General features: G+C 60.4%; 53 protein-coding genes. 12 read left to right on the plus strand and 41 right to left on the minus strand.

The genetic code is table 11. The features are described 5' to 3' along the window. Positions 1-349: 349 nt before the first annotated feature. The 5 genes from hemG to ACJ8IP_RS18670 all read right to left on the minus strand — a co-directional run bounded on the left by hemG (position 350) and on the right by ACJ8IP_RS18670 (position 5645). Complete coding sequence (gene hemG / locus ACJ8IP_RS18650; protein WP_033652659.1) at positions 350-883, minus strand: menaquinone-dependent protoporphyrinogen IX dehydrogenase; 534 nt, start codon at positions 881-883, stop codon at positions 350-352. 21 nt (positions 884-904) lie between these two features. Continuing rightward, on the minus strand, positions 905-2356 hold the full coding sequence (gene trkH / locus ACJ8IP_RS18655) for a Trk system potassium transporter TrkH (protein WP_004934492.1): 1452 nt from the start codon (positions 2354-2356) through the stop codon (positions 905-907). A gap of 34 nt (positions 2357-2390) precedes the next feature. Further along, positions 2391-3005, minus strand: a complete 615-nt coding sequence (locus ACJ8IP_RS18660; protein ID WP_033652658.1) for an IMPACT family protein — start codon at positions 3003-3005, stop codon at positions 2391-2393. Continuing rightward, positions 3005-4336: a Xaa-Pro dipeptidase gene (gene pepQ / locus ACJ8IP_RS18665; protein ID WP_197752396.1), complete on the minus strand. Its 1332-nt coding sequence runs from the start codon at positions 4334-4336 to the stop codon at positions 3005-3007. Before pepQ ends, ACJ8IP_RS18660 begins: the two co-directional genes overlap by 1 nt. A 112-nt stretch (positions 4337-4448) precedes the next feature. Next, positions 4449-5645, minus strand: coding sequence for an MFS transporter (locus ACJ8IP_RS18670; protein WP_168177236.1), 1197 nt, complete (start codon positions 5643-5645; stop codon positions 4449-4451). Between the two features lie 233 nt (positions 5646-5878). Here ACJ8IP_RS18670 and fadB point away from each other — a divergent pair, with 233 nt between their 5' ends. After that, a complete protein-coding gene (gene fadB, locus ACJ8IP_RS18675; protein ID WP_033644960.1) occupies positions 5879-8068 on the plus strand; it encodes a fatty acid oxidation complex subunit alpha FadB in 2190 nt (729 codons plus the stop codon). A 10-nt stretch (positions 8069-8078) separates the two neighbouring features. Then, positions 8079-9242 (plus strand): acetyl-CoA C-acyltransferase FadA, encoded by a 1164-nt coding sequence (gene fadA / locus ACJ8IP_RS18680; RefSeq protein WP_033644961.1) that lies wholly within the window; start codon positions 8079-8081, stop codon positions 9240-9242. Between the two features lie 172 nt (positions 9243-9414). Here the strand turns inward: fadA and fre are convergent, their stop codons facing one another. The 3 genes from fre to pepE form a co-directional block, all read right to left on the minus strand. Then, the gene (gene fre, locus ACJ8IP_RS18685; RefSeq protein ID WP_033644962.1) at positions 9415-10116 is read right to left on the minus strand and encodes an NAD(P)H-flavin reductase; all 702 of its coding nucleotides are present in this window, start codon (positions 10114-10116) and stop codon (positions 9415-9417) included. 50 nt (positions 10117-10166) lie between these two features. Beyond that, positions 10167-11687, minus strand: coding sequence for a 4-hydroxy-3-polyprenylbenzoate decarboxylase (gene ubiD, locus ACJ8IP_RS18690; RefSeq protein WP_033644963.1), 1521 nt, complete (start codon positions 11685-11687; stop codon positions 10167-10169). 62 nt (positions 11688-11749) lie between these two features. Then, on the minus strand, positions 11750-12475 hold the full coding sequence (pepE, locus tag ACJ8IP_RS18695) for a dipeptidase PepE (RefSeq protein ID WP_033644964.1): 726 nt from the start codon (positions 12473-12475) through the stop codon (positions 11750-11752). Positions 12476-12720: 245 nt separating this feature from the next. On the opposite strand from pepE, the gene rfaH reads away from it, so the two are divergent. Continuing rightward, the gene (gene rfaH, locus ACJ8IP_RS18700; protein ID WP_033644965.1) at positions 12721-13209 is read left to right on the plus strand and encodes a transcription/translation regulatory transformer protein RfaH; all 489 of its coding nucleotides are present in this window, start codon (positions 12721-12723) and stop codon (positions 13207-13209) included. Between the two features lie 42 nt (positions 13210-13251). On the opposite strand, the gene hemB is transcribed toward rfaH, so the two are convergent. From hemB to udp, 12 genes are all read right to left on the minus strand, one after another. Continuing rightward, the gene (gene hemB / locus ACJ8IP_RS18705; RefSeq protein WP_042783470.1) at positions 13252-14274 is read right to left on the minus strand and encodes a porphobilinogen synthase; all 1023 of its coding nucleotides are present in this window, start codon (positions 14272-14274) and stop codon (positions 13252-13254) included. A gap of 14 nt (positions 14275-14288) precedes the next feature. After that, positions 14289-15071 carry a 3'-5' ssDNA/RNA exonuclease TatD gene (gene tatD, locus ACJ8IP_RS18710; protein WP_042785623.1) on the minus strand — a complete coding sequence of 261 codons (783 nt, stop codon included), beginning with the start codon at positions 15069-15071 and terminating at the stop codon, positions 14289-14291. 53 nt (positions 15072-15124) lie between these two features. Further along, positions 15125-15895 carry a Sec-independent protein translocase subunit TatC gene (gene tatC, locus ACJ8IP_RS18715; RefSeq protein ID WP_033644968.1) on the minus strand — a complete coding sequence of 257 codons (771 nt, stop codon included), beginning with the start codon at positions 15893-15895 and terminating at the stop codon, positions 15125-15127. Positions 15896-15898: 3 nt separating this feature from the next. Then, positions 15899-16456 carry a Sec-independent protein translocase protein TatB gene (gene tatB, locus ACJ8IP_RS18720; protein WP_147881024.1) on the minus strand — a complete coding sequence of 186 codons (558 nt, stop codon included), beginning with the start codon at positions 16454-16456 and terminating at the stop codon, positions 15899-15901. Between the two features lie 3 nt (positions 16457-16459). After that, positions 16460-16723, minus strand: a complete 264-nt coding sequence (gene tatA / locus ACJ8IP_RS18725) for a Sec-independent protein translocase subunit TatA (RefSeq protein ID WP_004934452.1) — start codon at positions 16721-16723, stop codon at positions 16460-16462. Positions 16724-16803: 80 nt separating this feature from the next. Then, on the minus strand, positions 16804-18435 hold the full coding sequence (gene ubiB / locus ACJ8IP_RS18730) for a ubiquinone biosynthesis regulatory protein kinase UbiB (protein WP_033644971.1): 1632 nt from the start codon (positions 18433-18435) through the stop codon (positions 16804-16806). Further along, positions 18432-19040: a ubiquinone biosynthesis protein UbiJ gene (gene ubiJ, locus ACJ8IP_RS18735; RefSeq protein WP_033644973.1), complete on the minus strand. Its 609-nt coding sequence runs from the start codon at positions 19038-19040 to the stop codon at positions 18432-18434. The genes ubiB and ubiJ overlap by 4 nt, the downstream gene beginning before the upstream one ends. Positions 19041-19053: 13 nt before the next feature. Next, positions 19054-19809, minus strand: a complete 756-nt coding sequence (gene ubiE / locus ACJ8IP_RS18740; protein WP_004934443.1) for a bifunctional demethylmenaquinone methyltransferase/2-methoxy-6-polyprenyl-1,4-benzoquinol methylase UbiE — start codon at positions 19807-19809, stop codon at positions 19054-19056. Between the two features lie 78 nt (positions 19810-19887). Continuing rightward, on the minus strand, positions 19888-21435 hold the full coding sequence (rmuC, locus tag ACJ8IP_RS18745) for a DNA recombination protein RmuC (protein WP_033644974.1): 1548 nt from the start codon (positions 21433-21435) through the stop codon (positions 19888-19890). 140 nt (positions 21436-21575) lie between these two features. After that, entirely contained in the window at positions 21576-22106 is a 531-nt protein-coding gene (locus ACJ8IP_RS18750; RefSeq protein WP_004934438.1) for a DedA family protein, read from the minus strand. Between the two features lie 79 nt (positions 22107-22185). Further along, positions 22186-22968, minus strand: a complete 783-nt coding sequence (locus tag ACJ8IP_RS18755) for a tyrosine-protein phosphatase (RefSeq protein ID WP_033652653.1) — start codon at positions 22966-22968, stop codon at positions 22186-22188. Between the two features lie 294 nt (positions 22969-23262). Then, a complete protein-coding gene (gene udp / locus ACJ8IP_RS18760) occupies positions 23263-24024 on the minus strand; it encodes a uridine phosphorylase (protein WP_004934432.1) in 762 nt (253 codons plus the stop codon). Positions 24025-24513: 489 nt separating this feature from the next. Between udp and ACJ8IP_RS18765 the strand changes: the two genes are divergently transcribed. After that, a complete protein-coding gene (locus ACJ8IP_RS18765; protein ID WP_033652652.1) occupies positions 24514-25341 on the plus strand; it encodes a dienelactone hydrolase family protein in 828 nt (275 codons plus the stop codon). Between the two features lie 84 nt (positions 25342-25425). Here ACJ8IP_RS18765 and metE read toward each other — a convergent pair whose 3' ends face one another. Beyond that, the gene (gene metE / locus ACJ8IP_RS18770; protein ID WP_273974489.1) at positions 25426-27714 is read right to left on the minus strand and encodes a 5-methyltetrahydropteroyltriglutamate--homocysteine S-methyltransferase; all 2289 of its coding nucleotides are present in this window, start codon (positions 27712-27714) and stop codon (positions 25426-25428) included. 90 nt (positions 27715-27804) lie between these two features. Here metE and metR point away from each other — a divergent pair, with 90 nt between their 5' ends. Beyond that, positions 27805-28749 carry an HTH-type transcriptional regulator MetR gene (metR, locus tag ACJ8IP_RS18775; protein ID WP_147838377.1) on the plus strand — a complete coding sequence of 315 codons (945 nt, stop codon included), beginning with the start codon at positions 27805-27807 and terminating at the stop codon, positions 28747-28749. Between the two features lie 15 nt (positions 28750-28764). On the opposite strand, the gene ACJ8IP_RS18780 is transcribed toward metR, so the two are convergent. Continuing rightward, positions 28765-29625 carry a carboxylate/amino acid/amine transporter gene (locus ACJ8IP_RS18780; RefSeq protein WP_033652651.1) on the minus strand — a complete coding sequence of 287 codons (861 nt, stop codon included), beginning with the start codon at positions 29623-29625 and terminating at the stop codon, positions 28765-28767. A gap of 151 nt (positions 29626-29776) precedes the next feature. On the opposite strand from ACJ8IP_RS18780, the gene ACJ8IP_RS18785 reads away from it, so the two are divergent. Beyond that, positions 29777-30106, plus strand: a complete 330-nt coding sequence (locus ACJ8IP_RS18785; protein ID WP_033652650.1) for a hypothetical protein — start codon at positions 29777-29779, stop codon at positions 30104-30106. On the opposite strand, the gene ACJ8IP_RS18790 is transcribed toward ACJ8IP_RS18785, so the two are convergent. The 12 genes from ACJ8IP_RS18790 to ACJ8IP_RS18845 form a co-directional block, all read right to left on the minus strand. Then, positions 30087-31043, minus strand: a complete 957-nt coding sequence (locus ACJ8IP_RS18790; RefSeq protein WP_047573112.1) for an AEC family transporter — start codon at positions 31041-31043, stop codon at positions 30087-30089. The genes ACJ8IP_RS18785 and ACJ8IP_RS18790 overlap by 20 nt on opposite strands. Positions 31044-31103: 60 nt before the next feature. Next, positions 31104-31841, minus strand: coding sequence for a glycerophosphodiester phosphodiesterase (ugpQ, locus tag ACJ8IP_RS18795; protein ID WP_047573114.1), 738 nt, complete (start codon positions 31839-31841; stop codon positions 31104-31106). Beyond that, positions 31841-32911 carry a sn-glycerol-3-phosphate import ATP-binding protein UgpC gene (locus tag ACJ8IP_RS18800; protein ID WP_060434765.1) on the minus strand — a complete coding sequence of 357 codons (1071 nt, stop codon included), beginning with the start codon at positions 32909-32911 and terminating at the stop codon, positions 31841-31843. Before ACJ8IP_RS18800 ends, ugpQ begins: the two co-directional genes overlap by 1 nt. A 5-nt stretch (positions 32912-32916) precedes the next feature. Next, the gene (gene ugpE, locus ACJ8IP_RS18805; protein ID WP_004934403.1) at positions 32917-33762 is read right to left on the minus strand and encodes a sn-glycerol-3-phosphate ABC transporter permease UgpE; all 846 of its coding nucleotides are present in this window, start codon (positions 33760-33762) and stop codon (positions 32917-32919) included. After that, positions 33759-34646, minus strand: coding sequence for a sn-glycerol-3-phosphate ABC transporter permease UgpA (ugpA, locus tag ACJ8IP_RS18810; RefSeq protein ID WP_015376293.1), 888 nt, complete (start codon positions 34644-34646; stop codon positions 33759-33761). The genes ugpE and ugpA overlap by 4 nt, the downstream gene beginning before the upstream one ends. 78 nt (positions 34647-34724) lie before the next feature. Continuing rightward, a complete protein-coding gene (ugpB, locus tag ACJ8IP_RS18815) occupies positions 34725-36044 on the minus strand; it encodes a sn-glycerol-3-phosphate ABC transporter substrate-binding protein UgpB (RefSeq protein WP_004934396.1) in 1320 nt (439 codons plus the stop codon). A 187-nt stretch (positions 36045-36231) separates the two neighbouring features. After that, entirely contained in the window at positions 36232-37419 is a 1188-nt protein-coding gene (locus ACJ8IP_RS18820) for an aminotransferase-like domain-containing protein (protein WP_016929462.1), read from the minus strand. Between the two features lie 44 nt (positions 37420-37463). Beyond that, positions 37464-38165 (minus strand): high-affinity branched-chain amino acid ABC transporter ATP-binding protein LivF, encoded by a 702-nt coding sequence (gene livF, locus ACJ8IP_RS18825; protein WP_015376292.1) that lies wholly within the window; start codon positions 38163-38165, stop codon positions 37464-37466. Between the two features lie 4 nt (positions 38166-38169). Then, positions 38170-38937: a high-affinity branched-chain amino acid ABC transporter ATP-binding protein LivG gene (gene livG / locus ACJ8IP_RS18830; RefSeq protein ID WP_033652642.1), complete on the minus strand. Its 768-nt coding sequence runs from the start codon at positions 38935-38937 to the stop codon at positions 38170-38172. Continuing rightward, a complete protein-coding gene (locus ACJ8IP_RS18835) occupies positions 38934-40217 on the minus strand; it encodes a high-affinity branched-chain amino acid ABC transporter permease LivM (RefSeq protein ID WP_033652641.1) in 1284 nt (427 codons plus the stop codon). Before ACJ8IP_RS18835 ends, livG begins: the two co-directional genes overlap by 4 nt. Beyond that, complete coding sequence (livH, locus tag ACJ8IP_RS18840) at positions 40214-41140, minus strand: high-affinity branched-chain amino acid ABC transporter permease LivH (protein ID WP_015376290.1); 927 nt, start codon at positions 41138-41140, stop codon at positions 40214-40216. Before livH ends, ACJ8IP_RS18835 begins: the two co-directional genes overlap by 4 nt. Positions 41141-41257: 117 nt before the next feature. Further along, a complete protein-coding gene (locus tag ACJ8IP_RS18845) occupies positions 41258-42373 on the minus strand; it encodes a branched-chain amino acid ABC transporter substrate-binding protein (RefSeq protein ID WP_025304902.1) in 1116 nt (371 codons plus the stop codon). A gap of 405 nt (positions 42374-42778) precedes the next feature. Between ACJ8IP_RS18845 and panM the strand changes: the two genes are divergently transcribed. Genes panM through ACJ8IP_RS18860 form a run of 3 tightly spaced genes read left to right on the plus strand, consistent with a single transcriptional unit; the run spans position 42779 to position 46441 of the window. Continuing rightward, the gene (gene panM / locus ACJ8IP_RS18850; RefSeq protein WP_049198652.1) at positions 42779-43171 is read left to right on the plus strand and encodes an aspartate 1-decarboxylase autocleavage activator PanM; all 393 of its coding nucleotides are present in this window, start codon (positions 42779-42781) and stop codon (positions 43169-43171) included. Next, a complete protein-coding gene (locus tag ACJ8IP_RS18855) occupies positions 43168-44385 on the plus strand; it encodes a DUF3142 domain-containing protein (RefSeq protein ID WP_164107096.1) in 1218 nt (405 codons plus the stop codon). Before panM ends, ACJ8IP_RS18855 begins: the two co-directional genes overlap by 4 nt. A gap of 43 nt (positions 44386-44428) precedes the next feature. Further along, entirely contained in the window at positions 44429-46441 is a 2013-nt protein-coding gene (locus tag ACJ8IP_RS18860) for a hypothetical protein (RefSeq protein ID WP_416153076.1), read from the plus strand. Between the two features lie 64 nt (positions 46442-46505). On the opposite strand, the gene rpoH is transcribed toward ACJ8IP_RS18860, so the two are convergent. From rpoH to ftsY, 4 genes are all read right to left on the minus strand, one after another. Next, the gene (gene rpoH / locus ACJ8IP_RS18865) at positions 46506-47363 is read right to left on the minus strand and encodes an RNA polymerase sigma factor RpoH (protein ID WP_004934345.1); all 858 of its coding nucleotides are present in this window, start codon (positions 47361-47363) and stop codon (positions 46506-46508) included. Positions 47364-47680: 317 nt separating this feature from the next. Next, positions 47681-48634: a permease-like cell division protein FtsX gene (gene ftsX, locus ACJ8IP_RS18870; RefSeq protein ID WP_033636680.1), complete on the minus strand. Its 954-nt coding sequence runs from the start codon at positions 48632-48634 to the stop codon at positions 47681-47683. After that, complete coding sequence (gene ftsE, locus ACJ8IP_RS18875; RefSeq protein ID WP_164107098.1) at positions 48624-49295, minus strand: cell division ATP-binding protein FtsE; 672 nt, start codon at positions 49293-49295, stop codon at positions 48624-48626. The genes ftsX and ftsE overlap by 11 nt, the downstream gene beginning before the upstream one ends. A 5-nt stretch (positions 49296-49300) precedes the next feature. After that, positions 49301-50908, minus strand: coding sequence for a signal recognition particle-docking protein FtsY (gene ftsY, locus ACJ8IP_RS18880; RefSeq protein WP_420067308.1), 1608 nt, complete (start codon positions 50906-50908; stop codon positions 49301-49303). A gap of 242 nt (positions 50909-51150) precedes the next feature. Here ftsY and rsmD point away from each other — a divergent pair, with 242 nt between their 5' ends. Both rsmD and ACJ8IP_RS18890 read left to right on the plus strand, forming a co-directional pair. Continuing rightward, complete coding sequence (rsmD, locus tag ACJ8IP_RS18885) at positions 51151-51771, plus strand: 16S rRNA (guanine(966)-N(2))-methyltransferase (RefSeq protein WP_033644994.1); 621 nt, start codon at positions 51151-51153, stop codon at positions 51769-51771. After that, positions 51761-52033, plus strand: a complete 273-nt coding sequence (locus ACJ8IP_RS18890; protein WP_004934327.1) for a DUF1145 family protein — start codon at positions 51761-51763, stop codon at positions 52031-52033. The genes rsmD and ACJ8IP_RS18890 overlap by 11 nt, the downstream gene beginning before the upstream one ends. A gap of 3 nt (positions 52034-52036) precedes the next feature. Here the strand turns inward: ACJ8IP_RS18890 and ACJ8IP_RS18895 are convergent, their stop codons facing one another. After that, positions 52037-52393 (minus strand): DUF2500 domain-containing protein, encoded by a 357-nt coding sequence (locus ACJ8IP_RS18895; protein ID WP_033644996.1) that lies wholly within the window; start codon positions 52391-52393, stop codon positions 52037-52039. Between the two features lie 160 nt (positions 52394-52553). On the opposite strand from ACJ8IP_RS18895, the gene ACJ8IP_RS18900 reads away from it, so the two are divergent. Then, positions 52554-53180: a lysoplasmalogenase gene (locus ACJ8IP_RS18900; protein ID WP_033644998.1), complete on the plus strand. Its 627-nt coding sequence runs from the start codon at positions 52554-52556 to the stop codon at positions 53178-53180. 40 nt (positions 53181-53220) lie between these two features. On the opposite strand, the gene ACJ8IP_RS18905 is transcribed toward ACJ8IP_RS18900, so the two are convergent. Together ACJ8IP_RS18905 and ACJ8IP_RS18910 are read right to left on the minus strand one after the other, a co-directional pair. Further along, complete coding sequence (locus ACJ8IP_RS18905; protein ID WP_025304893.1) at positions 53221-53598, minus strand: AprI/Inh family metalloprotease inhibitor; 378 nt, start codon at positions 53596-53598, stop codon at positions 53221-53223. 54 nt (positions 53599-53652) lie between these two features. After that, positions 53653-55116 carry a serralysin family metalloprotease gene (locus ACJ8IP_RS18910; RefSeq protein ID WP_033644999.1) on the minus strand — a complete coding sequence of 488 codons (1464 nt, stop codon included), beginning with the start codon at positions 55114-55116 and terminating at the stop codon, positions 53653-53655. Positions 55117-55664 lie beyond the last annotated feature (548 nt).

Below are 55664 nucleotides of genomic sequence, written 5' to 3' on the forward strand. Positions count from 1 at the left end.
TGAATTTTACTTCAGTTAGTCACTCTTCAAGACTTGATATTTTTTTGCATCCGAAGATGCTGGATATCGTCTTGTGGAGTGCCCACACAGATTGTCTGATAAATTGTTAAAGAGCAGTGAGTTAGGCGCTTTCGCTTGCTAACTCGAGGTGGCGTATATTACGCTTTTCACCCGGAGAGTCAAGCGTTTATTTCGCTTTCCTCTCGCTGACCCGGCGACTTGTCAGTCGTTGTTCCCGGTCAGTGGAGGCGCATTATAGGGAGTTCTCGGCAGGCCGCAACCCCTAAATGCAAAAAACTTTTCAAGCGCGGATTTTTTCGGCAAAACGCTGGCCAAACCCGCATTTTTGTCACTTTTCGTACTGAATCTGGCTAAATTCCTGGGCGAAACGATCGACTTGCTGCCAATCTGTGTACTCAACTTCCTTACTGGTATCCGTTTCTCCACCGGTCATACGCATAATAAATTGAATCATGATGCGATCGAACCAGCGATAACGTGGATAACGCAATGCCCCGGCAAACACCGCGCACTGTTTTGGCTGCCACGGCGACGCCAACAGGAACTTGCGGGTATAGGCGTTGGTTTGCGGCGAACGCTTTTCCGGTTTGCGCGCGGTCAGATTGACGGCAAAGAATGCGCTCGGCATCCGATTCAACTGCTCGGCATGACGTTTAACGAATTTATCCAGCACCGGGTTAAAGTGCCCGTAGCGAATAGAAGCGCCGATCATCACCTGCTGATACTGGCTAAGGTCGATCTGTTCCGCCTGCAACAGATCGATAACCTCACAGCGCAGCGTATCCTGCAATTTGCTTGCTATATAAGAAGCGATAGCACGTGTTTGCCCGTCACGGCTCGAATAAAGTATCAATGCCTTCATGGCGTACTCCTTATAACAGGCTCACTCACGCCAGAAGGTTGGCGTGAACAGCACCAGCAATGTAAACACTTCCAGGCGCCCGAACAGCATCGTCACCACCAGGATCCACTTGGCCGCCGCCGGCATCGTGGTGAAGTTGTCCGCCACCACGCCCAGACCAGGACCAAGGTTATTCAGCGTTGCCGTCACTGCGGCAAACGCGGAGAAATCATCAACGCCGGTCGCAATGATCGCCAGCATGCTGACGATAAACACCAGCGCATAGGCGGAGAAGAATCCCCACACTGCTTCCAGAATACGTTCCGGCAGTGCGCGATTGCCCAATTTGATGGTATAGACCGCGTTGGGGTGCACCAGCCTTTTCAATTCGCGCGAGCCCTGCAGGTACAACAGCAGAATACGGATCACCTTCAGGCCGCCGCCGGTCGAACCGGCGCAACCACCGATGAATGCCGAACACAGCAACAGCATCGGCAGGAACAGCGGCCACTTGGCGATGCTGTCGGTCGTAAAACCGGCCGTGGTCGCCATCGATACCACCTGGAAGAACGCCTGATTGAGCGTTTCCATACCGCTCTTATAGACGCCATGTCCCCAGAGCACCAACGTGCACACCACCACCAGCGTCAGTTGAACGAAGATAAACATGCGGAATTCAGGATCGCGCCCATAGACCTTCAGACTGCGGCCGCTTAGCAAAGCGAAGTGCAGACCGTAGTTACAGCCGGAAATCAGCAGGAACACGGCAATGATGGTGTTGATGGTCGGGCTGGCGTAATAACCGATACTGGCATCGTGGGTAGAAAACCCGCCAATGGCGATGGTCGAGAAACTGTGGCCGATGGCGTCGAACACCGACATCCCGGCCCCCCAGAGCGCCAGCGCACAGGCGACGGTCAGCAACACATAGATTAGCCACAGGGTTTTGGCGGTTTCGGCAATACGCGGACGCATCTTGTTATCTTTCAGCGGCCCGGGCATTTCCGCCCGATACAGCTGCATGCCCCCGACGCCGAGTATCGGCAGTATCGCCACCGCCAACACGATGATCCCCATCCCGCCCATCCATTGCAGCATTTGGCGATAGAACAGGATGGCCTTAGGCAACGAGTCCAGCCCCACCAGCGTCGTTGCGCCGGTAGTCGTCAATCCCGAGAAGGATTCAAAGAAGGCGTCGGTCAGCGACAAATTAGGACGTTCCGAAAACAGGAACGGCAATGCCCCCACGCTGCCCAGCACGGTCCAGAACAACACGACGATCAGGAAACCTTCACGCGGCTTCAGCTCGTGTTTCTGCTTACGGTTCGGCCACCACAGCATCAGCCCGATGGTCAACGCCACGAAGAACGTTTGGCTGAACGCTCGCCCCGCCCCATCGCGATAAATCAATGCCACCAGGCCGGGAATAAACATCGTCCCGGAGAACAGGATGACCAGCAGACCAACGATACGGGTTATGGCGCGAAAATGCATTTCAGCACGATCCTTAGCAATTCAATTGGGAGGATTATTGCGAAATGGGGGTTAATTGCAAATTACCGCGACTGAGATCACGCAATTTATTCCCAAACAGCTCGACCTCAGTCGCCGGCAGCGCCAAATGCAGCACGACGGCGGCGCCGTATTCACCCTGCAGGATCCGACCTGCGGTTTGCTGCAACAAGTTCTCCACCAGCGCCAACTGCGCATAGTCGCACTGCAAGATATATTCGGCTTCGGGCACCTTTTGCGCCAGCGCCAGCTGCTTCAATGCCTGTTGAACACCGTTGCCATAAGCTTTCACCAGCCCGCCGGTGCCCAGCTTGACACCGCCGTAGTACCGAACGACTACGGCGGTCACTTCACCGATACCGCTGCCCATCAGCTGAGCGAGGATAGGTTTGCCGGCGGTGCCCGACGGTTCTCCATCGTCGGAGAACCCCAGCTGCTGCGAATCATCGGGGCTACCGGCGACGAAAGCCCAACAGTGGTGCCGCGCCGCCGGGTGCTCATCCCGCACCTGCTGAATAAACGCCTTTGCCGCCTCCACCCCGCCGGTCGGCGCCAGCAGGGTGATGAAACGGCTCTTCTTTATCTCTTCGGTAAAGCAGGTTGCTTCCGCCGGTATCGGGTACGGCCGCATCAAGCCAGGTTCAGATCGCGCGTCATGTTCTCGATGCGCTTTTCATGGATCACGATGTTGTCTTCGATGCGAATACCGCCATACGGTTTCAGCGCATCGATGCGATCCCAGGCGAAGTGCTGCTTGAACTCGCCGCTGCGCCACGGCGCCAACAGAGACTCGATGAAGTACAGACCCGGTTCGATGGTCAACACCATGCCCGGCTGCAACACGCGGGTACAACGCAGGAATGGGTACCTGGACGGCGCCGCCAGATGGGTGCCTTGCTCATCCTGCATAAAACCGGCGGCGTCGTGCACCTGCAGGCCCAACGGATGGCCCAACCCGTGCGGCAGGAACGGCGTGGTGATACCCGTTTCGACCATCGCCTCTTCGCTGAGGCCATTCACCAGTTTGTGATTCTTGAGCAGCTTGGCGATGCGCTGATGCATCTGCACATGATAGTCGGTGTAACGCACGCCGGTTTTAATGGTGTCGATCAGCGCCAGCTGTTCACTATTGAGATCTTTCACCAGATGAGCGAACTCGCTGCCGCTTTGCGCCGCATAGGTACGCGTCAGATCGGCGGCGTAGCCGTTATATTCCGCCCCGGCGTCGATCAGAAAACTCAGAGACTCGGCCGGCGGCTGATGATCCAGCTTGGTGTAGTGCAGCACCGAAGCGTGCTCGTTCAACGCCACGATGTTGTCGTAAGGCACATCGGTATCACGGTGGCCGGTAGCCGTCAGGTAGGCCAGATTGATGTCGAACTCGCTCATGCCGGAGAGGAAGGCCTCATGCGCTGCACGATGGCCGGTTACCGCCGTCTTCTGCGCTTCGCGCATGCAGGCCAGCTCATAGCCGGTTTTAATCGAACGGTGGAAATCCAGGTAGTTCAGCACCGCTTTCGGGTTGATGTTTTCCGAAGGGATGCCGAGATCGCGGGCGCGCTGTTGGGCATAACCGATATAGCCGACGCGCTCACGCTGCGGCGGCAGCTGCTGCGCGATCGCATCGGCGTTGGCCAGCGGCATCAATTCGAGGGACTTGGTCCAGAAACTGTTCGGCAGCGGCTCTACGCTGTGCCAGTAGTCAACCGGGGAGTAGAACCACAGCTTCGGCTTGTTGACGCCATCTATCCACAACCAGCAGTTCGGCACCGACGTCACCGGCACCCAGGCTTTGAAATGCGCGTTCACTTTGAACGGGTAGCTATGGTCGTCCAAAAATACCTTTTGCAGTTCCCCGGAGTGAATCAGCAGCGCATCCAAATTGTTGCGCTCCAGCACTTCACGCGCGCGTTTTTGCAGTTCTGCCAGGTGGTCGTTATACAAAGAAGCCAGCGTTTCCATCACAGTACCCTTATGCCTTAGCACGAAAGAAGCCATCTTAACACAGCGCTCCGACGCACCAACCTCATCGCGTTGGGCATGCGGAGCAGCTCGCAATTCCCTGCAAATGCCGTTACATCCGCAGCTTAACCATTAACCAGCCGCCCAAACCGAGCAGCGCTATCGCCAGCGCCCACAGGCCATGGTGTTCCAACAACACCGCGCCGGCCGCGGCGACGCCCGCCAGACACTGCTGCAGAAAGCCACACAGCGCCATCGCATAAGCGCCGTACTCTTTGGCATCGCTGACCGCCATCGCCATGCTGTTGGGAAACAGCACCGCCTGGCCAAAAATGGTCAGGCAATACAGCGCGATGAACAGCGCCATGCCGGGAAGGCCGGCCAGGACGCCGCTCCACCACAGCAGCAGGATCGCCGCCGTCGCCAGCGCCACGATGCCGCTGCCGGCCTGCATCAGTTTTTTCCCGCCGAGACGCGCCACCGTACGGTTCACCGTCAGCGCCCCGCTGAAGTAGGCGACGCCGATCACCAGCCCCAGGGCGCCGAACGCCGTGACGTTGAGACCAAACTCCTGCTGCATGACGAACGGACTCACTTCCTGCAGTGTCACCGTGGTGGCAAACCCCAGCCCGCCGACGCAGGCCGGCCAAAAGAACCCAGGCCGCCGCAGGATGGCAAAGTAGGTTGCCGCCATCGCCGGGCGCACGCCCCCAGCCCGTCCCGCCTCCAGCGGCAGCGTCGCCATCAGCGCCAGAATGATCAAACCGGTGGCGCCCATCAGGACGAAGCCCATCTGCCAGTGCGCATATTGGCTCAGCAGGCCACCGATAAACTGACCGCCGCCCAGCGCGGTGATAAAGGCGATGGAGAGCACCGACAGACGCCGCGCCAGTTCGTCCCCGCTCCAGTTATCCCGCACGATGATGCGCGCGATGATCGCCGCACCGCCGGCACCCACGCCCTGCAGCGCACGCAGCGTCAGCAATTGGGCGCCGTTGCTGCACAGCGCCAACAGCCCGCTGCAGCCAATGAAAAGAAATAAAGACAGCGTCAGGGGCGCGCGGCGGCCAAAGCGATCGGCGGCTGCGCCCCAGAACAGCACCGGCAAGGCGGCGCCGATGACGAAGATTGAAATGGACAGCTCGGTAGCGCGCCGGCTCATCGCCAGCTCCCGCATCACCGTCGGCAGCGAAGGCAAGTACACGGTCGTCGCCATTTGCGCCATAAACACCAACAGACACGCCAGCGTCATGGTTCTGGCGGGAATGCTCCATAAGCCGCTGCGTTTAACACAAGCCGCCTTAGTCATGCGTAACCTCGTCTGAATGTTCATTCGCTGCGAGCAAGTGTATGAGGGCCGACAAGCTCCGGCAAATGCCGATAGCACATAAAATATAACTTCGTTTCAAATCAAAAAACTAACTTGGCGACATGTGATCAGACCAGCAAAAATGCAATCTCTCATTTGCATATTGTTAACATAAAAACCACACTCCTCTTCATCTGGTCATACCAGATCATACGCTGATTCAGGAGATAGACATGCTCTACCAAGGCGAAACATTACAACTGCACTGGCTCGATAACGGCATCGCCGAGCTGGTGTTCAACGCACCGGGCTCGGTCAACAAGCTGGACACCCGCACCGTCGCCAGCCTGGGCGAAGCGCTCACCGTGCTGGAAAACCAGCCAGAGCTCAAGGGGCTGCTACTGCGCTCCACCAAAGCCGCATTTATCGTCGGCGCCGATATCACCGAATTCCTTTCTCTGTTCGCCGCGCCGGCTGAAAAGCTGCAGGAGTGGCTGGTATTCGCCAACAACGTCTTTAACCGGCTGGAAGATTTGCCGGTGCCGACCATTTCGGCCATTAACGGCTATGCGCTCGGCGGCGGTTGCGAATGCATTTTGGCGACCGATTTCCGCGTCGCCTCACCGGACGCGCGCATCGGCCTGCCTGAAACCAAATTGGGCATCATGCCGGGCTTCGGCGGCTCCGTCCGCCTGCCGCGCCTGCTGGGTAACGACAGCGCGCTGGAAATCATCGCCGCCGGCAAAGACGTCAGCGCCAAAGACGCCTTGAAAGTCGGCCTGGTCGATGCGGTAGTGGCGCCGGAAAAACTGGCCGAAGCCGCGCTCAACATGCTGCAACAGGCGATCGACGGCAAGCTGAACTGGCGCGCCGCGCGTCAACCGAAGCTGGAGCCGCTGAAGCTCAGCCCGATCGAGGCGGCAATGAGCTTCACCACCGCCAAAGGCATGGTGCTGCAGACCGCCGGCAAACATTACCCGGCACCGATGACCGCGGTGAAAACCATTGAAGCCGCCGCCAAGCTGGGCCGCGATGAAGCACTGAAACTGGAAACCGCCAGCTTCGTGCCGTTGGCGCGCTCCAACGAAGCGCGTGCGCTGGTCGGCATCTTCCTTAACGATCAGTTCGTGAAAGGCCAGGCGAAAAAGCTGGCCAAGAATGTGGACGCGCCGAAACAGGCGGCGGTGTTGGGCGCCGGCATCATGGGCGGCGGCATCGCTTACCAATCGGCGTTGAAAGGCGTGCCGGTGATCATGAAGGACATCAGCGACAAATCGCTGACGTTAGGCATGAACGAAGCGGCCAAGCTGCTCAATAAGCAGCTGGAACGCGGCAAGCTGGATGGCCTGAAAATGGCGCAGGTGCTGTCGACCATTCAGCCGACGCTGGACTACGCCGGCATCGAGCGCGCGCAGGTGATCGTCGAAGCGGTCGTGGAGAACCCGAAGGTCAAAGCCGCCGTGCTGTCGGAAGTGGAAAACCTGATCGGCGAAGACACCGTTCTGGCGTCGAACACCTCGACCATTCCGATTAATCATCTGGCAAAATCGTTGAAGCGTCCGCAAAACTTCTGCGGCATGCACTTCTTTAACCCGGTACACCGTATGCCGCTGGTCGAAATCATCCGCGGCGAACAAACCAGCGATGAGACCATTGCCAAAGTGGTGGCCTACGCCAGCCGCATGGGCAAAACGCCGATCGTGGTGAACGACTGCCCGGGCTTCTTCGTCAACCGCGTGCTGTTCCCATACTTCGCCGGCTTCAGCCTGCTGCTGCGCGACGGCGCCGACTTCCGTCAGATCGATAAAGTGATGGAAAAACAGTTCGGTTGGCCGATGGGCCCGGCCTACCTGCTCGACGTGGTGGGCATCGACACCGCACACCACGCGCAAGCGGTAATGGCGGCCGGCTTCCCGGAGCGCATGAGCAAAGACTATCGCGACGCCATTGACGTGATGTTCGACAACCAGCGCTTCGGTCAGAAAAACCAGCTGGGCTTCTACCGCTACAGCCAGGACAACAAAGGTAAGCCGCGCAAGGACAACGACGAGCAGACCGATGCGCTGCTGGCCGAAGTGAGCCAACCGCGCCAGACCATCAGCGACGAAGAGATCGTTGCGCGCATGATGATCCCGATGATCAACGAAGTGGTGCGTTGCCTGGAAGAGAAGATCGTCGCCAGCCCGGCCGAAGCCGATATGGCGTTGGTCTACGGCATCGGTTTCCCTCCGTTCCACGGCGGCGCGTTCCGCTACCTGGATACGCTCGGCACCGCCAACTACGTTGAGCTGGCCCAGCGTTACGCACACCTCGGCGCCCTGTATCAAGTGCCGGCCGGTCTGCGCGCCAAGGCCGAACGCAATGAAAGCTACTACCCGGTGGCGACACCGCTGTCCGACGTCGCAACCCGCCAACCGGCATGAGGTCATAAAGATGGAAAACGTAGTTATTGTTGATGCCGTACGCACGCCGATGGGCCGCTCCAAGGGCGGCGCCTTCCGCCAGGTGCGCGCCGAAGATCTCTCCGCTCATCTGATGCGTGAAGTGCTGAGCCGCAATCCGGCGCTGAACGCCGACGAGATCGATGACATTTACTGGGGCTGCGTGCAGCAGACGCTGGAACAAGGCTTCAACATCGCCCGCAACGCCGCGCTGCTGGCCGAGATCCCGCACCGTGTGCCGGCGGTGACCGTCAACCGCCTGTGCGGCTCTTCGATGCAGGCGCTGCACGACGCGGCGCGCGCCATCATGGTTGGCGACGCGCACATCAGCCTGATCGGCGGCGTGGAACACATGGGCCATGTGCCGATGAACCACGGCGTGGATTTCCATCCGGGCCTGAGCCGCAGCGTAGCCAAGGCCGCCGGGATGATGGGGCTGACCGCTGAAATGCTGGCCAAGATGCACAACATCAGCCGCCAGATGCAGGATGAGTTCGCCGCGCGCTCCCACCAACGCGCACATGCGGCGACGCTGGCGGGTTACTTCAAAAACGAGATCATTCCGACCAACGGCCACGACGCCGACGGCGTGCTGACCCGTTACGATTTTGATGAAGTCATCCGCCCGGAAACCACCGTCGAAAGCCTGTCGGCCCTGCGTCCGGCGTTCGATCCGGTGAACGGCACCGTCACCGCCGGCAGTTCTTCTGCCCTGTCGGACGGCGCTTCCGCCATGCTGCTGATGAGCGAATCACGCGCCAAAGCGCTCGGTTTGAAAGCCCGCGCCCGCATCCGCTCGATGGCGGTCGTCGGCTGCGATCCTTCCATCATGGGCTACGGCCCGGTGCCGGCCAGCAAGCTGGCGCTGAAACGCGCCGGTCTGAGCGTGCAGGACATCGATCTGTTCGAGCTGAACGAAGCGTTCGCCGCCCAGTCGCTGCCGTGCATCAAGGATCTGGGGCTGATGGACAGCATCGACGACAAGATTAACCTGAACGGCGGCGCCATCGCGCTCGGCCACCCGCTGGGCTGTTCCGGCTCCCGCATCTCGACCACCTTGTTGAACAACATGGAACGTCGCGACGCGCAGTTCGGCCTGGCAACCATGTGCATCGGCCTGGGCCAGGGTATCGCCACCGTGTTTGAACGCGTTTAGCTGTGTCTATCTTGGGATGACCGCGTCACCACTTCAAATCGCGGCATCCCGCCAAGTTTAGTTGCCGTTCTTCCCGCCTGTCAGGGGCGGGTTTTTTATGCCTGAAATTTGCCGACGCCCAAATAAAAACGGGGCGACCCTCGGCCACCCCGTTCACTGCGCATCGCCTCTGTCAGATAAACGAAAACGCGTCGCCAAACATATGCGCTTCCTGCGCGCCGCGCTCGGCGCAGAAACGCTCGCGGGCGATTTTCGCCATCTCGAAACGCCCGGCGATGTAGATGTCATGCTCCGCCAACGTGCCGAAATCCTGCAACACCGCGCTGAGCACGGTGCCGCTGCGGCCACGCCATTCCGCCTCCGGCTGCTCGACCACCGGGATCACCTTCAGGTTCGGGTGTTGCACCGACAGCGCTTCCAGCTCGCTCAGATCGTACAGGTGCTTCAGCTCACGCCCGCCCCAGTAGATGGAAATGTCGCGATCGGGCTGCTGCTCCAACGCGGTCAACAGGATTGAGCGCGCATAGGAGAAGCCGGTGCCGCCGGCAATCAGCACCAGCGGACGGCTGCCCTCTTCCCGCAGCCAGGCGTCGCCGTGCGGCATATCGACGGTGATCGCCTGCTCTTTCAGAATGCGATCCATCACCGCCATGGCGTACAGATTCAGCTCCGAAGCACCGATATGCAGCTCGATGTAATCTTGCTGCGTCGGGGTTGATGCCAGCGAGAACGGACGTTTGTCGCGCTCGTCCATCACCACCATCAGATATTGCCCTGCCTTGAAAGAAAACGGCTGCTCGGGCACCAGACGTACCCGATAAACCGTATCGGTAATGGCCTCTACCGAGGTCACTTTACAGCTCAATATTGTCATGCGTTCCCTCTGTCGGGTCATCAATGCAAAGCTGAGAACAGGGCCTGACGCTATAACGTCGGTTCCCTGTCACTGAAAATTGCGAGCTCATCCCAGATTTCGTCGACGCGCGCACGTACCTTTTCATCCATCTGAATCGGACGGCCCCATTCGCGATCGGTTTCACCCGGCCATTTGTTGGTGGCGTCCAGCCCCATCTTCGAACCCAGTCCGGAAACCGGCGAGGCGAAGTCCAGATAGTCGATCGGCGTATTCTCCACCAGAACCGTATCCCTTGCCGGATCCATTCGTGTGGTGATCGCCCAAATCACGTCATTCCAATCGCGCGCATTGACGTCATCGTCACAGACGATAACAAATTTGGTGTACATAAACTGCCGCAGGAACGACCAGACGCCCATCATCACGCGTTTCGCGTGGCCGGCGTACTGTTTTTTCATGGTCACCACCGCCAGGCGATACGAGCACCCTTCCGGCGGCAGATAAAAATCAACGATTTCCGGGAACTGTTTTTGCAGGATCGGCACGAACACTTCATTCAGCGCCACGCCCAGGATCGCCGGCTCATCCGGCGGCCGGCCGGTGTAGGTCGAGTGGTAAATCGCGTTGCGACGCTGGGTGATGTGCGTGACGGTGAATACCGGGAACTGGTCGATTTCATTGTAGTAACCGGTGTGGTCACCGTAGGGGCCTTCCGGCGCCATTTCACCCGGCTCGATATAGCCTTCCAGCACGATTTCGGCACTGGCGGGCACTTCCAGATCGTTGGAAAGGCACTTGACCACTTCGGTTTTATTGCCGCGCAGCAGCCCGGCAAAGGCATATTCAGACAGGGTATCCGGCACCGGCGTCACCGCGCCGAGGATAGTGGCGGGGTCGGCGCCCAGCGCCACCGCAACCGGGAAACGCTCGCCGGGGTGCGCCTGGCACCACTCCTGGTAATCCAGCGCGCCGCCGCGGTGCGACAGCCAGCGCATAATCACTTTATTCTTGCCCAGCACCTGCTGACGATAGATACCGAGGTTTTGCCGTTCCTTATGCGGGCCGCGGGTCACCGTCAGCCCCCAGGTGATCAGCGGCGCGGCGTCTTCCGGCCAGCAGTGCATCACCGGAATGCGGCCCAGATCGACATCATCGCCCTGCCATACCTGCTCCTGACAAGGCGCGGATCCCAGCACCTTGGTCGGCATGTTCAGCACCTGCTTGAACTTCGGTATTTTGTCGAACAGATCGCGGAAACCTTTCGGCGGCTCAGGTTCTTTGAGGAACGCCAGCAGTTTGCCGACTTCGCGCAGCGCGCTGATGTCTTCCTGCCCCATGCCCATCGCCACGCGATTGGCGGTGCCGAACAGGTTGCACAGCACCGGCATGTCGTACCCTTTCGGGTTTTCAAACAGCAGTGCCGGGCCGCCCGCCCGCAGGGTGCGATCGGCAATTTCCGTCATTTCCAGGTAAGGATCGATCGGCTGGCTGATGCGTTTTAGTTCCCCTCTCTTCTCCAGCAACGAGAGGAAATCGCGTAAGTCACGGTATTTCATGCTGATCATTATAGCGGCCAGTGGGGAGGGCATTATAAGCCCTCTTCAAGGTTGTTGCTGCAATTTTGTTAACGCCGCCCGTTGCCGGGGGGCTCTCAGCCGCAGTTGAACGGCACCAGCGCAGCCAGTGCGCGCGTATCCTGATATTCGCGCGTCTCTTCGCCGTGGCGGAACACCTTAAAGCCCTGCCCGTTGGCGCTGAAATAACGCAGCGCATTGCCTTCAACGTGCAACAGACTGCCTTCACGCAACGCCACTACCGATTCGCTCGGGTTGATCGCACAGAACTCCGCGAGACGTTCGTCACGGGTTTCGCCCATGTGGCCGCTGATGTGCGCATCGATGTAATGCGGGTTAATCTGCACCGGGAACAACCCCAGCGCCGGCAACACCACGCTGCAGCGCACCGGCATGTCATTGGTGGTGCGAATGCTCGGCGTCGCCACGTTGCAACCTGCGCTCCAGCCGACGTAAGGCACTTCACGCTCGCGCACCGCGCGCTGGATAGGCACGATCAGGCTTTGTTCGTGCAACATCTGGTTCAGCAACCAGGTGTTGCCGCCGCTGACCAAAATGCATTCGGCCTGCGCGATCGCCGCCGCCGGTGAAGCGGCGTGGTGAATGCTGGTGACTTCAATGCCCAATGTTTGCGCCAGCTCCTGCGCGCGCCGATCGTAGTCGTAACGGATCAGCGCGTAAGGGATAAAGACGGCGGATTTGATGCCGCGGCGCGCAATCATCGCCAGCAGTTGGCTTTTGGCGTACCCCAGCAGCTCGGCTTCGCCAGACAGCTTGCCGTTGCTCAACAGAAACAGCTCCATTTTTCTCCCCTCGGTCAAAAACGATGAATAGCGTCACAGCCGGCGGCGCAACGCCTTGCCATACTGTGACGGTAACAAATTTTTAGCCCTCTGTTATACCAGCGCCGTATCGATAAGTGTGTGACCCCTCGCTAATAGCCGTAGATTCAGAAAGATAGGCGATGTTACATGCTGAAACTTGCATCACTATGTATCCGGAATAGCTTTTGATATGCTTACCGGCTGGCAGAAAGGCATGTGAAATTATGGAATCCTGGTATCTACTTTATTGCAAACGCGGTCAGCTGTTGCGAGCGCAGGAACATCTGGAGCGGCAGCAGGTAAACTGCCTCAGCCCGATCATCACGCTGGAAAAAATCGTGCGTGGTAAGCGCATCGCGGTCAGCGAACCCCTGTTTCCCAATTATCTGTTTGTGGAATTCGACCCGGAGCGCATTCACACCACCACCATCAGCGCCACCCGCGGCGTCAGCCACTTCGTGCGTTTCGGCGCGCTGCCGAGCGTCATCCCGAGCAAGGTGATCGATGAACTGCGCACGCACACCAGCGAGACCTACGTCGATCCGGAAACCCCGCAGCCGGGCGATACCGTTCTGATCGTCGATGGCGTATTCGAAGGGCTGCAGGCGATCTACACCGAGCCGGACGGCGAGGCCCGCTCGATGCTGTTGCTCAACCTGATCAACAAACAGGTCAGTCAAAGCATCGACAATCGGCAATTCCAGAAAATGTAATGCAAAAAGGCGCCCTCAGGCGCCTTTTTTACGGTATCGCGCTTAGCGGCGCAGCGCTTCTTCATGCAGCCATTGGGCGACACGCTTGGCGAAGTAGGTCAGCACGCCGTCGGCGCCGGCGCGTTTAAAGCACATCAACGACTCCATCACCGCAGGCTGCTCCTGAAGCCAGCCGTTCTGAATCGCCGCCATGTGCATGGCGTACTCACCGGACACCTGATAAGCGAAAGTCGGCACGCCGAAGGTATCCTTCACCCGGCGCACCACATCCAGATAAGGCATGCCCGGTTTCACCATCACCATGTCCGCGCCTTCCTGCAGATCCTGCGCAATCTCTTGCAGCGCTTCATCGCTGTTGGCCGGATCCATCTGATAGGTCTTTTTGTTGCCGCCTTTCAGGTTGCCGCTGGAACCCAGCGCATCGCGGAACGGACCGTAATAGCAGGAAGCGTACTTGGCGGAGTAGGCCATGATCTGGGTGTTCACCAGGCCCTGCAGTTCCAGACGATCGCGGATCGCCCCGATACGGCCGTCCATCATGTCGCTCGGCGCCACGATTTCCGCGCCCGCTTCGGCATGAGACAGCGCCTGACGCACCAGAATGTCTTTGGTCACGTCGTTAATCACGTAGCCCTGCTCATCGATCACCCCGTCCTGACCGTGGGTGGTGTAGGGATCGAGCGCTACGTCGGTCAGAATGCCCAACTCAGGCACCGCGTCTTTCAGCGCGCGCACCGTACGCTGCACCAGCCCTTCCGGGTTATAGGCTTCTTCCGCATGCAGCGATTTCAAGCCCGGTTCAATCACCGGGAACAGGGAGATCACCGGCACGCCGAGTTTGGCGATGGTTTCCGCTTCCTTGACCAGCAGATCGATCGTCATGCGCGATACGCCCGGCATCGAGGCCACTTCTTCCTGGCGGTTGCTGCCTTCCATGACGAACACCGGATAAATCAGGTCATTGACCGTCAGTTGGTTTTCGGCGACCAGACGGCGGCTGAAGTCATGACGGCGCACGCGGCGCATACGGCGACCAGGAAAGGTGCCCGGAAATGCATAGCTCATAGTTTTCTCCTAGCTCAAACCAGCCGGAATAGCCGGCGGGCGTTCTCATCGGTTTTTTGCCCCAGCCATTGCGGCTCTTCCTGCCGCCAGACGGCGACCTGATGCACGATGTGGGGCAGGAAACAGGGTTCGTTGCGGCGAGATGCGGGTTTAGGCTGTAAATCCCGGGGCAACAGATAAGGGGCGTCAGTTTCCAGCAGCAGACGCTCGGCCGGGATCTGCGGCAGCAGGGCGCGCAATTCCAGACCGCGCCGCTCGTCGCATACCCAACCGGTAATCCCGATCGACAGGCCCAGCGACAGGCAGCTTGCTAATTCTTCGGCGGTGCCGGTGAAGCAGTGCACCACGGCCGCGGGCAGTTTATCCAACCACGGCGTCAGTAGCTCGGCAAAACGTGCGTGTGCGTCGCGACAGTGAAGAAACACCGGCAGCGCCAACTCCGCCGCCAGCGCCAGTTGCGCGCTGAACGCCGCTTCCTGCTGCTCCGGCGTTGAGAAGTTGCGGTTGAAATCCAGACCGCATTCACCGATCGCCACCACTTCTGGGCCGGCGGCCAGGGCATAAATCTGCTCGGCGCTGCGTTCATCCCAGCTGCCGGCGTTATGCGGATGCACACCGGCGGTGGACCAGCAATAGCCCGCATGCTGCTGCGCCAGTTTGGCGGCCTCGCGGCTCTCAGGCAGATCGGTGCCGGTAATCAGCATCCCGGTAACGCCCGCCGCGCGGGCGCGCTCCACCACGGTCTCGCGGTCTTTGGCGAATTGGCTGCTGGTGAGGTTAACGCCGATATCAAACATGGTTTTTTCCAAAGCAAAAGCCGCCCTATGGGCGGCTTCGCAATCAATGTGGATCAGGGCGCTGGGGGTTCGTCACCCTCGTCGTCGTCTTCCGCCTGCGGACGGCGTTTGCCGGTATAGAAGCGAGCGAAGAATACCCCCACTTCAAACAGCAGATACATCGGTATCGCCAGCAGGGTTTGCGAGAACACATCCGGCGGCGTCAACAACATGCCGACCACAAACGCGCCGACCAACACATACGGCCGTTTCTTCTTCAGGTCTTCTGGCGAAGTGACGCCGCTCCAGCACAGCAGAATGATGGCGACCGGCACTTCGAAGGCGACGCCAAACGCCATAAACAGCGCCATGACGAAATCGAGGTAGTTTTTAATGTCGGTCGCAATGGTCACCCCCATCGGCGCGGTCTTGGCGAAGAAGCCGAAGGCCAGCGGGAACACGATGAAGTAGGCGAAGGCCATGCCGAGGTAAAACAACAGGCTGCTGGACACCAGCAACGGCATCATCAGGCGGCGTTCATGCTTGTACAGCGCAGGCGCGATAAACGCCCATACCTGATACAGGATCATCGGCGCGGAGACGAACACCGAAACGATCATGGTCAGCTTGATCGGGGTGAAAAACGGTGACGCCACGTCGGTGGCGATCATGCTCGCGCCGGCCGGCAACTGCTTGAGCAGCGGCGCAGAAACCAGTTGGTAGATGTCGTTGGCGAAAAACACCAGCACCACGAACACCGCCAGTACGCAAATAATCGAGTTCAACAGCCGCTTGCGCAGCTCTATCAGATGACTGATAAGGGGTTGGGTATCTTCAACAGCCATGTATTAACGATCGCCACTAGGTTGATAAGACGCTGGGGTTTTATCCGCAACAGGTTCGACAGGAGCAGGCGCGGTTTCCACCGGCGCTTTAGCCGGTTGCGCCGCCACTGGCGCAGCCACGACGGCTTCAGGTTCCACTGCCGGTTTTGGCACGGCGGCGGGCGCGCTGGCGCTGGTTGCCGCTTCCGCCGGCGTCACGCCGTCGTGCAAGGCTTCCGGATCGATGGCCTGCGGGTTATGGATGGTGTTCGCCAGCTCTTCTTTCTCGCCCCGGTAGGTGCGTTTCAAGGATTCCGCCGCGTCTTTCAGCTCATCCATCGACGCCTTCAACTCCGGCGTCAGGTTCTGCAGGCCGGCCTGTTCGGCTTTCTTCAGGCTGTCCTGCAGCTCCTGCAGCTTCAGCTCCTGAGACAGTTCGTGCTGCACCGAGGCCGCCAGCGAGCGCAGCGCGCGGATCCAGCCCGATACCGTTCTGACCGCAACCGGCAAGCGTTCCGGCCCCAGAACAACCAGGCCGATCACCAGCACCAGCAGCAGCTCACTAAACCCAATGTCAAACACGGTTTATACCTGCTCTTTGTTCTTCGACTCTTCCGGTTTCACTTCCGGCTGCTTATCGGTAATAGGCTTGGCCGAGAAATCAGCGTCATCCAGGCTGCTTTTTTCAGCCGTGTTGGGGGTCGACGGCGTATCGTCGCCGATCGCTTTTTTGAAGCCCTTGATCGAGGCGCCGAGATCGGAACCCAGCGTGCGCAGTTTTTTGGTACCGAACAGCAGCACCACGATCACTGCGATGATCAACAATTGCGTAATACTAATACCGCCCATTTTAATTACCTCTAATTTTAAGGGGTCTTTTAAAGCCAGCCCGCATTATAGAGCCGACTTTACCAGAGTAACGAATTAAATCAGGTGGTTCGCTTCCAGCCAATCACCCAGCATACGATGCCGGCGGCCATCATCCAGGCGGGGAACACCTCGATTTGCCCCAGCAGCAACAGCGTGCCGCTTACCAACAGTGTAGCGCCAACGCCGAACAAATAACGTGACTGCCCCTGACGAACCCGCTGAGCCTGCATCTGGTTGGTCAGCTTATCAACGCTTTGTTGCAACAGTTTATGCTGCTGCAGGCTGTCGTAAAACAGCTCGGGCAGCTCGGGCAGTTTCTCCGCCCAGAACGGCGCCTTCTCTTTCAGCGCGCGCACCACGGCGGGAATGCCGACCTGATCGCGCAGCCAACTCTCGAGGAACGGCTTGGCGGTGGTCCACAGATCCAACTGCGGGTAAAGCTGACGCCCCAGCCCTTCAACATACAGCAAGGTCTTCTGCAATAACACCAGCTGCGGCTGCACTTCCATATTGAAGCGGCGCGCGGTGTTGAACAGGTTCAGCAGCACGTTGCCGAAGGAGATCTCCGCCAACGGCTTCTCGAAAATCGGTTCGCACACGGTACGGATGGCGAATTCGAAGTCTTCCACGTTGGTGTCGCGCGGCACCCAGCCGGAGTCGACGTGCAGTTCCGCCACCTTGCGGTAATCGCGGTTGAAGAAGGCGATGAAGTTTTCCGCCAGATAGCGTTTGTCATCCTTGTTCAACGAACCGACGATGCCGCAGTCGATGCCGATGTAGCAAGGATCTTCCGGATGTTCGTAGCTGACGAAAATATTACCGGGATGCATGTCCGCATGGAAGAAGCTGTCGCGGAATACCTGGGTAAAGAACACCTGAACGCCGCGTTCCGCCAACAGTTTCATGTTGGTGCCCTGCTGCTCCAGCGTGGCTATGTCCGAGACCGGAATGCCGTAGATACGCTCCATCACCAACACGCTTTCGCGGCAGTAGTCGGAGTAAACTTCCGGCACGTACAGCATCGGGCTGCCGTCGAAATTGCGACGCAGCTGAATGGCGTTGGCCGCTTCGCGCAGCAGGTTCAATTCGTCCAGCAGGGTTTTTTCGTACTCGCGCACCACTTCGCGCGGACGCAGGCGGCGGCCGTCCGGCAACAGCTTCGGCACCCAGCCTGCCAGCCGGTACATCAAGCGCACGTCGGCTTTGATAATCGGCCCGATATCCGGCCGGATCACCTTCAGCACCACTTCCTGGCCGGTGGTTTTCAGCCGCGCGGTATGCACCTGCGCGATCGAAGCGGACGCCAGCGGCTGCTGCTCGAAGTCGTCGAACCAGGTTTCCAGCGGGCCGCCCATCGCCAGCTCGATATGCTTGCGCGCCAGCGCACCGTCGAAAGGCGCCACCCGATCCTGCAGCAGCGTCAGCTGATCGGCAATGTGCGGCGGGAACAGATCGCGGCGGGTCGACATCATCTGGCCGAACTTGATCCAGACCGGCCCCAATTCCTGCAGCGCCAGCCGCAGACGTTCGCCCAGCGGTTTGTCCTTGTGCCGATTAGGCATCCAGAACAGCAACCGGCGGCCGAAGCGCAGCGGCAGCGTCAAACGCATTGTCGGGATCAACTCGTCCAGCCCATAGCTGAGAAAAACGCGGACGATAAAATACAAACGACGCAGTTCGCCTGGGGTCATCGCTTGCCCTCCAACTTATCCATGCGGGCAATCAGCGCTTCCGCGCTGCGGGCGAGCGCATCCACTTCTTCATTGAACCACACCACTTCCAGCGGCCCCGGCGCCAGACGCCACTCTTCCGTCAGCGCCTCAGCCATGTCTTGCTGCCGACGCATCAATCCGGCCTTGAGTAACGAAGCGCCTTTGCCCAGCGCCTGCGTAATGCCTTGAGCGGCGATATCGCCGATATAGGGCGCCAGCCATTCCGCCGGATCCCACTCCGCCAGATCGAGCAGGCCAACCAGCTGTTGCACCACCTGAATATCCCCTTCCACCGTCAATTCGCCGCTGCGCATCAGCACCGGCAACTGCTGGCGATCGCGCAGCTTCAGTAAGGAGGGAATGCGGCTGCGCACCGTGCAATCGGCGCTGTCTTCAGACTGCCCCAGCACATCCACGCGCAGTTCGCTGAACACCAGCACCAGCGGTGAAGCCAACTCTTCCAGTTCGATGCGCAGCACCTTGCCCGCCAGGCGTTGGCGAGCGGCTTTCATGCTGCGATCGCGAAACAGCAGGTTATTCAGCGAGGTTTCCAGCGCACCGGTCAGCAGAGGGGTAAACAGCATCGGCATCTCCCTCTCAGAACTTGAAGCCGCGATGCAGGGCGACAATCCCACCGGTCAGGTTGAAATAGGTGACGTTTTCAAAACCGGCGTTGCCCATCATGCCCTTCAGGGTTTCCTGATCGGGGTGCATACGGATCGATTCCGCCAGATAGCGATAGCTGTCCGGATCTTTCACTACCAGCTCGCCGATCTTCGGCAGCACGTGGAAAGAGTATGCGTCGTAAGCTTTGCTCAGCGGCGCCAGCAGCGGTTTGGAGAACTCCAGCACCAACAGGCGGCCGCCCGGCTTCAGCACGCGGAACATCGAACGCAGCGCTTTGTCTTTGTCGGTGACGTTACGCAGGCCAAAGGAGATGGTGATGCAATCGAAGTAATTGTCCGGGAACGGCAGCGCTTCGGCGTTGGCCTGCACGTAATTGATGTTGCCGACGATGCCGCGATCGCGCAGCTTCTCGCGCCCCATCTTCAGCATCGAATCGTTGATGTCCGCCAGCACCACCTGCCCCTGCTCGCCAACCATGCGGGAGAACTTGGCGGCCAGGTCGCCGGTGCCACCGGCCAGATCCAGCACGCGCTGCCCGCGGCGCACGCCGCTGCAGTCAATGGTGAAACGCTTCCAGATACGGTGGATGCCGAACGACATCAGGTCGTTCATCACGTCATACTTTGCCGCTACCGAATGAAAAACGTCCGCCACCATGGCCTGTTTTTCGTCTCTAGCGACGGTGCGAAAACCGAAATCGGTGGTTTCCTGCGATTGATCTGCCATTGTCCTGCCTGCTATTCAGTCAATTTTGTGTGGATGAGTGTACCAGAAGCCCGAGGAATACCCCACCTCGCCACGGCCTCAGCCGTGCGAAACGAAGCCCGGTTCCCCGGTGGTATCATCATCGTCGTTCGTCTGCGGCAGCGCGGCGACCTCGTCGTCGTTCGCCTCTTCCGCTTCATCGTGTTGCGCGCCGGCTTGCTGCGCCAGCAGCGGGTTTATCGGCCGCTTGACCTCAACCCCCAGCGCGCGGAAACCTTCAATTTGGCCGATAAGATTACCACGGCCTTCGCTCAGTTTGTTCATCGCCTGACGATAACTGCCCTGCGCCTTGTCCAGGCTCTGTCCCAGCGCAGACATATCGTCCACGAACAGCCGCATCTTGTCATACAGTTTCGCCGCGCGCTCGGCGATGCGCTGGGCATTCTGGCTCTGATGCTCATAGCGCCACAGGTTGGTTATGGTACGCAGCGCCACCAGCAACGTGGTCGGGCTGACCAGCATGATGTTGTGCTTGAGCGCTTCGCTGATCAGCTCCGGCTCGCGATCGATAGCCAGCAGGAAGGCCGGCTCGACCGGAATGAACATCAGCACATAGTCCAGCGAACGCAGCCCCGGCAGCTGCTGGTAGTCCTTGCGGCCCAGCATGCGAATGTGGCCGCGCAGCGAAGCGATATGTTCGCTCAGCGCCGCTTCGCGCTCCGCCTCGTCTTCACCGTTGAAATAGCGCTCGTAGGCGATCAGCGACATCTTGGCGTCGATCACGACATCCTTGCCCTGCGGCAGGCGCACGATCACATCGGGCTGCATGCGGCTCTGATGATCTACCCGCACGTTGACCTGCGTTTCATACTCGTGCCCTTCGCGCAGGCCGGAGGCTTCCAGCACCCGGCTCAGCACCACTTCGCCCCAGTTGCCCTGGGTCTTGTTGTCGCCTTTCAGCGCCTTGGTGAGGTTGATGGCCTCCCGCGCCATCTGCGCATTCAACTGCTGCAGATTGCGTATCTCGTGCGTCAGCGTGTGGCGCTCACGCGCCTCCTGGCCAAAGCTGTCCTGCACCTGCCGGCGGAAACCGTCCAGTTGTTCGCGCAGCGGCAGCAGTAACCGATCCAAACTTTGCTTATTTTGCTCGTCCACCTTGCGGCCGCTGTGTTCAAAAATGCGGTTGGCGAGGTTTTCAAACTGGGTGGTGAGGCGCTGTTCGCTGTTGATCAGCAGACGCTGCTTCTCTTCCGCCGCCATGCGCGTCTCTTCCAGACGGATGGTGACTTCGCGCAGCTCGGCCTCCTGCGCGCTGTTCACCTCGCGCTGGGCGCGCAGCTCTTGGTTGAGCAGCTCGCATTCGTTGCGCCAATGGTTGAGCTGTTGCAGTTTTTCATGCCCGGCCGCCAGCTGGCTGTGCAGGTTGCGCAGCTCCAGCTCGTTCTGGCGTGACTGCTGTTCGTGGCGCAGCAGGGCCTCCTGCCGCACGGCCGTCTCCTGCTGCGCCTGCTGCAACGCTTGCTCCAGCAACCGCAGTTCGGTTTCATGTTGCGCGTTCGTCTGCTGCACTCGCAGACTGGCGATCAGCCACCCTAACAGCATGCCGATCGCGACGCCGCCAATCCCATAAATCAGACTGGTATCCACCCTGCCTCCTGTTGCACCTTGCCGTTCCGGCGTTTCGCACGCCCATTGCCCGTCACGTTAAGGGGAGGCTGTATGGATGTCCAGCCTGATTTTGCCCGCCGCGCACAATATTGCGCGGCGCTGCGCAATTTAGCGAGAAATCAGCCCAGCCACTGGCTGAGCCACTTGATGCCGAACGCCCCCGGCGCCAGAATGCCGAACGCCCAGATCATCGCCGACGTGACGTTGGCCAACTGGAAGTAGCGCTGCGGCATGCCGCAAATGCCCCCCACCAGCGGCACCACGGCGCGCAGCGGGCCGAAGAAGCGGCCAATGAAAATGCCCAGCACGCCCCAGCGCTCAAAGAAGGCGTGGCCGCGCGCCAGCAGCTGCGGATTGCGCGACAGCGGCCACATATGGGCTACCCGATCCTGATAGTGGTAGCCGATCCAGTACGAGAGCCAGTCGCCGAAAAACGCCCCGGCGGCGGCGGCGGCCCAAATCGGCCAAAAGGCGATGCCGCTTTCGCCGATCAGCGCGCCCAGCGCCAGCAGGATCACCGTGGCCGGCAGCAGCAGCGACAAAAACGCCAGCGACTCGCCGAACGCCAGGAAGAAGATGATGGGAATGGCCCAGCCTTCGTGCTGACGCACGACGTCGCTGACCCAGTTGATAACGTCATTGAGGCTCAATGCGGGGCTCCTGATACGCGATGGTTCGCCGCCTAGGATAAGCCGGGGCGAGTTAAACCCCGGCTAAACACGCGGCAATTTACTCGAGGTAGTATGCCCGCAGCGCTTCGCGCTGGGCCGCGCCCAGGCCGTATTCCGCTTCCAGCCAGCGGTCGGTGGAGCCGTATTGTTGGCGGATGCAGCCCAGCGCCGTCATCAGGAACTCCTCGCGCGCGCTGAGCACGTAGGCGAATTGCTCGAGCGCCGCCGCATTCAACTTGATAGACAGCTGATCCAGCATCTGCTCGCGGAAAGCGGCCAGCGTGGTTTCGGTCAGCAGATAGTCTTCCAGCACCGTCGCTTCGTCGGCCCCCAGCGCGAACAGCACCAGCGCCGAACCGACTCCGGTGCGATCCTTGCCGACCGCGCAGTGTTGCACGATCGCGCCGCCGCCGGGGTTGCTCAACAGCTGCGCCAACCGCTGATAGGCCGCATTGCCGAACGGCAGGCGGCGATACAGCTCCAGCATGAACGCCCGGGCGTCGAAAGCGGCCAGCGTTTCGTTGGTGAGCTTTTCCAGGTTGGCGTTGACTTCGCTGCTCAGCGGGTTGGCCGGCACGTGGTGATAGTCGGCGCCATTCCACAGAATATCCGGTTTGGCCTGCACTTCGTCGGCATCGCGGTAGTCCAGCACCGAACGCACCGGCACCCCAGCGAGGAAAGTGCAGTCGTTTTCTGTCAGCCGCTCGAGAGAACCGGAGCGGAACAGCAGGCCGCGTTTGATGCGGCGCCCGTCGGCCACGCCGTTGCCGCCGAAGTCACGGAAGTTAATGCCGCCGTCGAGCGGCGCAAGCGAAGGATGAAGCAGGATCTGGGCGGTCATAAACGTCCTCGTTGTTTTTGTTCTGACAACGCGCGGCAGCCATCGGCGCAGCGCTGAGGAGTATCACCGTAACAGATTAGCCGCGAATGGAAAAACGGACCGCGTCGGCGGCCCGTTCAGTCCGTTGACAAAGGAGGAAAAAACGCGGTTTTTCCTCCTTTGTAGTTATCCGCCGAAAATCAATAAATTGATTTTCCCTGTTTGTTATCCGCTGCTTTCTGCAAACCGGGCAATGGCATGAGGTTTGTCATCAATCTCAACGGACCGCGTCGGCGGCCCGTTGAGATAAGGCGATTACAGCAGACGGCGGGCGGCGTCCACCACGATCTGCACCGCTTTGCTTTCGGTGTTTTTCATGGTCTCGGCGTTCGGAATCTCTTGCTGGGTGCGGTTAACGATCACCCCGGCCACCATGCCAGCGCGCAGGCCCTGGCTGGCGCACATGGTCAGCAGCGTGGCGGATTCCATTTCATAGTTCATCACGCCCATCGCCTGCCATTCTTCCATCGAGCCTTTGAAACGGCTGACCACGCGGCCAGAGTAGGTATCGTAACGTTCCTGGCCCGGATAGAAGGTATCGGAAGAAGCCGTCACGCCAATGTGGGTGGTGGCGCCGCTGGCTTTGGCCGCTTCCACCAGCGCGGTGGTGCAGGCGAAGTCCGCGACCGCCGGGAACTCCATCGGCGCAAAGTGCAGGCTGGCGCCGTCGAGGCGTACCGCTGCCGTAGTCACCAGCACGTCGCCGACGTTGATGTTCGCCTGAATGGCGCCGGTGGTGCCGATGCGCAGGAAGGTGCGGATGCCCAGCTGCGCCAACTCTTCCACCGCGATAGAGGTAGACGGGCCGCCGATGCCGGTGGAGCAGACGATCACCGCCTTGCCGTCCAGCTCTGCGCGCCAGGTGGTGAATTCACGATGGGAGGCCAGATGCACCGGATTTTCCATCAGCTTGGCAATTTTCTCTACGCGCTGCGGATCGCCCGGCACGATGGCAAGCTGGGCCCCTTGTAAATCGTTCTTGGTGAGGCCGAGATGAAAAACATCAGACTGAGACATACGAGACTCCTCATGGATCATGTTTATTGGGAGGAACAAAAAAGCACTCTACTGAAAATCGCCGCTTAATTTCGTGACGATAGTCACTATGAAAAGAGAAACAAATTACATGCTACATATTTTTTGTGATTTTTATCACAAAAAAAAGCACTATAAGGCATCCAGAACGCACCGCTAAACCTCAGTCTAGCCGACAAACCTTGCCGCTCCCTGCCCGTTGATTGCCGGCTGAAACTATTTAGCTCATCAATTCGAAATACCCCCATCTTATCGGTTGCTTAGGGACAAAAAAGCCCTCTAACGCACCTTATGGCACTTACGCGGGCCAAAACGCGTAATAACATGATAAAAAGCGCTTAAAAATGCCGTAAAGCCAGATAATTAGCCGTTTTTTATCGACTTGTCCGAAAGTGCGCCACGCAGCGCCAATAATGGGTAATCTTTCCTATAGTTAATCTCAGCGCTTTTTTCTATTGCACGGAGACCGCAATGAAAACCGAACATGTGATGACATTAGAACAGGCTCAGGGAGGATTCGCCCCGGCCGCCGCGCCGGTAGCCGCCTCCGCGATTATCACCGATGAACAGGGCATTCACGCCGGGCAAACGACTATTCCTTCCCAGGGAGACGCGCTGCCGGCCTACGTCGCCAAACCCGCCGACCACAACGGCCCCTTCCCCATCGTGCTGGTGGTGCAGGAAATCTTCGGCGTCCATGAACATATTCAGGATCTGTGCCGTCGTCTGGCCAAACAGGGCTATCTGGCGATTGCCCCCGAGCTCTATTTCCGCCAGGGCGACGCCAACGACTACACCGATATCGGCGAGCTGTTCCAGCAGCTGGTGACCAAGGTGCCGGATCGTCAGGTGCTGTCGGATCTGGATCACGCCGCGCACTGGGCTATCCGCCACGGCGGCGACGCCGGCAAGCTGGCGATCACCGGTTTTTGCTGGGGCGGCCGCATTACCTGGCTGTACGCGGCGCACAACCCGCAGTTAAAAGCGGCCGTCGCCTGGTACGGCAAACTGGTGGGTGAAAAAACGCTGAATTCGCCGAAGCATCCGGTCGATGTCGCCACACACTTGTCAACGCCGGTGCTGGGGCTGTATGGCGGGCAGGACAGCGGCATTCCGCTGGATACGGTGGAAAACATGCGTCAGGCGATCCGCGCCGCCAACGCCGATGCCGAAATCGTGGTGTATCCTGGCGTCGGGCACGCATTCAACGCCGACTATCGCCCCAGCTACAACGCCGAAGCGGCGGAAGACGGCTGGCAGCGCATGCTGGCGTGGTTCGCCCAGCACGGCGTCAAGTAATCCTCCTCACATAAAAAAGGGCGCCGAAGCGCCCAATCATCACACCAGTAAATCTATCTGCGGCGGTTTACCCGCCGCACGGCATCACGCGTGCTCGCGCAGGCGCTGCGCCGCCAATACCATGTTGGCCAGCGACTGCCGGGTTTCCGGCCAACCGCGAGTTTTCAGGCCGCAATCGGGGTTGACCCACAGGCGTTCCGCCGGGATGTTCTGCGCTGCTTTACGCAGCAGCGCTTCGATCCATTCCACGCTCGGCACGTTCGGCGAGTGGATATCGTAGACGCCCGGCCCGATTTCGTTCGGGTATTCGAACTCTTTGAAGGCTTCCAGCAGATCCATATCGGAACGCGAGGTCTCGATGGTGATCACGTCGGCGTCCAGCGCGGCGATGGAGTCCATGATGTCGTTGAACTCGCAGTAACACATGTGGGTGTGGATCTGGGTGTCATCCTGCGCCACGGCGGCGTTCAATTTGAAGGCGTCCACCGCCCAGTTCAGGTAGGCGGCCCAGTCGGATTGTCGCAGCGGCAGCCCCTCGCGCAGCGCAGGTTCGTCGATCTGAATGATGCCGATGCCGGCTTTTTCCAAATCCTCCACCTCGTCGCGCAGCGCCAGCGCAATCTGCTTGGCGATCACTTCGCGGGTCACGTCTTCACGCGGGAACGACCAGCACAGGATGGTCACCGGCCCGGTCAACATGCCTTTCACCGGCTTGTCGGTCAACGACTGGGCGAATTTGGCCCATTCGACGGTAATGGCTTCCGGGCGGCTGACGTCACCGATGATCACCGGCGGCTTCACGCAGCGGGAACCGTAGCTCTGCACCCAACCATTCTGGGTAAACACGAAGCCGTCGAGGTTCTCACCGAAATATTCCACCATGTCGTTGCGCTCGGCTTCACCGTGCACCAGTACGTCCAGCCCGAGACGCTCCTGCTCGACGATCGCCTGTTTGATGTGCTCACCGATGCTGGTGCGGTAGTTGCTGCCGTCCAAACGGCCCTGTTTGAAGTCCAGACGCAGGCCGCGGATTTCGGTGGTCTGTGGGAACGAACCGATGGTCGTCGTCGGCCAGGCCGGCAGCTTGAAACGCTCGCGCTGCGCCCTGGCGCGCTCGGCGTACGCGCTGCGGCGTTCGCAGTCCTGCGCGGTGATCGCGGCCAGACGGCGCTCAACCTGTGGGTTATGCACGCGGTTCGACTGGCGACGGGCGCGGATCGGCGCGCTGTAGGCGTCCAGCTCGGCCTGTTTCGTCGCGTCAGGCGCGTTCAGCGCCGAGCTCAACAGCGCCAGCTCGGCGCATTTTTGCAGGGCGAAGGCGAACCAGCTTTTCACTTCTTCGTCCAGACGGCTTTCCACGCTCAGATCGATCGGGCTGTGCAGCAGTGAACAGGAGGTGCCGATCCACAGCGGGCGCTGTCCCACCAGCGGCTGCAGACGTTCGAACCAGCGGCTCAGATCGGCGCGCCAAACGTTGCGGCCGTTGATCACGCCCAGCGACAGCAGCCAGTCTTGCGGCAATACGGCGCTCAGCGCGGCGATATCGTCATGGCCGGCGACCAGATCGACGTGCAGCCCCTGCACCGGCAGCGTGCGAATGGTGTCGAGGTTGTGGCCGACGCTGTCGAAATACGTGGTCAACAGCAACTTAACCTGCCCCTGCAACGCGTCATACGCCGGTTTGAAGGCGTCCAGCCAGGCTTGCGGCAGCTCCAGCACCAGCGCAGGTTCGTCGATTTGCACCCACTCGACGCCGCGCTTCGCCAGCTCCGCCAGCACCTGCTGGTAAACCGGCAGGATCTCTTTCAGCAGCGACAGGCGGTCGAACGGCTCGCCCTTCACTTTACCCAACCACAGATAAGTCACTGGGCCAAGCAACACCGGCTTGATGTGATGCCCCAGCGCCAGCGCTTCGTCCACTTCGTCCAGCAGTTGGGTCCAGCCCAGCTTGAACTGCTGGCCTTGCTGGAATTCGGGCACCATGTAGTGATAGTTGGTGTTAAACCATTTGGTCATTTCCGCCGCGGCCGCCGGCTCGCCGGTCGGTGCGCGGCCACGGCCGATGCGGAACAGCGTGTCCAGATCAATAGAGCCATCCGCATTCAGATGGCGCGCCGGCACGTTGCCCAGCAGCAGGCTGGTGGTCAACACATGATCGTACCAGGCGAAATCGCCGACCGGCACCAAATCCACCCCGGCCTGCCGTTGCTGCTGCCAATGACGAGCGCGCAGCTCGCGGCCAACCGCCAACAGCTCTTCCTGCGTTGAGTTGCCGGCCCAGTAGCTTTCCTGAGCTTTTTTCAGCTCACGTCGTAGCCCAACGCGAGGAAAACCCAGTGTGTGATTCAAGATTGCCATCGTCATATTCCCCATTTAGCCGTCCAGATGTTTACACATCCATAATCAGCAGGTACTGTATTAACCACAAGCGCAATTTATTCACTGTCAATGTGAAGGACTCTCATGATCGAACTGAAACATTTACGGACGCTGCAGGCTCTGCGCAACAGCGGTTCGTTGGCGGGGGCGGCGGCCCAACTTCATCAGACGCAGTCTGCCCTGTCGCACCAGTTCAGCGATCTTGAGCAACGTCTGGGCTTCAAGCTGTTCGTGCGCAAGAGCCAGCCCCTGCGCTTCACCGCCCAGGGCGAGATCCTGCTGCAGCTGGCGGAACAGGTGCTGCCGCAGATCCAGCAGGCGCTTCAGGCCTGCCACGAACCGCATCAAACCACGCTGCGCATCGCCATCGAATGCCACAGCTGCATTCAGTGGTTGACGCCGGCGCTGGACAACTTCCGCCAGCGTTTCCCGCAGGTGGTGATGGACTTCACCTCCGGCGTCACTTTCGATCCGCAGCCGGCCCTGCAACAAGGCGAGCTGGATCTGGTGATGACGTCGGATATCCTGCCGCGCAGCGGCCTGCACTATTCGCCGATGTTCGATTTTGAGGTGCGTCTGGTGCTGGCGCCGGATCATCCGCTCGCCGGCAAGCTGCACATCGAGCCGGAAGACTTGAGCGATGAAACGCTGTTGATTTACCCGGTGCAGCGCCAGCGGCTGGATATCTGGCGGCATTTCCTGCAGCCGGCGGGCGTCAACCCGGCGTTGAAGAACGTCGATAACACGCTGCTGCTGATCCAGATGGTCTCGGCGCGGATGGGGATTGCGGCGCTGCCGCATTGGGTGGTGGAAAGTTTCGAACGGCAGGGGCTGGTGGTGACCAAAACCCTGGGTGACGGCCTGTGGAGCCGCCTGTACGCCGCCGTGCGCGACGGTGAACAGCGCCAGGCGGTGACCGAAGCCTTTATCCGCTCGGCCCGCCAGCACGCCTGCGATCATCTGCCGTTCGTGCGCGACGCCGCACGCCCTGGCGCGACCGGCGCCAAAGCGTTGGCGGCCGGCGTATAAACTGCCGGCCCCCGTTTAGCCGAGCTGTTTCGGCGCCACCCAGCGGCGGTGCACCCACAGTGAAGCGACGATCACCGCCCCACCGAGGATAAAGCTCGGCCAGTGCGGCTGCTGCTGCCAAATGGCCAGGTTGACCAACAAGCCGGCCGGCACATGCATGTTGTTCATGATGCCGAGCGTGCCGGCATCGACCTGCGTCGCGCCGTAGTTCCACATGAAGTAACCCAACCCCGACGCCACCACGCCCAGCCAGATCAGCACGCCCCACTGTAGATTGGTGGTTGGTAGCTGCTGCGGATTGCCCCACAGGAACCAGGCCACCACCGCCACCGCCGCCGCCCCCAGGTAGAACCAGGAAAAGGCGGTGTGCTGCGGCAAGGGGTGCACTTCCATCAGGCGCTTATAGCCGACCATGCCGATGGCGAAGCTGATGTTCGCCGCCTGCACCAGCAACAACCCCCACCAGAAGTGTTCGCTCAGTTGGTGATAGCGAATGATCGCCGCGCCCAGCACCGCCAGCAGCGCGCTGAAGGCGTAGCCCCAGCGCAGGCGACGGCCGCTCAGCAAGTCGTAGATCAGCGTGATGTACAATGGCGTCAGCACGGTGAACAACAGGAACTCCGGCACCGTCAGATAGAGATAAGCGCGGAAGCTGATGAGGTACATGATGCCCAGCTGGAAGGCGCCCACCAGCATATACAGCAGGATCACCTTGAGTTTGATGTTGCGCCAGCGCAGGAACGGCAGGAACACCAGCGCCGCCAGCCCGATGCGCATCAGCACCGAGAACCAGCTGTCGACATGGCCCGCCAAATATTCGCCGATCAGGCTGAAAGAGAACGCCCACAGAATGGTGGTGATAACCAAGAGCAGCACGATGGGTTCATCCTAACAATTCATAAACCGCGATTGTAACGGAAGATGGACGCATAAGGGGATGAAAGGCGGTTTACATCTGAACAAAATACAAACTACCAGCAAAATTTCACCGCTGAGTTAGGCTTAATAAAAAGGCGAGGTAACCATCATGAAAACTTCTCACATTCTGTTCGCTCTACTGTTGCTGCCTGGGTTGGCGGCGGCGGCCAACGGCGTAACCGACCTGCGCTCACAGCAGCAGTTACTCAACCAAAACAGCCAGCAGGCGCAACAACAGCGCTTGTTGAACAACCGGCAGATGGATCAACGCCGCCTGCAGCAGCAGCGACAGTTCGACAATCAACGGCAACAGCTGTTGCAAACCGCGCCGAACGGCGGGCAACTGCTGCCTAACGGCAACCAGCCGCGCGATCCGTTCAATCGCACCGCGCCGGCGGTGCCGCAGGCGCCGATGCCGGCTACGCCCGCACGCCCATAACGGTGAGGATCAGCGGCGTGGTGATCGCCGCCAGCACGGTGGACATCACCAGGCTGGTGGCGGCCGGGCCGGTGAGCGTATTGAACTGGCGCGACATCAGGTAGACGTTCACCCCCACCGCCATTGAGCCCAACAGCACCACCACGCGGGTCTCCATCGGCGGCAGATCCATCATCCAGGCCAGCAGCCAAATCACCAACGGCTGCACCAGCAACTTCAGCACGCAGATGGCGCTGCTCAGCTGCCAGCCTTCGCTGATGCGATACTCCGCCAGGCCCATGCCGAGCACCACCAGCGACAGCGGTGCCGCCACCTGGCCAAGCATGCTGACCGGCCGATCGACGAAGGCCGGCAGCGGCAGGCCGGTCAGGCTGAACAGGGTGCCGGACAGGATGCCGACGATCAACGGGTTGGTCAGCACGCTGCGGGCGGTTTTGGCAAAGCCGCTCAGCGTCGGCGAGCCGTTGCGCGCCCATTCGATCGACACCGTCACCAGCGTCCACAGGATCAGGCCGTTGAACACCAGCACCAGCGCTACCGACGGGATCGCCGCCTGCCCCAGCATCACGCTGGCGATCGGTAAACCGAGCATCACGTTATTGGAGAAAATACCGCCCAGCGCAAACACCGAACCAGCGACCCCATCCAGCCGGAAGAGGTGCCGGGCGACCAGGCGGCCGAGCACGAACACCAGCAGGCAACTGCCGAAGAACGCGATCAGCAGCCGAGCGTCGACCGCCGGGCGCTGCGAGAAATCGCACATCATGCGAAACAGCATGGCGGGCAAAGCGAGGGAAAACACGAAGCGCGTCAGGCCATCGGTGATGCTGGAAGGCCATTTCCCCCAGCGAATCAGCCCATAACCCAACGCGATCAGGACGAACAGCGGTAAAGACAGCACGATCTGGTGCCACAGTGACATCATGAAGCCTGGCATCGCATTCCTTCCGGTGGCGCGGCGGCAAGGCTTGTCGTCGCGGGATTCATCGGCGCCGGATTAAAAATCCGGGCCAATCAAATCTATCCGGTCGGTGCAAATGCAGTCAACGCCCCAGTCGAGCAGCAGACGCGCGCGATCCGGTTGGTTGACGGTATACACCAGAATGCGTAGACCGGCGTCTTTCAACGCTTTCACCCGCTCGGCGGTCAGCGCTTTGTGGTCGATATGCAGCGAGACGCAGTCCAGACGCTCCGTCAGCTCGCGCCAGTTGTCGTCCCAGGCCTCCAGCAGCAGACCACGCGGCAAATCCGGCACGGTGCGCTGCGCCGCCGCCAACGCTTCCACCGAGAAGGAGGAGAGCAGCGGGTCGGTCTGCCCTTGCCACAGCAACCGCGCCGCCAGCGCCACCACCCGCCCGGTTTCATCGTCGCTGCCGGTGGTCGGTTTGATCTCGATATTGGCCATCAGGCCGTGTTCCCGGCAGCGTTCCGCCACTTCCGACAGCAGCGGCAGCCGCTCGCCCTTGAAGGCCGAGCTGTACCAGTTGCCGGCGTCCAGCTGCACCAGTTTGTCCCACGGCAGCTCGCCCGCCACGCCCCAACCGTTGCTGGTGCGATCCAGCGTGTCGTCGTGCAGCAGGAAAATTTGCCCGTCCTGCGCCAGCTTGGCGTCGAACTCGATCATCTTGTGGCCGTGGCGCGCGCCGACGTTGATCGCCGCCAGGGTGTTTTCCGGCGCCAGAGAGCCGCCGCCGCGGTGGGCGACAATATGAGGGTAAGGCCAGGGTCTCGTCATCAATCCATCCGTAATCCGCTGTGGGTGTCAAAGAAGTGCAGCGCCTGAGCAGGCAGCTGCAAATATAGCGTACTGCCCGCCGTCGGCAAGGTTTCATGCGACAGCCGCGCGATCACCCCGTGACCGCCCCACTGGCCGTGCGCCAGATTGTCGGCCCCCAGCAGTTCCAGCGTCTGCAGCTGCAGCGGCACGCCCTGGCCTTGCGCCACCAGCTGAATATGCTCCGGCCGAATGCCCAGCGTCAACTGCCGCCCCGCCCACTGCGGCTTGGCCGCCGGCAACGGCAGCGTCATGCCGTCCGCCAGCAGCAGCTGGCCGCCGTCGGCGCTCAGGGTGCCGGGCAACAGGTTCATCGCCGGCGAGCCGATAAAGCCGGCGACGAACAGCGAAGCCGGCCGCTGATACACCTCGCTCGGGGTGCCGATCTGCTCCGCCACGCCCTTGTTCATTACGATCACCCGCTGCGCCAGCGTCATCGCCTCCACCTGGTCGTGAGTCACGTACAGGCTGGTGGTTTTCAGGCGTCGGTGCAGCTGTTGCAGCTCCAGGCGCATCTGCACCCGCAGCTTGGCGTCCAGGTTGGACAGCGGTTCATCGAACAGGAACACCGCCGGTTCGCGCACGATGGCGCGCCCCATCGCCACGCGCTGGCGCTGGCCGCCGGAAAGTTCGCGCGGTTTGCGCTTGAGCAGCGGCTCCAGCTCCAGGATGCGCGCCGCTTCCTCCACCCGCTGGCGGATATGCTCCTTGCCGAAACCGCGGATCTTGAGGCCGTAAGCCATGTTGTCGTACACGCTCATGTGCGGATAGAGCGCGTAGTTCTGGAACACCATCGCGATGCCGCGATCCTTGGGCTCCAGATCGGTCACGCGCCGGGTATCGATATAGATATCGCCGCTGGTGGTGCGCTCCAGCCCGGCCACCATCCGCAGCAGCGTGGATTTGCCGCAGCCGGACGGGCCGACCATCACGATGAATTCACCGTCCGCCACGTCGAGGTCGATCTGTTTGATCACCGGCGTTTTACCGTCGTAAGACTTGGTGACCGCCTGTAGTTTTAATCCTGCCATCGTCGTTATTTCTCGCTATCAACCAGACCGCGCACAAACCAGCGCTGCATCAGAAGCACCACCGCCAGCGGTGGCAATAAAGTCAGAATCATCGCCGCCATCACCTGGTTCCACTGGGTCGGCGCGCCGGAAGTGGAGATCATGCTCTTGATGCCCGCCACCGCGGTGCCCATCGAAGCGTCGCTGGTGATCAGGATCGGCCACAGATATTGGTTCCAGCCGTAAATAAAGGTGATGACGAACAGCGCCGCCAGATTGGTTTTCGACAGCGGCAGCACGATGTCCCAGAAGAAACGCATCGGCCCGGCGCCGTCGATGCGCGCCGCCTCCAGCAGCTCATCCGGCAACGTCATGAAGAACTGGCGCAGCAGGAAGGTGGCGGTGGCCGAGGCCATCAGCGGCAGCGTCAGGCCGGTATAGCTGTCCAGCAGGTTGAGGTTGGAGATCACCTCCACCGTTGGGAAAATACGCACTTCCACCGGCAGCATCAGGGTGAGGAAAATCAGCCAAAAAAACAGGCTGCGCAGCGGGAAACGGAAATACACGATGGCGTAAGCCGACAGCACCGACACCGCGATCTTGCCGCAGGTGATCGCCAGCGCCATGATCACGCTGTTGAGCAGCAGCAGCGAGAACGGCACCTTGAGGTTGCCCACGCCGCCCTGCCAGATATTGCGGATGTTCTCCCACAGGTGCCCGCCGGGCACCAGCGTCATCGGCACCTGAAACACCTGCTTGTCGTCCAGCGTGGCGGCGACAAAGGCCACGTACAGCGGGAACAGCACCACCAGCACGCCGATAATCAGCATCACATGGCTGAAGATGTCCAGCCCGCGTCGATTCTCAATCATTGATAGCGCACCTTACGTTCAACGAAGCGGAACTGGATCACCGTCAGGCCGATCACCAGCAGCATCAGGATCACCGACTGTGCGGCGGAGCTGGAGAGATCCAGCCCGGCGAAGCCTTCGCGGTAGATCTTGTAGATCAACGTGGTGGTGGACTGCACCGGCCCGCCGCCGGTGGCGGCGTCGATCACCGGGAAGGTATCGAAGAAGGCGTACACCAGATTGACCACCAGCAGGAAGAAGCTCACCGGCGCGATCAGCGGCAGCACCAGATGGAAGAAGCGCCGCACCGGGCCGGCGCCGTCGATGGCTGCCGCTTCCACCAGCGAACGCGGAATAGACTGCAGCGCCGCGAGGAAAAACAGGAAGTTATAGCTTATCTGCTGCCATACCGAGGCCAGCACCACCAGGAACATCGCCTGGCCGCTGTTTTGCGCATGGTTCCAGTTATAGCCCAGACCATTGAGGAAATGGGTGATCAACCCCAGACCGGGGTTGAACAGAAAGATCCACAGCACCGCCGCCACCGCCGGCGCCACCGCGTAGGGCAGGATCATCAGCGTGCGATAGAGGCGGCTGCCGCGCAGCACGTAGTCCACCAGCGCAGCGAAGAACAGCGAAACCGCCAGCCCGATGCCCGCCACCAGGAAGCTGAAGATCAGCGTGGTGTAGAACGAGTCGAGGTAGTAAGGATCCTGGAACAGCTGTTTAAAGTTATCCAGCCCGACAAACTGGCTAGACAGGCCGAACGGATCGAGGCTCTGCACCGAATACCACAGCGCCTCGCCGGCGGGCCATAAAAAGAAGACGGCGGTAATCAGCAGCTGCGGCAGCACCAGCGCATAGGGCAACCAGCTGCAGCCGAAACCGGGACGGGAAGATGACATAGCAGTTAAACCATTAATCGGGTACGGAAGGAACGGCGTGAAGATGCGAGCCCGGTCTGTCGGGCTCGCGACGCAGGGTTACTTGGTCGATGCTTCGAAGCGGCGCAGCAGCACGTCACCGCGCTGTACGGCGGCGTCCAACGCCTGCTGTGGCGTTTTCTTGCCGGTCCACACGCCTTCCAGCTCCTCATCCACCACGCTGCGGATCTGCGGCATGTTGCCCAGGCGCAGGCCCTTGGTGAACGGCAACGGCGGCTTGTTCAGCATCTGGCGAGTGGCGACGTCGGCACCCGGGTTCTTGTCGTAGAAGCCCTGCTGCTTGGTCAGATCGTAAGCCGCGGTGGTAATCGGCAGATAGCCGGTCTTCTGGTGCCATTCGGCCGCGATTTCCGGCTGCGCCAGGTACTGCAGGAATTCGGCCACGCCCTTGTAGGTGGCGGCGTCTTTGCCGTTCATCACCCACAGGCTGGCCCCGCCGATGATGGCGTTTTGCGGCGCATTTTTCGCGTCGGCGTCGTACGGCATCATGCCGACGCCGTAGTTGAATTTGGCGTAGTGCTTGATGTCCGCCAGCGAACCGGATGAGGCGGTGGTGATGGCGCAGTCGCCGTTATAGAACTTCTCGGTGGATTCGTCTTTGCGGCCGAAATAGGTGAAGTCGCCCTTCTTGTTCATCGCTTCGAGCAGCGCAATATGTTTGACCTGCAGCGGTTGGTTGAACTCCAGCTTGGCGCTGGTGCCGCCAAAGCCGTTGTTTTCACTGGCGAACGGCACGCCATGCCAGGCGCTGAAGTTCTCCAGTTGGATCCAGCCCTGCCAGCCGCTGGCGTAACCGCACTTCATGCCGGCTTCGCGCAGTTTGGCGGTATCCGCCGCCAGTTCCTGCCAGGTTTTCGGCGGTTGATCCGGGTTCAGGCCGGCCTTTTTGAAGGCGTCTTTGTTGTAGTACAGCACCGGCGTGGAGCTGTTGAACGGCTGCGACAGCAGATGGCCGCTCTTGTTGTCGGTGTAATAGCCGGCCACCGTCGGCACGAACACCGATTCGTCGAAGTTGATGCCGGCCTCTTTAAACACTTCGTAGACCGGTTTGATGGCTTTGCTGGCCATCATGGTGGCGGTGCCCACCTCGTAAACCTGCAGGATCGCCGGCGCCTTGCCGGAGCGGTAAGCGGCGATGCCCGCCGCCAGGCTCTGTTCATAGTTGCCTTTATAAACCGGCACAATCTTGACGTCGCTGTGCGACTGGTTGAAGCGATCCGCCAGAGAGTCCACTTCTTTACCCAGTTCGCCTTCCATCGAATGCCAGAACGGGATTTCTGTCGCCGCCAGCGCCTGTGCGCTGACCGCCAGGGTCAATGCGACGCACAGCGTGGTTTTGCGAATAGCGTAGGTGAGCATGCCTAACTCCTGAAAAAGCTGGTGTAAAAGCGCGTGAGCGAAAAGAATCAGTTTTTTGTTCGGAAGCTAACATGCCATGCGCGGATGACAGAAAAATAACCGTTAGATGACAGCCACATGACGGCAAGGTGAAGTGAAGATGGCGGTTTGATGTCGGCGGCGGGCATGGGCTCCGCCGCCGCGAGGATTACAGCGAACGGCGCAGGCGCGCGACCGCTTCTTGCATCTGCTGCTCGGTGGCGGTGGCGAACGACAGGCGGAAGGTCGAACGATCCGGGTTGTCGGAGAAGAAGTATTCCCCCGGCACGAACACCACGCCCTGCTGCAGCGTGGTGTTCAGCCATGCGGTGGCGTTGAACGGCTGGCGGAAACGCGCCCACAGGAACATGCCGCCCTTCGGTTTATCGAAGGTGATGTAGTCGCCCAGTTCCTGCTCCACCAAACCGGCCAGGATCTCGCCCTTGTGTTTGTAGGCGGCGCGGATCTTGTCGATCTGCGCCGGCAGGCGATCCAGGCCAAGGTAGCATTCGACGATGCTCTGCGACAGGGCGCTGGCGTGCAGATCCGCCGCCTGTTTGATGATCGCCACTTTATGCAGCAGGAACGGCGGCAGGATCGCCCAGCCCAAACGCAGGCCCGGCGCCAGGATCTTGGAAAAGGTCGAGGTATAGATGATGTGGTCGGTGTTGCCCAGCACCTGCTGCGACACCTGATGCAGCGTCGGGTGGCGCTCTTCGGTGAAACGCAGCTCGCCGTACGGATCGTCTTCGATGATCAGGAAGTTATGTTCGGCGGCCAGCTTCACCAGCAGTTCGCGGCGCGCGGCGCTGAGGGTGATGCCGCTGGGGTTGCCGAAGTTCGGCACCACGTACACGCCCTTGATGCGCTGGGTTTTCAGCAGCTCGGCCAGCTCTTCCACCACCATGCCGTCGCTGTCGGACGAGACCGACATGATGTTGGCCTCCGCCAGTTCCAGCGTTTGCAGCGCCGCCAGGTAGGTCGGGCGCTCCACCACGAACACGTCGCCCGGGTTGACGATGGCGCGCATCACCAAATCCAGGGCCTGCTGAGAGCCGGCGGTGACCATCACCTCTTCTGCGCGCGCGGTGACGCCGCGCTCGGCGCACAGCGCGCAAATGCGCTCACGCAGCAGCGGGCTGCCCTCGGTCAGGCCATACTGGAATGCGCTTTTCGGCTGTTCGGTGATCGCCTGCTGGGTGGCGATGCTCAATCCTTCGAAATCGAACAGCGCATCAGAGGGGATGCCGCCCGCCAGCGAAATGACGTGTTCCATCTTGCTGTGCTTAAGCAATTCACGGATGGCCGAACTTTTTACGTTAACGATGCGCTGCGCGAGTAACCCTTCTGTCTTCATTTATTCTTCTCGTACCTGATTATTTTAATTCGTAGGGGGGCGGATTAACCGCCCAGATACGCCGACCTCACTGCTTCGTTGGCTAACAATGCAGCCCCCGTATCTTCCAACACCACGCGGCCGTTTTCCAGCACATAACCGCGGTCCGCCAATTTCAGCGCCTGATTGGCGTTTTGCTCAACCAGGAAGATGGTCATGCCCTCTTCCCGCAGCTGCTGAATGATGTCGAAAATCTGCTGGATGATGATGGGCGCCAGCCCAAGCGAAGGTTCGTCGAGCAGCAGCAGCTTCGGCTGGCTCATCAACGCGCGGCCGATGGCCAACATCTGCTGTTCGCCGCCGGACATGGTGCCGGCACGCTGGCTTCGGCGCTCCAGCAGGCGCGGGAACAGCGTGAACACCCGTTCGATGCGCTGCTGATATTGGTGACGATCGGCGAAGAAGCCGCCCATCGCCAGATTTTCTTCCACCGTCATGCGCGAGAAGACGCGCCGCCCTTCCGGCACGATCGCCACCGCTTCGCGCATGATGCGCGAGGTTTGCCACTGGGTGATGTCCTGCCCCTGGAAGACGATGCTGCCTTCGCTGGCGCGCGGTTCGCCGCACAGGGTGCCGAGCAGCGTGGTTTTACCGGCGCCGTTGGCGCCGATTAACGTCACGATTTCGCCCTGACTAATCGTGAGACTGACCTGATGCAGCGCCTGAATTTTGCCGTAATGGGCGGATACCTGATTGAATGACAACATATTATTATTCGCCCAAATAAGCCCGGATCACGTCCGGGTTGTTGCGGATCTCCGCCGGTGTGCCCTGCGCTAGCGGCGTGCCCTGATTCACCACGTAAATGCGATCGGAGATGCCCATCACCAGCTTCATGTCGTGCTCGATCAGCAACACCGAGACCTTATGCCGATCGCGCAGCTCGACGATCAGATGATCCAGCTCGTCGGTCTCTTTCGGGTTCAGACCGGCGGCCGGTTCGTCCAGCATCAGCAGCTCCGGCCGGGTCACCATGCAGCGGGCGATCTCCAGCCGACGCTGCTGCCCGTAGGCCAGGTTGCCCGCCGAACGGTTGGCCATCTCCAGCAGGCCGACGCGCTCCAGCCACTCCGCTGCGCGCGCCAGCGCCTCGGCTTCGGCGCGGCGGAAGGCCGGGGTTTTCAGCAGCCCGGCGAACACGCCACTTTTCAGGTGCTGATGCTGCGCTACCAACAGGTTCTCAATCACCGTCATTTCACGGAACAGCCGCACATGCTGGAAGGTGCGCACTACGCCCATACGGGCGATAGCCTGCCCCGCCAGCCCTTCCAGATGGCGATCGCGCAATTTGATGGTGCCGCCGCTCGGGCGGTAGAAACCGGTCAGGCAGTTAAACACCGTGGTTTTACCGGCGCCGTTGGGGCCGATCAGCGAGACAATTTCGCCTTCATTGAGCGTCAACGCGACATTGTTGACCGCCAGCAGCCCGCCAAAACGCATCGACAGGCCTTCCACCTGCAGTAAAGGTTGAACGCTCATGCCTGTTCCCCCTTGCCCGCGTGAAGGTCCGCCGCCTGCAGCTTCAGCTGCGGCCGCTTCATCGGCAACAGCCCCTGCGGCCGCCAAATCATCATCAGCACCATCAGCGCCCCCAGCAGCAGCATGCTGTATTCATTCAGATCGCGCATCAGCTCGCGCGACACCACCAGCAGGATCGCCGCCAGAATGACCGCGAACTGCGAGCCCATGCCCCCCAGTACGACGATCGCCAACACGAAGGCCGACTCGACGAAGGTGAAGGATTCCGGGCTGACGAACCCCTGGCGCGCGGCGAACAGCGTGCCGGCAAACCCGGCGAACGCGGCGCTGATGGTAAAGGCGGTCAGCTTGATGCGCGTCGGGCTGAGGCCCAGCGAGCGGCAGGCGATCTCGTCTTCGCGCAGCGCTTCCCAGGCGCGCCCGAGCGGCATGCGCAGCAGGCGGTTGATGACGAACAGCGTCAGCACCACCAGCAGCAACGCCACCAGGTACAAAAATACGATGCGATCGCTCGGATCGTATTTCAGGCCGAAGACGTTATGGAAGGTATCCCAGCCGCCGTCGCGCACACTGCGGTTAAACTCCAGGCCGAAGAAGGTCGGTTTCGGGATCTGGCTGATGCCGTTCGGCCCGCCGGTGATCTCGGTATTGTTCAGCAGCAGAATGCGCACGATCTCACCGAAGCCGAGCGTCACGATCGCCAGATAGTCGCCGCGCAGCCGCAGCACCGGGAAACCGAGCAGGAAGCCGAAGGCGGCGGTGACGATACCCGCCAGCGGCAGGCTCTCCCAAAAGCCGAGGCCGTAATAGTGATTCAGCAGCGCATAGGTGTAGGCGCCGATGGCGTAGAAACCGCCGTAGCCGAGCACCAGCAGACCGGACAGGCCCACCACCACGTTGAGGCCGAGGCCCAGCATCACGTAGATCAGCGTCAGGGTGGCGATATCCACCGTGCCGCGCGACACCAGGAACGGCCAGGCGACCGCCGCGACGAGCAGCAGAGCCGCCAGCAGCTTTTGCCGCGGCGTGGTGCCGTCGAAGCTAGGCAGCACGAACGCCGGGCCGGAGACCTTTTTCAGGCCCTGCTGCAGCAGCGGGCGCAACAGCTGGAAGAAAAAGACGATGACGCAGCCGATGCCGATCCACATCCAGCGCACTTCCGCCGCGCCGTGCACCACCAGTTTGGTGCCGTCCAGGCTCAGCTGCATGCCCATCAGGAACGACGCCATCACGAACAGCACCGCCGTGGCGATCAGCGCATTGAGCAGATTGAGTTTCATACTTTCTCAACCTCCGGACGCCCGAGGATGCCGGTCGGCATGATCAGCAGCACCACGATCAGCAGCGCGAACGACACCACGTCTTTGTATTCGGTGCTCAGGTAGGCGGAGGTCAGCGCTTCCGCCACGCCCAGCACCAGGCCGCCGATCATCGCGCCCGGAATGCTGCCGATGCCGCCCAGAACCGCGGCGGTGAAGGCTTTCATACCGGCCATAAAGCCGATGTAAGGGTTAATGACGCCGTAGAACTGGCCGAGCAACACCCCGGCCACCGCCGCCATCACCGCACCGATGACGAAGGTCAGCGAGATCACCCGGTCCGTGTTGATGCCCAGCAGGCTGGCCATCTTCAGATCTTCCGCACAGGCGCGGCAGGCACGGCCCATGCGCGAATAGCGGATAAACAGCGTCAGCGCCAGCATCGCCAGGAAGGTCACGAGCCAGATGGTCAGCTGCATGGTGCTGATGGTGGCGGCGAAGCCGTTGCTTTCCCCCAGCACCCACTGGCCGGTGACCAGGCTGGGCAGCGCCAGATCGCGTGAGCCCTGCGTCAGGCTGACGTAGTTTTGCAGGAATATCGACATGCCGATGGCCGAGATCAGCGCAATCAGGCGCTTGGAGTTGCGCACCGGCTTGTAGGCCACCCGCTCGATGCTCCAGCCGTAGGCGCTGGCGATGACGATCGAGACCAGGAACGCGGCGCCGATCAGCAGCCAGCCGACGTCGATGCCGAGCATCATCAGGGCGGCGATAACGATAAAGGAGACATAGCTGCCGATCATGTACACCTCGCCGTGGGCGAAGTTGATCATGCCGATGATGCCGTAAACCATGGTGTAACCGATGGCGATCAATGCATAGGTGCTGCCCAACGTTAAGCCGTTGAACATCTGCTGCAGAAAATAGAGGAGCTGCTCTGACATACTCTGAACCCTTGGCTGCGAAACCCGCCGGCGGAGAACCGGCGGGTAAAGGGAGACGGGGCCGGCAAGCCGACCCGCTGGGCGCAGCAAACTGCGCCCCACCCTAATCATTATGGCTTATTTGATCGGTGTGGACGTGCCGTTGGCATGCCATTCGAACACGCCGAACTCGAAGCCTTTCAGATCGCCCTTGTCATCCCAGGTCAGCGGCCCCATCACGGTCTCCACCGGCTTGCCGGTTTTCAGATCCTTGACGATGTCCGCCGGCTCCTGGCTGCCGCTGCGCTCCATGCCGGTGGTCAGCGACTGCAGCGCGGCATAGGTGGTCCAGACGAACGGGCCGGTCGGATCCAGCTTCTTGGCTTTCAACGCATCGACGATCGGCTGGTTGGCAGGCACCTGATCGTAGCGTTTCGGCAGCGTCACCAGCATGCCTTCCGAAGCGGCGCCGGCGATGTTGGACAGTGAGGAGTTGCCCACGCCTTCCGGCCCCATGAAGCGGGTAGTCAACCCGGCCTGTTTGGCCTGACGCAGGATCTGGCCCATTTCCGGGTAGTAACCGCCGAAGTACACGAAGTCGATATTCTCTTTCTTCAGGCGCGCCACCAGGGTGGAGAAGTCTTTGTCGCCGGCGGTGATGCCTTCGAACATCGCCACTTCGGTGCCCTGTTTTTTCAGGCTGTCGCGCACCGAGCGCGCCAGGCCTTCGCCGTATTGTTGCTTGTCGTGCACCACGGCGATGCGCTTCGGCTTGATGTCGCTGAGGATGTATTTGGCGGCGGTCGGGCCCTGATCCGAGTCCAGGCCGGTGGTGCGCAGGATCATCTTGTAGCCGCGGGTGGTCAGATCGGCGTTGGTGGCCGCCGGGGTAATCATGATCACGCCTTCGTCTTCATAGATATCGGACGCCGGCTGGGTAGACGAGGAGCACAGGTGGCCGATCACGTAGCGAATGCCGTCGTTGATCACCTTGTTGGCGACCGCAACCGCCTGTTTCGGGTCGCAGGCGTCGTCGTATTCCACGCCGACCAGCTTGTCGCCCTTGATACCGCCCTTGGCGTTGATGTCGGCAATCGCCTGGCGCGCGCCGGTAAACTCCATGTCGCCATACTGCGCGACCGGGCCGGACATCGCTCCGACGATCGCCACCTTGATGTCTTTCGCCATGGCCGCCTGGCTCATGGCCATCGCAATACAACCCGCCAGCAGTGCCTTACCTGTTGTTAATTTCATCCGCAAATCCCCATCTGTCGTTGTGAACGTACCTGTTGTGTTTGCCTGCGCCCGATCGTTATTGACCGCTTTTGTTATAAGTAATAATGATTTAGGCGTTTTATCGGCATTATTTTCTAATAAGACTTTATTTTTCATGCCATTAAACAGGAATTTTCTTCTGCAAATCAACTTCATCCGGCAGAAACAAGCGGTGTAAACAGGATAAAATTCGAATTAAATCTGCGCTCTTTACCTTGAGGCGTAGTGCGTTGTGCTGGTTAACAATCCGTTTACTAACTATTTACTCGGAAAATGCCCCGTGCAAAAAACATATTGCACAGTAATCGTACAGAAAAACTTACACAACGCTCTGCACAAGATCTATTACACTGTCGGCATCATTTAGCTGCGCGGAAATTCTGCATGAAACTGACCATCGAGCGCCTGACCGCGCTGTCCCCGCAAGACCTTATCGACCTTGGTAAAATTTGGCCGCACCAGCAGCCGGAACAGTGGCAGAGCTGGCTGAGCGACGGCAAGGCGCTGTTCGCCGCCCGCTTCAACGAGCGGCTGCTGGGGGCGGTGAAAATCGCGCTGCAGGACGACCGCGCCGAACTGCAGGACCTGCTGGTGCGCGAAGTGACGCGCCGCCGTGGCGTCGGTCTTTACCTGGTGCAGGATGCGCAGCGCCAGCTGCCGCAGGTCGCCCATTGGCAGCTGTCGACCGCCGGTCTGGCGCCGCGCGAACGTGGGGAAGTCGATAACTTCATGCGCGCCTGCGGCTTCGCGCCGCAGGGCGATCTCTGGCAAAAATGAAACGCCGGCTGGCGGCGCTGGTCTTGATTGCGCTGGGGTTGGCGGCCTGGTTCGCCGGGCATCAGCAGGCGCTGCGCCAGGCCTCAGGCTGGGATCAGCAGGTTTACGTTTGGCAGCGGGTTTGGACGCCGCAACACGCCGATGCGCTGGCGCACAGCCGCGATCTGTTCGCCGGGCTGCGGGTGTTGGCGCTGCAGGTGCATCCACGCGAGGGCTGGCGGGAAATCCCGGCCGATCTCAGCCTGCTGAAGCAGGACGGCCGCCCGCTCTGGCTGGTAGCACGCCTCGACGGCCAGCTGGCGCAGCTGGACCAAGAAGCCATTATCCAGCGTCTGCTGGCGATCACCCAGCGCTGGCAGGCGGCCGGGCTGCCCGTCACCGGCGTCGAGATCGATCATGACGCCGCCACGGCTCGCCTGCCGGATTATCAGCATTTTCTGCAGCGGCTGCGCCAACGGCTGCCCGCCGCTTTGCAACTCGGCATCACCGCCCTGCCGGCCTGGATCGGCTCGCCCAACTTGCCCGGCGTACTGCAACAGGCCGACAGTTCCGTTCTGCAAGTGCATGCGGTGCTCTCACCGCAGCAGGGGCTGTTTGACGGCCCGCTGGCGCTGCGCTGGGTGCGGCAGTACGCCGCCGTCACACCGAAGCCGTTTCGCGTCGCGCTGCCGGCCTATGGCATGGCGCTGCTGGGGTTTGATGCGCAGGGCGCGCAGGTGGAGAGCGAATCCTCGCTGCGCGTAGCCGGCAACGGCCGCGAACTGACGGTCGCGCCGCAGCAGCTCGCCGATTTTCTGCAAACGCTGGCGCAGCAAACGCCGCCCCGGCTGCGCGGCGTGATTTGGTTCCGACTGCCGCTGGCGGACGATCGGCGCGCCTGGTCGCTCGCCACGCTGCGAGCGGTGATCGAACGGCGGCCGCTGAATGTAGACTGGCAGGTAAAATTTAGGCCTCAGCCGCAGCAAAACGGGCTGTATGATCTGATAATTCATAACAACGGGCCGGTGGACGCCCCGCTGCCGCAAGAGGTGGTCATCCGCGCCGACGACTGCCTGGCGGCGGACGCGGTCGGCAACTACCGGCTGGAATCCGCACCGCAACGGCAACGCTTTATTCGCATCAGCAGCGACCAGCTGCGCGCCGGGCAATCCCGGCCGTTGGGCTGGCTGCGCTGCCAACAACTGACGCCAGGAGGCACCCTTGTCACACCTTGATTCGCGCGCGGCACGGAACACCCGCCGCCTTCTTCCGCTGGCCATGCTGATCGGCGCCGCACTGCCGCTGGGCGGCTATGCCTGCGGCCCGGATTTTCCTAACCGGCTGCTGATCGATCGCAACGGCACCCTGCTGTATATGCCGGAGGGCAATTTCGCCTTCGAAGCCGGCCGGCTGGTGCCGATGGATAAACAGTTGCCGCACTGGCAAGCCCCGCCGCCGCCGATGCCGCCGAAACCGATGCCGCAATCGCCGGAAACGATAGCGATAGGCAAAATGCGCGCCGCCAAAACGGTGGAAGAGGCTGACGCCGTCAATACGCAGGGGTTGTCCAACGCCGCGCGTCTCTATCAACTGGGCGCCGTGGCTTTCGCCAGCCACGATCCGCGCGCCGCAGACTATTTTCAGCAGGTGCTGAAGCTACCGGCCGCCGAGCAGGGCGACTGGGGACTGCGGGCGCAGTATTCGCTTGGCCGCGTACTGATGGCTGACCACGGGACGCCGGTGAACGAATCCGGTGAAGCGGCCCCCGCCGCCGAGCACCCGCCAAAAGCCGCGCTTGAACAGGCGCTGACGGCATTCCAGCAGGTGATCGACCGGGTGAAAAGCGGCGCCGCCGATCCCGATCAGTTGGCGTTGAGCAGCCTTGGGCAGCAGGCGCGCATCCACCTGTGGCTGGGTGACGTCGCCCCCGCCGCCCATCTGTACGCGCAACAGGCGGCGCAGGGCGATCCGAGCGGCGGGCAGTCGCTGCAGTACGTCTCCAGCTTCCTGGTCAACCCCGACCATTTGGACACGCTGAAACAGATTATCGGCGATCCGTTGATCCAGCAGCTGGTGACCATTGAACTGTTCGCCCGCAGCGGCAACCTGCAAATGGCGGATACCGACGGCAACGGCCGCTCCGCGCAAATCATCAACCAGATCCTGACGCTGCTGGACGGCTCAGTGAAAAGCGGCTTCGCCGGCAGCGATCGGCTGGCGGCGCTGGCTTACCGTTCGGGGCAGTACCCGATGGCGGCCAGCCTGCTGAAAAACGCCGGCGACAGCGGCCTGGCGTGGTGGCTGCGCGCCAAAATGGCGCTGCGCGACGGTGACGTGAAAGCCGCCACCGCCGCCTACGCCAAGGCGGCAAGCGCATTCCCCGCCGACGAAAGCTGGGGTGAACAGCGCAACGCCGACTTCGTCGCGGAAACCATCGTGCCCGAGTGCCGGGTGGCCGGCGAACAGGCCATCCTGGCGCTGAACCGAGGCGACTATCTGCAGGCGATGGACCTGCTGTATCGCGGCAAAGCGCTCTACTGGGCCGACGTGGCCGACGTGGCGGAACGGGTGCTGACCGTCGATGAGTTGAAAGGCTTTGTCGATAAGCACGCCCCGGCGCCGACGACGCCGCTCAAGCCGGTTAATCCGGACGATTACGGCGGCCAGCAGATCACGCCGGAGGTGCAGCTGCGCGAACTGCTGGCGCGGCGGCTGATGCGCGCCGGGCGATCGCCGGAGGCGCTGGCCTACTTCGATATCCCCAACTACCGGCAAGCGGCGCAGCAGTTCACCGACGAGCTGAAGGCCGCCAAGGACAAATCCGCTGCGCCGCTGGCGCGCGCACAGGCTTACTATCGCGCCGCCAACCTGCTGCGCGCCCAGGGGCTGGAGTTTACCGGCTATGAGATGACGCCGGATTACGCCATCTATGGCGCCGGCTATTCCTATCTGGGGGATGCGTTCGATACCCGCGAACTGAGGCATAAAAGCTGGATCGACAGCGCAGAAGCGGCGCGCGCCAAGGCGGCGCTACCGGAGGAAGACAACCGTTTCCTGCACTATCGCTGGCAGGCGGTGGGACTGGCGCAACAGGCGGCCGATCTGCTGCCGCCGAAGAGCCAGGCCTATGCCGCCGTGCTGTGTAACGCCGCCAGCTGGGTTATCAAACGCGATGCCAAAACCGGCCGGGCGCTTTATCAGCGCTATATCAACACCGGCACCCGTTATCCGTGGGCGGCGAAATTCGGCTACGACTGCCCGGCGCCGGACTTCGCCGCCGTGGCGCCATAACGCCGAATTTCAGGCACTAAAAAGCCCGGCTTGCCGGGCTTTTTTTATCGAATCTCGCATCGACTCAGGCTTCGATCGCCATTTTCAGTTTCTTCATGGCGTTCTTTTCCAGCTGGCGCACGCGTTCGGCGGAAACGCCGTACTGATCGGCCAGCTCCTGCAGCGTCGACTTGTTGTCGTCATCCAGCCAACGGGCGCGGATGATATGCTGGCTGCGCTCGTCCAGACCTTCCAGCGCATAGGCCAGTTTGTCTGCGGCGTTGCTTTCCCAGTTATCTTCCTCGATGCCTTCGGCGAAGTCCGAGCTCTTATCCTGCAGGTACAGCACCGGCGCCATCGACTGGCCATCGCGGGCCTCGTCGTCCGGAGTCGGATCGAACGTCATGTCCTGCGCCGCCATGCGCGATTCCATCTCGCGCACGTCTTTGCTGGTGACGCCCAGCTCACGGGCCACCAGTTCCACTTCGTCCTGGTTGAACCAGCCCAAACGCTGTTTGGTTTTGCGCAGGTTAAAGAACAGCTTGCGCTGCGCTTTGGTGGTCGCCACTTTCACGATGCGCCAGTTGCGCAATACGTACTCGTGGATTTCCGCCTTAATCCAATGCACCGCAAAGGAAACCAGACGCACGCCGACTTCCGGGTTGAAGCGGCGAACGGCTTTCATCAGGCCGATGTTGCCTTCCTGAATCAGATCCGCCTGCGGCAGACCGTAGCCTGAATAGTTGCGGGCAATATGAGCGACAAAGCGCAGGTGAGACAGGATGAGCTGCTTAGCGGCATCCAGATCGCCCTGATAATGCAGCCGTTCAGCCAGCTCCCGCTCTTCCTCTGCCGTCAGCATCGGATAGGCGTTGGCTGCCCGGATATAGGCTTCCAAGCTACCTTGGGGTACTAAGGCTAAAGTTTGCATTTCTTTGGTCATTCAAACCCTCTCTATGAGAATACAAAATCATGCAGGTGATTATTACAGCGGGGAAATGATTGATTCTACGGCAGTTGCTGAAGCAAAAGCGGTTCCACACGCCGGGCACCTTAACATTTGCTGCAATTTTTGACCGTACTCCGCCCTAAAAGTTCACCCTTTTTTGCAAGCATTGTTGCTGACAATACGTGACGAGGGTGCAGGCCGATAGGGAATTTGTGCGCTAAGAAGAGAGGGATGGTGCTGACTTCGCTTGAGGTCACTCTTCTCCCGCAACGCGATCAAAAGCAGCAGGAGAAGAGTATACCAAAAAAATCTTACTGTGGTGTAAATCGGCGTAAATGTTGCACCGTCGCCAGCCAGGCGGCGATCCAGCCGATCATCGCGGAGATGATCAGCAGCAGCAGCGCCTCATCCCAGCCCAGCCCGTGCAAGGTGAAGGTGGTGCCGAATACCTTGGCCACCCCGGCGACCACCGACTCCAGCTGCCACACCAGCGCGCCGGACAACACCAGCGACAGCAGCGCGCCGGCAAAACCCAGCATCGCCCCGCCGTTGAGGAACGGCCGCAGAATAAAGCCGTCGGTGGCACCGATCAGCTTCATCACGTTAATGGTGTCGCGGCGGCTGAAGATGCTCAGACGCACGCTGTTGCCGATCACCAGGAACACCGCCACGATCATCAGCACGCCGATGATCGCCGCGATCTGACCCGCCAGCCCGGTCAGCGCCGCCAGGCGGGCAAACCAGCTGTCATCCATACGCACTTCTTCCACGCCCTGCACCGCCGCTACGCGATCGCGCAGGGTGTTGAGGGTATCCGAACTCTGGAAGCTCATCTTCGGCGTGACGATCGCCACCGCCGGCAGCGGGTTCTCTTCCAGCATGTCCAGCGCGCCGCCAAAGCCCGACCAGTTGCGGAACTCGCCGCGCGCTTCTTCACGCGACAGGTAATTGACCTTCTCCACGCCGGCTTCCGCCTTGATGGCGTCGAGCACTTTCAGCGCGGCGTCGTCATCGAGCGATTTATCCAGATAAACGGTCAGCTGCGGCGTTGGATACCACTGGCTGGCCGCGGTGCTGACGTTTTTCCACACGATGTAGCACACACTCGGCAGCGTCAGGGAAATGGCGATCACCATCACCGTCAGCAGCGTCGCCAACGGCTGACGCAGCATGTCTTTGATGGCGTTCATCCAGGCGTAACGCCACTGTTCGCGCCAGCCGCCGCGCAGCGCCTTGCTCTTGGCGGTTTTTGCGTTATTGGCCATGGTGAGCGCCCCCTTGCATGCGGCCCTGGCTCAGCGTCAGGATGCGGTAATTGCGGCGGGTGATAAGCCCGGTGTCGTGCGTCGCCATCAGTACGGTCACGCCGACGCGGTTGAATTCTTCAAACAGGCGCAGAATGCCTTCCGACAGCGCATCATCCAGGTTACCGGTCGGTTCATCCGCCAGCAGCACCGCCGGCTTGTTCACCACCGCACGGGCGATGCCCACGCGCTGCTGCTCACCGCCGGACAGCTGAATCGGGAAGTTTTTCGCTTTATCCAGCAAACCGACCTTGTCCAGCGCGGCGGAAACGCGGCGGCGGATATCTTCGGTGCTGGCGCCGGCGATGATCAGCGGCATCGCCACGTTGTCATACACCGTGCGATCCAGCAGCAGGTGGTGATCCTGGAAGATCATGCCGATCTGCCGACGCAGGAACGGCACCTCGCGGTTTTTCAAGCGACTGATGTCGTGACCGCCAAACCAGATGTGGCCGGCGCTGGGCCGTTCGATACCGCAAATCAGTTTCAGCAGGGTACTTTTCCCCGCGCCGGAATGGCCGGTCAGAAACGCCATCTCCGCCGGGCGCAGATGGAAATCAACCCCCTGCAGCGCTTGCCGTCCGCCCAGATAAGCTTTACTGACCTGTTCAAAGCGAATCATCCGTATTAATCCTCTCGGGCAAAAAGTGCCTCAATAAAATCGTCAGCCTTAAACGGCCGCAAATCTTCGATGCCTTCCCCGACGCCGATATAGCGGATCGGGATACCGAACTGATCGGCGATGGCGAAGATCACCCCGCCCTTGGCGGTACCGTCCAGTTTAGTCAGCGTGATGCCGGTTAAGCCCACGGCCTCATTAAATAATTTCGCCTGACTGACCGCATTCTGGCCGGTGCTGGCATCGAGCGTCAGCATAACCTCATGGGGGGCCTGGTCGTCCAGTTTTTTCATGACGCGGACGATCTTCTTCAGCTCTTCCATCAGGTGCGATTTGTTCTGCAGACGGCCGGCGGTATCGGCGATCAACACATCGATGCCGCGCGCCTTGGCGGCCTGCACCGCATCGAAGATCACCGAAGCGGAATCCGCGCCGGTATGCTGCGCTACCACCGGAATGCGGTTGCGTTCACCCCACACCTGCAGCTGCTCCACCGCGGCGGCGCGGAAGGTATCCCCCGCCGCCAGCATCACCGACTTGCCTTCCGCCTGGAATTGACGCGCCAGCTTGCCGATGGTGGTGGTTTTACCCACGCCGTTCACCCCGACCATCAAGATGACATACGGGGTTTTCCCGCTGACATCCAGCGGCTGATCGACCTTGGCCAGAATTTCGGACATTTCCTCCTTCAGCTTGCCGTACAGCGCTTCGGCGTCTTTCAGCTGCTTGCGGCTGGCGTGCTGGGTCAGGGAGGTGATGATTTTGCGCGTGGTATCCACGCCGACGTCAGCGATCAGCAGCTGTTCTTCCAGCTCGTCGAACAGATCGTCGTCGATCTTTTTACCGCGGAACAGCCCCATAAAGCCGGAGCCGAGGTTTTGTTTGGTCTTCAGCAGGCTGCGTTTCAGGCGGGCGAAGAAGCCTTCTTTGGTCGGCCTTTCCTGTTCTTGCGCCGCGGCCGGCACCACCGGCTCAAGCGGTTCTTCTTCCACTTCCGGCACGGATTCAGGTTCAACGACCGGCACCGGCTCAGGTTGGACGACCGGCTCAGGTTGGACGACCGGCTCAGGTTCGACGACCGGCTCGGGTTCAACCACCGGCTCGGGTTCAACCACCGGCTCGGGTTCAACCACCGGCTCGGGTTCAACCACCGGCTCAGGTTCAACGACCGGCTCAGGCTCGACGACCGGCTCGGGTTCAACCACCGGCTCAGGCTCAACGACCGGCTCAGGCTCAACGACCGGCTCAGGCTCAACGACCGGCTCAGGTTCAACGACCGGTTGCTGTTGCGCCGCCACCTGTTCGGTGACGCTGACGATCTCTTCGGCCAGCGCTTGCGCCGCCGGCTGTTCAGCCGCCGCCGGCAAATTTTCCGCGATTTGTTCGCCGGCCTGACCGTTATCCCACTCTCCCGGGGTGTCGACGGAGGCGGCAGGTTCAGATTCCTGGGCGGGGAGCTTGTCGTCCAGCTTGGCGGCGGCCGGTACAGCCGGCGTCTCCGCGGCCTGAGCTTCCGCCTGCTCTACCGGCTGCTCAGGTTGCTGTTGCTCTTCTTCCTTTTCCTTCTGGCCAAAGCCCAGCCAGGAGAAAAACCCACGTTTCTTATCTTTTGCCATGTTATGACTCTACTCCGTACCGAAGGCTCGCTTACCCTACATACCTGAAGGATATATGCTGACAATAATCCGCCGAGTCTATCACTTTCCCTCGCGCAGCAACACGCATCCGGCATGCTTTCCGGTGTGAAATCAGACAACAAAGTTTTACCGTTCCCCCCGACGCCCGTCACCGGTAGAATAGAGACAACTTTTCGTTAACCTCTGCGGCCCCGCGCCGCAAAAGAAATCAAACAACGCTTATGACAAGACTCTCGCCACGGGCGGCGGCCAAAAAACCGCCCCAGGCCGCAGCCGGACAGATCCGCATCATCGGCGGCCAATGGCGCGGCCGTAAGCTTCCGGTGCCGAACAGCCCGGGGCTGCGCCCCACCACCGATCGGGTACGCGAAACCCTGTTCAACTGGCTGGCGCCGGTGATTCAGGGCGCGCGCTGCCTGGACTGCTTCGCCGGCAGCGGCGCATTAGGGCTGGAAGCGCTGTCGCGCTATGCCGGCAGCGCCACGCTGTTGGAATTCGAGCGGCCGGTGGCGCAGCAGCTGGAAAAAAATCTGGCGCTGCTGCAGGGCAAAGGGGTGGTTATCAACACCAACGCGCTGAGCTGGCTGGCGGGCGACGGTCAACCGTTCGACGTGGTGTTCCTCGATCCGCCGTTTCGCAAAGGCCTGCTGGCGGAGACCGCCCTGCTGCTGGAGCAGCGGGGCTGGCTGGCCGACGAGGCCTGGATCTATGTAGAAGCCGAGGCGGAAAGCGCCGCGGCGGACGTGCCTGCCAGCTGGCAGTTGCACCGGGAGAAGGTCGCCGGCCAGGTGGCTTATCGCCTTTATCTTCGTTCGCAAGAGAAAACCGACCATGCTGATTAATCTGGGCCGCCTGCTGATGCTGTGCGTATGGGGCTTCCTGCTCTCTAACCTGTTCCATCCGTTTCCCAAGCCGCTGAAGTATTTCATCGACGTGGCGCTGTTCTTTATGGTGGTGATGCACGGCCTGCAGTTGGTGCTGTTGAAATCCACCCAGCCGAAGGATCAGCCGATCAGCTACTGGCAAGAGGCCAAGATCTTTATCTTTGGCGTGTTCGAGCTGCTGGCCTGGCAAAAGAAACAGCCGCCCATCAAGAAAAAGTGACCGCTACGGCTGAACGGTGAACGAGACGAAGCGCGTGCCCTGCATGTTTAACGTGCCCTGCGCGCCTTTTTCTATCGGGTTGTACTGCCATTGCTTCAGCCGCAGCGTAATGTTTTCACCACCCTGGTTAGGGCTGAACACCACCTCGTAATACATCGGCTCGTTGACCAACGGCTCGCGCTGCGGCGCACGGGTCTTGGCGACCGGGAAGCTCCGCTTGTCACTCACCGTCACCTGCAGACTGCGCATCGGCGCGCGATCGTTTTCCGCCTCCTGCTGGCGCTGTTTGAAGTAACGTTGCGTGGCCAGCACGGCGATCAACGCAATGACGGCGACAAAAAATAACGGTGGCTTACTCATCGGTTTCCCATTTCCTTCACGGTCAAATCGGCGTAAACATAGCATTCTCAAGAAAGCATTGTCGATCGTCGGCAGGCTACCTACACTGAAATGAAGAAGTGACATGGGTGACAGTTTGGAGCCGGTGGTTGCGGCTCCCTCCTACATAAGGAAGACATAAATGAGTTGGCCGTTCCTTGCCGTATTCTTTTCCGGTTGGCTGTTCGTCGACGCCTCTTACCGTGGGCCGCGCTGGCAGCGTTGGGTGTTCAAACCCGTCACGCTGCTGCTGCTGTTGCTGTTGGCCTGGCAGGCGCCGGTGCTCAGCGCCGCGGGCTATCTGATCGTACTCGGCCTGCTGGCAACGCTGATCGGCGATGCGCTGCTTCTGTTGCCGCGCGAGCGGGTGCTGTACGCCATCGGCGCCTTTTTCCTGTCCCACTTGCTGTACACCCTGAGTTTCGCTAGCCAGATGACGTTCAGTCTGTTCTGGCCGCTGCCGCTGGCGCTGCTGGCGATCGGCGCATTGCTGCTGGCCGCCCTTTGGACCCGGTTGGAAGAGATGCGTTGGCCGATCGTCACCTATGTGGCGATGACGCTGCTGATGGTCTGGCTGGCGGGCGAGCAATATTTCCTGCGCAGCACCGATTTCGGCTTCTCACTGCTGACCGGCACCTCGCTGCTGCTGCTGGCCAACGTGGTTTGGCTGCTCAACCGCTACCGCTTCACCTTCCGCGCGGCGGACGCCATCGTGGCTTTCTGTTACTTCTCCGGCCACTTCCTGATCGTGCGTTCGCTCTACCTGTAGAGACCTGCCGCGGGTTCGGCGCGCCGAACCCGTTTCTTCATCAAGCCAGCGCTTTCAACGTCAGGGCATCACCCGCACCCAGCTGATTGCGGTACAGATCGCCGTCGCGCGAGAAGAACGCCAGCGTGCTGCCATCCGCCTGCAGCAGGGCGATGCCGTCCGGCGCCGGGCGCCAGCCCACCACCTCGGCCGCAAATACGCTTTGCAGACAACGCTGCCGATCCACCAGCTGGTAGCCGTTGGTCTCGCTTTGCTCATTGGCCAGAAACTCGATTTGGCATTGCCGTTCGCTGTCGGCTACCTGCCATTGCCCCGCCAGCGACTGCGCGGTCGGCAGCGCCAGACTGCCGGCCATCACCGCACTCGTCACCATCATGCCTCCCGCCGCCAGGGCGGCGCGCGTTAAAGTACCTTTCATACCGGCTCCCACATCACGCCCGGCCGAGACTGCGCCGGGCGCTCCGTTGCTGCGTTACACGATAAAGTCAGTGGCGACGTCTACCTGACCGACGATTTTCACCAGGAAGTCCGGCGCCTGATGACCACCGATGTTCACCGACAAATCGGTCACGTTGTTGGAAGCGTTGTAGCTCAGCAGCGCTTCACCGGCCGCGCCGCTGAAGTGATCGACGAAGTGAATGAAATCGCTGCTCTGCGCTTCTTTGTTGAAGAACGAAAGATCAATCTTGTCGATCCCTTTCTGGAAGTCGCGGATCCAGTCTGAAGCGCCCGGCGCGGAATCGCTGGCGGCAGAGAACACGAAGATGTCTTTACCGGCACCGCCCCACAGCTCATCCGCCCCGCCGCCGCCGAACAGCACGTCGTTACCCGCGCCGCCTTTCAGCACGTTATTGGCCGCGTTGCCGACGATCACGTCGTTGCCGGAACCGCCAATGGCGTTCTCGATGGTCACACCGGCGGCGATCGAGACGTTGCCTTTCAGGCCGCCCACGTCGGAGAACGACTTCTCGTTCAGGTTGATGCGCTGGTTAGCGGTATAACCGGAGAAATCGAAGGTATCGTTGCCACCCGCATCCCAGGCCGCAAAGATCACTTTCTGCGAATTGCTGGTGGTGCTGAGGAAGTCACGACCGGTGTTGGAGTTAAAACCGTACACGGTGTCGCCGGTGCGGGTCGACAGGTTGGCGCCATACAGATGTTGAATGGCGGCAATGTCATCCAGCAGCGGAGCTGCGGCGTAATGACCGCCGTTATCGCCACCGGTGTTGGTTTCGCTCCAGTAGCTCATCAGGCTGAACTGGCGGGTGTCTTCCGCATAAGTGACGTCGCGATAGGTCGGGTTGCCTTCACCGGCGTTGTAATCGCCCGGGTGGCTCAGACCCAGCGCATGGCCAATCTCATGGGTGAACGTCTGGCGGCCGTAGTCTTCGGTCGCCGGATGCTTCACGTTGGACTGGTTGACGTTGTACCAGGTCTGGCCTCCCAGATCCTGCCCCTGCCAAATGGTGTTCGGCAGGAAGGCGTAGGCCTGGGTGCCGTAATCATAGTGGCCGGGACGATCCTGGCTGTAGTTACCGAAGGTGATGTTGGCCTTTTGTCCGGCCGCCACTTCGGTAAAGGTGATATTGGCGACGTCGGCCCAGGACTGCAGCGACAGCTTAGCCTGCTGCTGCTGTTCCGCGCTGAACTTGCTCAGCCCGGTGTCGCCGGCGACGTTGGTGGAAGAGAACTTATAGTCCGGGAAGGAGAAGGTTAATTTGACCGGCTGGCCAAATACCTTGTAACCGTTCCAGGTTTGGTTCTCACGGGTAATAAACAGCCCAGCTTGCTCGTTAGAAAATGAATCCTTGCCATTAATCTGAATCCCGTTGCCCCGCTCATGATAATGCAACAGGTCGTCTACAGCATCGTAGCCGGTTGTGGCGGCCGCGAAGTTGGATTCAGTAATTTCAATTGCCTTTTTAGTAGATTGCATTGGTTCGATTCCACTCATTACCTGATTGATATCAATCAGACAGATAGACATAACCTCCCCGTAAGCCACGGTTAATGAACCTTAAGCTTGCTGGAAGGGGCTTATGCGCCGTTACCGGCAGTGTGTTTGGTAGAATTAATGCATATATATCAGCAAATAAGATCACCATTAAAAATGGTAATCGATTCCAATTATAGGCAGGACCGCAAAACTGCACATAAAATAATCAACCATTTATTATCGCAACGAAAGTTTGTTATGCTACTTTTTGCGCTTATTTACAAAACAAATGAAACTTAGAGAGGAGAAGTTGGCACCAAACTTCAATAGCAATGCGGCTTGCAGACACAAGCGAATCATGCTGGCTAATTAGGCGCCAAAAGATAAATTTTGCTAACGCGTTATAGATAAATAACTCTTTATTATTAGACCGGGCGACTTTTTAGTTTCTATAGGAATATTATTTTCTTATTTAAACTAACGGCGGCGAGACTTTTTCTCGAAATAGGTAATAAGAAAAAGCAATAGATTAAAATTCGCATTATTCA

Origin of the sequence: Serratia sp. CY52157 (assembly GCF_052168495.1) — a bacterium.
In the GTDB taxonomy this organism is placed as follows: domain Bacteria; phylum Pseudomonadota; class Gammaproteobacteria; order Enterobacterales; family Enterobacteriaceae; genus Serratia; species Serratia ureilytica.

What these genes read in the sequence shown, in the direction of transcription:
- ugpB (WP_004934396.1), bottom strand. Translation starts at nt 36,044, where the DNA reads ATGCTCACCTACGCTATTCGCAAAACCACGCTGTGCGTCGCATTGACC.
- ACJ8IP_RS18895 (WP_033644996.1), bottom strand. Translation starts at nt 52,393, where the DNA reads ATGAGTAAGCCACCGTTATTTTTTGTCGCCGTCATTGCGTTGATCGCC.
- hemG (WP_033652659.1), bottom strand. Translation starts at nt 883, where the DNA reads ATGAAGGCATTGATACTTTATTCGAGCCGTGACGGGCAAACACGTGCT.
- livF (WP_015376292.1), bottom strand. Translation starts at nt 38,165, where the DNA reads ATGTTGTCATTCAATCAGGTATCCGCCCATTACGGCAAAATTCAGGCG.
- tatC (WP_033644968.1), bottom strand. Translation starts at nt 15,895, where the DNA reads ATGGCTGTTGAAGATACCCAACCCCTTATCAGTCATCTGATAGAGCTG.
- ACJ8IP_RS18800 (WP_060434765.1), bottom strand. Translation starts at nt 32,911, where the DNA reads ATGGCAGGATTAAAACTACAGGCGGTCACCAAGTCTTACGACGGTAAA.
- ubiJ (WP_033644973.1), bottom strand. Translation starts at nt 19,040, where the DNA reads ATGCTGTTTACCCCTCTGCTGACCGGTGCGCTGGAAACCTCGCTGAAT.
- ubiD (WP_033644963.1), bottom strand. Translation starts at nt 11,687, where the DNA reads ATGCCCTCCCCACTGGCCGCTATAATGATCAGCATGAAATACCGTGAC.
- rpoH (WP_004934345.1), bottom strand. Translation starts at nt 47,363, where the DNA reads ATGACCAAAGAAATGCAAACTTTAGCCTTAGTACCCCAAGGTAGCTTG.
- ACJ8IP_RS18860 (WP_416153076.1), top strand. Translation starts at nt 44,429, where the DNA reads ATGCTGATCGGCGCCGCACTGCCGCTGGGCGGCTATGCCTGCGGCCCG.
- hemB (WP_042783470.1), bottom strand. Translation starts at nt 14,274, where the DNA reads ATGAGCTATGCATTTCCGGGCACCTTTCCTGGTCGCCGTATGCGCCGC.
- fre (WP_033644962.1), bottom strand. Translation starts at nt 10,116, where the DNA reads ATGACAATATTGAGCTGTAAAGTGACCTCGGTAGAGGCCATTACCGAT.
- ubiB (WP_033644971.1), bottom strand. Translation starts at nt 18,435, where the DNA reads ATGACCCCAGGCGAACTGCGTCGTTTGTATTTTATCGTCCGCGTTTTT.
- ACJ8IP_RS18900 (WP_033644998.1), top strand. Translation starts at nt 52,554, where the DNA reads ATGAGTTGGCCGTTCCTTGCCGTATTCTTTTCCGGTTGGCTGTTCGTC.
- panM (WP_049198652.1), top strand. Translation starts at nt 42,779, where the DNA reads ATGAAACTGACCATCGAGCGCCTGACCGCGCTGTCCCCGCAAGACCTT.
- fadA (WP_033644961.1), top strand. Translation starts at nt 8,079, where the DNA reads ATGGAAAACGTAGTTATTGTTGATGCCGTACGCACGCCGATGGGCCGC.
- ACJ8IP_RS18835 (WP_033652641.1), bottom strand. Translation starts at nt 40,217, where the DNA reads ATGAAACTCAATCTGCTCAATGCGCTGATCGCCACGGCGGTGCTGTTC.
- livG (WP_033652642.1), bottom strand. Translation starts at nt 38,937, where the DNA reads ATGAGCGTTCAACCTTTACTGCAGGTGGAAGGCCTGTCGATGCGTTTT.
- ACJ8IP_RS18905 (WP_025304893.1), bottom strand. Translation starts at nt 53,598, where the DNA reads ATGAAAGGTACTTTAACGCGCGCCGCCCTGGCGGCGGGAGGCATGATG.
- ACJ8IP_RS18855 (WP_164107096.1), top strand. Translation starts at nt 43,168, where the DNA reads ATGAAACGCCGGCTGGCGGCGCTGGTCTTGATTGCGCTGGGGTTGGCG.
- ACJ8IP_RS18785 (WP_033652650.1), top strand. Translation starts at nt 29,777, where the DNA reads ATGAAAACTTCTCACATTCTGTTCGCTCTACTGTTGCTGCCTGGGTTG.
- pepE (WP_033644964.1), bottom strand. Translation starts at nt 12,475, where the DNA reads ATGGAGCTGTTTCTGTTGAGCAACGGCAAGCTGTCTGGCGAAGCCGAG.
- ugpQ (WP_047573114.1), bottom strand. Translation starts at nt 31,841, where the DNA reads ATGACGAGACCCTGGCCTTACCCTCATATTGTCGCCCACCGCGGCGGC.
- tatD (WP_042785623.1), bottom strand. Translation starts at nt 15,071, where the DNA reads ATGTTTGATATCGGCGTTAACCTCACCAGCAGCCAATTCGCCAAAGAC.
- udp (WP_004934432.1), bottom strand. Translation starts at nt 24,024, where the DNA reads ATGTCTCAGTCTGATGTTTTTCATCTCGGCCTCACCAAGAACGATTTA.
- livH (WP_015376290.1), bottom strand. Translation starts at nt 41,140, where the DNA reads ATGTCAGAGCAGCTCCTCTATTTTCTGCAGCAGATGTTCAACGGCTTA.
- ftsE (WP_164107098.1), bottom strand. Translation starts at nt 49,295, where the DNA reads ATGATTCGCTTTGAACAGGTCAGTAAAGCTTATCTGGGCGGACGGCAA.
- ACJ8IP_RS18790 (WP_047573112.1), bottom strand. Translation starts at nt 31,043, where the DNA reads ATGCCAGGCTTCATGATGTCACTGTGGCACCAGATCGTGCTGTCTTTA.
- pepQ (WP_197752396.1), bottom strand. Translation starts at nt 4,336, where the DNA reads ATGGAAACGCTGGCTTCTTTGTATAACGACCACCTGGCAGAACTGCAA.
- ACJ8IP_RS18820 (WP_016929462.1), bottom strand. Translation starts at nt 37,419, where the DNA reads ATGAAGACAGAAGGGTTACTCGCGCAGCGCATCGTTAACGTAAAAAGT.
- ACJ8IP_RS18845 (WP_025304902.1), bottom strand. Translation starts at nt 42,373, where the DNA reads ATGAAATTAACAACAGGTAAGGCACTGCTGGCGGGTTGTATTGCGATG.
- ugpA (WP_015376293.1), bottom strand. Translation starts at nt 34,646, where the DNA reads ATGTCATCTTCCCGTCCCGGTTTCGGCTGCAGCTGGTTGCCCTATGCG.
- fadB (WP_033644960.1), top strand. Translation starts at nt 5,879, where the DNA reads ATGCTCTACCAAGGCGAAACATTACAACTGCACTGGCTCGATAACGGC.
- ACJ8IP_RS18910 (WP_033644999.1), bottom strand. Translation starts at nt 55,116, where the DNA reads ATGCAATCTACTAAAAAGGCAATTGAAATTACTGAATCCAACTTCGCG.
- ubiE (WP_004934443.1), bottom strand. Translation starts at nt 19,809, where the DNA reads ATGGCAGATCAATCGCAGGAAACCACCGATTTCGGTTTTCGCACCGTC.
- tatA (WP_004934452.1), bottom strand. Translation starts at nt 16,723, where the DNA reads ATGGGCGGTATTAGTATTACGCAATTGTTGATCATCGCAGTGATCGTG.
- ugpE (WP_004934403.1), bottom strand. Translation starts at nt 33,762, where the DNA reads ATGATTGAGAATCGACGCGGGCTGGACATCTTCAGCCATGTGATGCTG.
- rfaH (WP_033644965.1), top strand. Translation starts at nt 12,721, where the DNA reads ATGGAATCCTGGTATCTACTTTATTGCAAACGCGGTCAGCTGTTGCGA.
- metR (WP_147838377.1), top strand. Translation starts at nt 27,805, where the DNA reads ATGATCGAACTGAAACATTTACGGACGCTGCAGGCTCTGCGCAACAGC.
- rsmD (WP_033644994.1), top strand. Translation starts at nt 51,151, where the DNA reads ATGACAAGACTCTCGCCACGGGCGGCGGCCAAAAAACCGCCCCAGGCC.
- ACJ8IP_RS18890 (WP_004934327.1), top strand. Translation starts at nt 51,761, where the DNA reads ATGCTGATTAATCTGGGCCGCCTGCTGATGCTGTGCGTATGGGGCTTC.
- ftsY (WP_420067308.1), bottom strand. Translation starts at nt 50,908, where the DNA reads ATGGCAAAAGATAAGAAACGTGGGTTTTTCTCCTGGCTGGGCTTTGGC.
- ACJ8IP_RS18755 (WP_033652653.1), bottom strand. Translation starts at nt 22,968, where the DNA reads ATGACCGCCCAGATCCTGCTTCATCCTTCGCTTGCGCCGCTCGACGGC.
- ACJ8IP_RS18765 (WP_033652652.1), top strand. Translation starts at nt 24,514, where the DNA reads ATGAAAACCGAACATGTGATGACATTAGAACAGGCTCAGGGAGGATTC.
- ACJ8IP_RS18670 (WP_168177236.1), bottom strand. Translation starts at nt 5,645, where the DNA reads ATGACTAAGGCGGCTTGTGTTAAACGCAGCGGCTTATGGAGCATTCCC.
- ACJ8IP_RS18660 (WP_033652658.1), bottom strand. Translation starts at nt 3,005, where the DNA reads ATGCGGCCGTACCCGATACCGGCGGAAGCAACCTGCTTTACCGAAGAG.
- trkH (WP_004934492.1), bottom strand. Translation starts at nt 2,356, where the DNA reads ATGCATTTTCGCGCCATAACCCGTATCGTTGGTCTGCTGGTCATCCTG.
- metE (WP_273974489.1), bottom strand. Translation starts at nt 27,714, where the DNA reads ATGGGGAATATGACGATGGCAATCTTGAATCACACACTGGGTTTTCCT.
- ftsX (WP_033636680.1), bottom strand. Translation starts at nt 48,634, where the DNA reads ATGGCCAATAACGCAAAAACCGCCAAGAGCAAGGCGCTGCGCGGCGGC.